53 protein-coding genes and 1 other RNA gene (1 of these 54 running past the window's edge) are annotated in these 56,711 nt (G+C 63.5%); 39 read left to right on the top strand and 15 right to left on the bottom strand.

What is annotated here, in order from left to right; genetic code table 11:
- Positions 1 to 656, top strand: the 3' portion of a protein-coding gene (hydA, locus tag FJ951_RS18930; RefSeq protein WP_140495127.1) for a dihydropyrimidinase. 796 nt of this gene lie to the left of the window's left edge; only the last 656 of its 1,452 coding nucleotides appear in the window; its start codon lies off the left edge, out of view; it ends in the stop codon at positions 654 to 656.
- 328 nt (positions 657 to 984) lie between these two features.
- On the opposite strand, the gene FJ951_RS18920 is transcribed toward hydA, so the two are convergent.
- Complete coding sequence (locus tag FJ951_RS18920) at positions 985 to 1,389, bottom strand: cupin domain-containing protein (protein WP_140495129.1); 405 nt, start codon at positions 1,387 to 1,389, stop codon at positions 985 to 987.
- A gap of 130 nt (positions 1,390 to 1,519) precedes the next feature.
- Between FJ951_RS18920 and FJ951_RS18915 the strand changes: the two genes are divergently transcribed.
- From FJ951_RS18915 to FJ951_RS18890, 5 genes are all read left to right on the top strand, one after another.
- On the top strand, positions 1,520 to 2,311 hold the full coding sequence (locus FJ951_RS18915; protein WP_140516662.1) for an ABC transporter ATP-binding protein: 792 nt from the start codon (positions 1,520 to 1,522) through the stop codon (positions 2,309 to 2,311).
- Positions 2,312 to 2,678: 367 nt separating this feature from the next.
- Positions 2,679 to 3,557 carry an ABC transporter permease gene (locus tag FJ951_RS18905; RefSeq protein ID WP_140516658.1) on the top strand — a complete coding sequence of 293 codons (879 nt, stop codon included), beginning with the start codon at positions 2,679 to 2,681 and terminating at the stop codon, positions 3,555 to 3,557.
- A complete protein-coding gene (locus tag FJ951_RS18900; protein WP_140516656.1) occupies positions 3,554 to 4,708 on the top strand; it encodes an ABC transporter permease in 1,155 nt (384 codons plus the stop codon). Before FJ951_RS18905 ends, FJ951_RS18900 begins: the two co-directional genes overlap by 4 nt.
- A gap of 38 nt (positions 4,709 to 4,746) precedes the next feature.
- Positions 4,747 to 5,718 carry an ABC transporter substrate-binding protein gene (locus FJ951_RS18895; protein ID WP_140516654.1) on the top strand — a complete coding sequence of 324 codons (972 nt, stop codon included), beginning with the start codon at positions 4,747 to 4,749 and terminating at the stop codon, positions 5,716 to 5,718.
- 184 nt (positions 5,719 to 5,902) lie between these two features.
- Positions 5,903 to 6,361 carry a CHRD domain-containing protein gene (locus FJ951_RS18890; RefSeq protein ID WP_140516652.1) on the top strand — a complete coding sequence of 153 codons (459 nt, stop codon included), beginning with the start codon at positions 5,903 to 5,905 and terminating at the stop codon, positions 6,359 to 6,361.
- Positions 6,362 to 6,448: 87 nt separating this feature from the next.
- Here FJ951_RS18890 and FJ951_RS18885 read toward each other — a convergent pair whose 3' ends face one another.
- From FJ951_RS18885 to FJ951_RS18875, 3 genes are all read right to left on the bottom strand, one after another.
- A complete protein-coding gene (locus tag FJ951_RS18885; RefSeq protein WP_140516650.1) occupies positions 6,449 to 8,098 on the bottom strand; it encodes a thiamine pyrophosphate-binding protein in 1,650 nt (549 codons plus the stop codon).
- Positions 8,095 to 9,267, bottom strand: coding sequence for a CaiB/BaiF CoA-transferase family protein (locus tag FJ951_RS18880; protein WP_140516648.1), 1,173 nt, complete (start codon positions 9,265 to 9,267; stop codon positions 8,095 to 8,097). Before FJ951_RS18880 ends, FJ951_RS18885 begins: the two co-directional genes overlap by 4 nt.
- Positions 9,268 to 9,347: 80 nt before the next feature.
- The gene (locus FJ951_RS18875) at positions 9,348 to 10,280 is read right to left on the bottom strand and encodes an alpha/beta hydrolase (protein WP_140516646.1); all 933 of its coding nucleotides are present in this window, start codon (positions 10,278 to 10,280) and stop codon (positions 9,348 to 9,350) included.
- A gap of 187 nt (positions 10,281 to 10,467) precedes the next feature.
- Here FJ951_RS18875 and FJ951_RS18870 point away from each other — a divergent pair, with 187 nt between their 5' ends.
- From FJ951_RS18870 to FJ951_RS18855, 4 genes are all read left to right on the top strand, one after another.
- On the top strand, positions 10,468 to 11,475 hold the full coding sequence (locus tag FJ951_RS18870) for a ribonuclease (protein WP_140516644.1): 1,008 nt from the start codon (positions 10,468 to 10,470) through the stop codon (positions 11,473 to 11,475).
- A 174-nt stretch (positions 11,476 to 11,649) separates the two neighbouring features.
- Entirely contained in the window at positions 11,650 to 13,299 is a 1,650-nt protein-coding gene (gene ettA / locus FJ951_RS18865; RefSeq protein ID WP_140516642.1) for an energy-dependent translational throttle protein EttA, read from the top strand.
- Between the two features lie 114 nt (positions 13,300 to 13,413).
- Positions 13,414 to 14,196 (top strand): trans-aconitate 2-methyltransferase, encoded by a 783-nt coding sequence (gene tam / locus FJ951_RS18860; RefSeq protein ID WP_140516640.1) that lies wholly within the window; start codon positions 13,414 to 13,416, stop codon positions 14,194 to 14,196.
- A gap of 221 nt (positions 14,197 to 14,417) precedes the next feature.
- Positions 14,418 to 15,539, top strand: a complete 1,122-nt coding sequence (locus FJ951_RS18855; protein WP_140516638.1) for a beta-ketoacyl-ACP synthase III — start codon at positions 14,418 to 14,420, stop codon at positions 15,537 to 15,539.
- A gap of 15 nt (positions 15,540 to 15,554) precedes the next feature.
- Here the strand turns inward: FJ951_RS18855 and FJ951_RS18850 are convergent, their stop codons facing one another.
- A complete protein-coding gene (locus FJ951_RS18850; protein ID WP_140516636.1) occupies positions 15,555 to 16,121 on the bottom strand; it encodes an isoprenylcysteine carboxylmethyltransferase family protein in 567 nt (188 codons plus the stop codon).
- A 180-nt stretch (positions 16,122 to 16,301) separates the two neighbouring features.
- On the opposite strand from FJ951_RS18850, the gene FJ951_RS18845 reads away from it, so the two are divergent.
- The gene (locus tag FJ951_RS18845) at positions 16,302 to 16,928 is read left to right on the top strand and encodes an MOSC domain-containing protein (protein WP_140516634.1); all 627 of its coding nucleotides are present in this window, start codon (positions 16,302 to 16,304) and stop codon (positions 16,926 to 16,928) included.
- 48 nt (positions 16,929 to 16,976) lie between these two features.
- Here FJ951_RS18845 and FJ951_RS18840 read toward each other — a convergent pair whose 3' ends face one another.
- The 4 genes from FJ951_RS18840 to tsaA form a co-directional block, all read right to left on the bottom strand.
- Positions 16,977 to 17,816, bottom strand: a complete 840-nt coding sequence (locus FJ951_RS18840; protein ID WP_140495160.1) for an SDR family oxidoreductase — start codon at positions 17,814 to 17,816, stop codon at positions 16,977 to 16,979.
- Between the two features lie 135 nt (positions 17,817 to 17,951).
- Positions 17,952 to 18,908, bottom strand: coding sequence for an aminotransferase class IV (locus FJ951_RS18835; RefSeq protein ID WP_140516632.1), 957 nt, complete (start codon positions 18,906 to 18,908; stop codon positions 17,952 to 17,954).
- 131 nt (positions 18,909 to 19,039) lie between these two features.
- Positions 19,040 to 19,354 (bottom strand): DUF2293 domain-containing protein, encoded by a 315-nt coding sequence (locus FJ951_RS18830; RefSeq protein ID WP_140495859.1) that lies wholly within the window; start codon positions 19,352 to 19,354, stop codon positions 19,040 to 19,042.
- Entirely contained in the window at positions 19,354 to 19,875 is a 522-nt protein-coding gene (gene tsaA / locus FJ951_RS18825) for a tRNA (N6-threonylcarbamoyladenosine(37)-N6)-methyltransferase TrmO (RefSeq protein WP_140516630.1), read from the bottom strand. The genes FJ951_RS18830 and tsaA overlap by 1 nt, the downstream gene beginning before the upstream one ends.
- 179 nt (positions 19,876 to 20,054) lie before the next feature.
- Here tsaA and FJ951_RS18820 point away from each other — a divergent pair, with 179 nt between their 5' ends.
- The gene (locus FJ951_RS18820) at positions 20,055 to 21,077 is read left to right on the top strand and encodes a metalloregulator ArsR/SmtB family transcription factor (protein WP_140495166.1); all 1,023 of its coding nucleotides are present in this window, start codon (positions 20,055 to 20,057) and stop codon (positions 21,075 to 21,077) included.
- Positions 21,077 to 21,994 carry a methylenetetrahydrofolate reductase [NAD(P)H] gene (gene metF / locus FJ951_RS18815; RefSeq protein WP_140495168.1) on the top strand — a complete coding sequence of 306 codons (918 nt, stop codon included), beginning with the start codon at positions 21,077 to 21,079 and terminating at the stop codon, positions 21,992 to 21,994. Before FJ951_RS18820 ends, metF begins: the two co-directional genes overlap by 1 nt.
- Before the next feature lie 372 nt (positions 21,995 to 22,366).
- Here metF and FJ951_RS18810 read toward each other — a convergent pair whose 3' ends face one another.
- A complete protein-coding gene (locus FJ951_RS18810) occupies positions 22,367 to 23,296 on the bottom strand; it encodes a DMT family transporter (protein ID WP_140516628.1) in 930 nt (309 codons plus the stop codon).
- A gap of 207 nt (positions 23,297 to 23,503) precedes the next feature.
- On the opposite strand from FJ951_RS18810, the gene FJ951_RS18805 reads away from it, so the two are divergent.
- On the top strand, positions 23,504 to 24,724 hold the full coding sequence (locus FJ951_RS18805) for an alanine racemase (protein WP_140516626.1): 1,221 nt from the start codon (positions 23,504 to 23,506) through the stop codon (positions 24,722 to 24,724).
- A gap of 95 nt (positions 24,725 to 24,819) precedes the next feature.
- Here FJ951_RS18805 and FJ951_RS18800 read toward each other — a convergent pair whose 3' ends face one another.
- Complete coding sequence (locus FJ951_RS18800) at positions 24,820 to 25,998, bottom strand: lytic murein transglycosylase (protein WP_140516624.1); 1,179 nt, start codon at positions 25,996 to 25,998, stop codon at positions 24,820 to 24,822.
- Positions 25,999 to 26,184: 186 nt separating this feature from the next.
- On the bottom strand, positions 26,185 to 26,979 hold the full coding sequence (locus tag FJ951_RS18795; RefSeq protein ID WP_140516622.1) for a GH25 family lysozyme: 795 nt from the start codon (positions 26,977 to 26,979) through the stop codon (positions 26,185 to 26,187).
- Between the two features lie 316 nt (positions 26,980 to 27,295).
- Between FJ951_RS18795 and FJ951_RS18790 the strand changes: the two genes are divergently transcribed.
- Positions 27,296 to 28,675, top strand: a complete 1,380-nt coding sequence (locus FJ951_RS18790) for a serine hydrolase (RefSeq protein ID WP_140516620.1) — start codon at positions 27,296 to 27,298, stop codon at positions 28,673 to 28,675.
- A 4-nt stretch (positions 28,676 to 28,679) separates the two neighbouring features.
- Here FJ951_RS18790 and FJ951_RS18785 read toward each other — a convergent pair whose 3' ends face one another.
- Positions 28,680 to 29,345: a class I SAM-dependent methyltransferase gene (locus FJ951_RS18785; RefSeq protein ID WP_140516618.1), complete on the bottom strand. Its 666-nt coding sequence runs from the start codon at positions 29,343 to 29,345 to the stop codon at positions 28,680 to 28,682.
- Complete coding sequence (locus FJ951_RS18780) at positions 29,342 to 30,589, bottom strand: DUF3419 family protein (protein ID WP_224518994.1); 1,248 nt, start codon at positions 30,587 to 30,589, stop codon at positions 29,342 to 29,344. Before FJ951_RS18780 ends, FJ951_RS18785 begins: the two co-directional genes overlap by 4 nt.
- Before the next feature lie 235 nt (positions 30,590 to 30,824).
- Between FJ951_RS18780 and FJ951_RS18775 the strand changes: the two genes are divergently transcribed.
- The 7 genes from FJ951_RS18775 (at position 30,825) to FJ951_RS18745 (ending at position 34,808) form a co-directional block, all read left to right on the top strand.
- Complete coding sequence (locus tag FJ951_RS18775) at positions 30,825 to 31,034, top strand: hypothetical protein (RefSeq protein WP_140495184.1); 210 nt, start codon at positions 30,825 to 30,827, stop codon at positions 31,032 to 31,034.
- 155 nt (positions 31,035 to 31,189) lie between these two features.
- A complete protein-coding gene (locus FJ951_RS18770) occupies positions 31,190 to 31,909 on the top strand; it encodes a DnaJ family molecular chaperone (protein WP_140495186.1) in 720 nt (239 codons plus the stop codon).
- Positions 31,906 to 32,661 (top strand): N-acetylmuramoyl-L-alanine amidase, encoded by a 756-nt coding sequence (locus FJ951_RS18765; protein WP_140516616.1) that lies wholly within the window; start codon positions 31,906 to 31,908, stop codon positions 32,659 to 32,661. Before FJ951_RS18770 ends, FJ951_RS18765 begins: the two co-directional genes overlap by 4 nt.
- 209 nt (positions 32,662 to 32,870) lie before the next feature.
- Positions 32,871 to 33,587, top strand: coding sequence for a transglycosylase SLT domain-containing protein (locus FJ951_RS18760; protein ID WP_140516614.1), 717 nt, complete (start codon positions 32,871 to 32,873; stop codon positions 33,585 to 33,587).
- A gap of 65 nt (positions 33,588 to 33,652) precedes the next feature.
- An RNA gene (gene rnpB, locus FJ951_RS18755) (RNase P RNA component class A) lies at positions 33,653 to 34,062 on the top strand.
- 171 nt (positions 34,063 to 34,233) lie between these two features.
- On the top strand, positions 34,234 to 34,509 hold the full coding sequence (locus tag FJ951_RS18750) for a type II toxin-antitoxin system ParD family antitoxin (RefSeq protein ID WP_140516612.1): 276 nt from the start codon (positions 34,234 to 34,236) through the stop codon (positions 34,507 to 34,509).
- On the top strand, positions 34,506 to 34,808 hold the full coding sequence (locus FJ951_RS18745; RefSeq protein WP_140516610.1) for a type II toxin-antitoxin system RelE/ParE family toxin: 303 nt from the start codon (positions 34,506 to 34,508) through the stop codon (positions 34,806 to 34,808). Before FJ951_RS18750 ends, FJ951_RS18745 begins: the two co-directional genes overlap by 4 nt.
- A gap of 8 nt (positions 34,809 to 34,816) precedes the next feature.
- Here FJ951_RS18745 and FJ951_RS18740 read toward each other — a convergent pair whose 3' ends face one another.
- Entirely contained in the window at positions 34,817 to 35,932 is a 1,116-nt protein-coding gene (locus FJ951_RS18740; RefSeq protein WP_140516714.1) for a cystathionine gamma-lyase, read from the bottom strand.
- A gap of 408 nt (positions 35,933 to 36,340) precedes the next feature.
- Between FJ951_RS18740 and mraZ the strand changes: the two genes are divergently transcribed.
- The 17 genes from mraZ (at position 36,341) to lpxC (ending at position 56,492) form a co-directional block, all read left to right on the top strand.
- Entirely contained in the window at positions 36,341 to 36,799 is a 459-nt protein-coding gene (gene mraZ / locus FJ951_RS18735; RefSeq protein ID WP_140495198.1) for a division/cell wall cluster transcriptional repressor MraZ, read from the top strand.
- The gene (gene rsmH, locus FJ951_RS18730; protein WP_140516608.1) at positions 36,796 to 37,827 is read left to right on the top strand and encodes a 16S rRNA (cytosine(1402)-N(4))-methyltransferase RsmH; all 1,032 of its coding nucleotides are present in this window, start codon (positions 36,796 to 36,798) and stop codon (positions 37,825 to 37,827) included. The genes mraZ and rsmH overlap by 4 nt, the downstream gene beginning before the upstream one ends.
- Positions 37,828 to 37,831: 4 nt before the next feature.
- Positions 37,832 to 38,227, top strand: a complete 396-nt coding sequence (locus FJ951_RS18725) for a hypothetical protein (protein WP_140516606.1) — start codon at positions 37,832 to 37,834, stop codon at positions 38,225 to 38,227.
- A complete protein-coding gene (locus FJ951_RS18720) occupies positions 38,224 to 39,933 on the top strand; it encodes a penicillin-binding protein 2 (RefSeq protein ID WP_140495205.1) in 1,710 nt (569 codons plus the stop codon). The genes FJ951_RS18725 and FJ951_RS18720 overlap by 4 nt, the downstream gene beginning before the upstream one ends.
- Positions 39,934 to 39,987: 54 nt before the next feature.
- Positions 39,988 to 41,442: a UDP-N-acetylmuramoyl-L-alanyl-D-glutamate--2,6-diaminopimelate ligase gene (locus tag FJ951_RS18715; protein ID WP_140516605.1), complete on the top strand. Its 1,455-nt coding sequence runs from the start codon at positions 39,988 to 39,990 to the stop codon at positions 41,440 to 41,442.
- The gene (locus FJ951_RS18710; protein WP_140516603.1) at positions 41,439 to 42,896 is read left to right on the top strand and encodes a UDP-N-acetylmuramoylalanyl-D-glutamyl-2,6-diaminopimelate--D-alanyl-D-alanine ligase; all 1,458 of its coding nucleotides are present in this window, start codon (positions 41,439 to 41,441) and stop codon (positions 42,894 to 42,896) included. Before FJ951_RS18715 ends, FJ951_RS18710 begins: the two co-directional genes overlap by 4 nt.
- Before the next feature lie 24 nt (positions 42,897 to 42,920).
- The gene (gene mraY / locus FJ951_RS18705) at positions 42,921 to 44,003 is read left to right on the top strand and encodes a phospho-N-acetylmuramoyl-pentapeptide-transferase (RefSeq protein WP_140495211.1); all 1,083 of its coding nucleotides are present in this window, start codon (positions 42,921 to 42,923) and stop codon (positions 44,001 to 44,003) included.
- Positions 44,004 to 44,012: 9 nt separating this feature from the next.
- Positions 44,013 to 45,413, top strand: coding sequence for a UDP-N-acetylmuramoyl-L-alanine--D-glutamate ligase (gene murD / locus FJ951_RS18700; protein ID WP_140516601.1), 1,401 nt, complete (start codon positions 44,013 to 44,015; stop codon positions 45,411 to 45,413).
- Positions 45,413 to 46,564, top strand: coding sequence for a putative lipid II flippase FtsW (gene ftsW, locus FJ951_RS18695; RefSeq protein ID WP_140516599.1), 1,152 nt, complete (start codon positions 45,413 to 45,415; stop codon positions 46,562 to 46,564). Before murD ends, ftsW begins: the two co-directional genes overlap by 1 nt.
- Before the next feature lies 1 nt (position 46,565).
- Complete coding sequence (gene murG / locus FJ951_RS18690) at positions 46,566 to 47,693, top strand: undecaprenyldiphospho-muramoylpentapeptide beta-N-acetylglucosaminyltransferase (RefSeq protein WP_140516597.1); 1,128 nt, start codon at positions 46,566 to 46,568, stop codon at positions 47,691 to 47,693.
- A complete protein-coding gene (gene murC / locus FJ951_RS18685; protein WP_140495219.1) occupies positions 47,690 to 49,090 on the top strand; it encodes a UDP-N-acetylmuramate--L-alanine ligase in 1,401 nt (466 codons plus the stop codon). The genes murG and murC overlap by 4 nt, the downstream gene beginning before the upstream one ends.
- Positions 49,087 to 50,052: a UDP-N-acetylmuramate dehydrogenase gene (gene murB, locus FJ951_RS18680; RefSeq protein ID WP_140516595.1), complete on the top strand. Its 966-nt coding sequence runs from the start codon at positions 49,087 to 49,089 to the stop codon at positions 50,050 to 50,052. The genes murC and murB overlap by 4 nt, the downstream gene beginning before the upstream one ends.
- A 301-nt stretch (positions 50,053 to 50,353) precedes the next feature.
- Positions 50,354 to 51,280 carry a D-alanine--D-alanine ligase gene (locus tag FJ951_RS18675; protein WP_140516593.1) on the top strand — a complete coding sequence of 309 codons (927 nt, stop codon included), beginning with the start codon at positions 50,354 to 50,356 and terminating at the stop codon, positions 51,278 to 51,280.
- Positions 51,268 to 52,209 carry a cell division protein FtsQ/DivIB gene (locus FJ951_RS18670; protein ID WP_140516591.1) on the top strand — a complete coding sequence of 314 codons (942 nt, stop codon included), beginning with the start codon at positions 51,268 to 51,270 and terminating at the stop codon, positions 52,207 to 52,209. The genes FJ951_RS18675 and FJ951_RS18670 overlap by 13 nt, the downstream gene beginning before the upstream one ends.
- Positions 52,206 to 53,513, top strand: a complete 1,308-nt coding sequence (ftsA, locus tag FJ951_RS18665) for a cell division protein FtsA (protein WP_140516589.1) — start codon at positions 52,206 to 52,208, stop codon at positions 53,511 to 53,513. The genes FJ951_RS18670 and ftsA overlap by 4 nt, the downstream gene beginning before the upstream one ends.
- Positions 53,514 to 53,579: 66 nt before the next feature.
- Positions 53,580 to 55,259 (top strand): cell division protein FtsZ, encoded by a 1,680-nt coding sequence (gene ftsZ / locus FJ951_RS18660; RefSeq protein WP_140516587.1) that lies wholly within the window; start codon positions 53,580 to 53,582, stop codon positions 55,257 to 55,259.
- 282 nt (positions 55,260 to 55,541) lie between these two features.
- A complete protein-coding gene (gene lpxC, locus FJ951_RS18655) occupies positions 55,542 to 56,492 on the top strand; it encodes a UDP-3-O-acyl-N-acetylglucosamine deacetylase (RefSeq protein ID WP_140495231.1) in 951 nt (316 codons plus the stop codon).
- Positions 56,493 to 56,711: the final 219 nt, after the last annotated feature.

Genomic DNA, 56,711 nt, shown 5'->3' with positions numbered 1-56,711 from the left:
TGGACGAGAGTGAGTATTTCGACAAGGACTGGGACCATGCGGCGCGCCGCGTGATGAGCCCGCCCTTCCGCAACAAATTACACCAGGATTCGCTGTGGGCCGGCCTGCAGGCGGGATCGTTGCAGGTGGTGGCGACCGACCACTGCGCCTTCACCACGGACCAGAAGCGCTTCGGCGTCGGCAATTTCACCAAGATCCCGAACGGCACGGGCGGCCTCGAGGATCGCATGCCGGTGCTGTGGACCAGGGGCGTCAACACCGGGCGGCTGACGATGAACGAATTCGTCGCCGTAACCTCGACCAACATAGCCAAGATCCTCAACATGTACCCGAAAAAGGGCGCCATTGTCGAAGGCGCGGATGCCGACATCATCGTGTGGGATCCCAAGCGCAAGAAGATCATTTCTTCGAAGAAGCAGCAGTCGGTCATCGACTACAATGTCTTCGAAGGCGTCGAAGTGACAGGCCTGCCGCGCTATGTCTTCTCGCGTGGCGAATTGTCGATCGAGGAGACCGAGGTGAAGGCCAAGCCTGGCCATGGCCAGTTCGTCGGCCGCGAGCCGAACGCGGCGGTCAACCGGGCACTGTCGACCTGGAAGGAGATCACCGCGCCGCGCAAGGTGGAGCGGACAGGCATTCCGGCGACTGGGGTTTGAGTTTGCGCAGCTCGAAAAGCGCCAAGAAACTGATGATCGCCGACAAGGAGGGCACCGTCTGCGGGGAAGTTTCCCGGTGCCGATGATTGCCGAAGTTGGTGCTGCCCCTCATCCGCCTGCCGGCGCCTTCTCCCCGTATAGGGACGGGGAGAAGGGAACTGAACGCAATCTTGGCGCCCTTTCCGGCAACGCTGGAAATTGGCGAAATCCTTCGCGAAATCGTCCTTCTCCTCGTCCCTATACGGGGAGAAGTGCCCGGCAGGGCGATGAGGGGCAGCGCAAACCTCAAGCAATTGGCCGATGGGCGCCTAGCCCCGCAAGGCCGGCTTCAGGCGACCAATGCATCCAGTTCCGGCAGCAGGACGACGCTTTCCTGCTCTTTGGGATCGGTGCGGGCAATGACGGCCGAAGACGGGGCCCCACTCAGATTGGCGGGCAGATGCGGCACGCCGGCCGGAATGTAGAAGAGGTCGCCGGCTTTGGCGACGATGTGGTTCTCAAGCCGGTCGCCGTACCAGGTATGGACCTCGCCGGAGAGCACGTAGATCGCCGTTTCATGGTTCTCATGCAGATGCGCCTTAGCGCGGGCGCCGGGCGGCATGGTGAGCACATGCATGCAGATACCAGATGAGCCGACCGACTCGGTGGCGATACCGGCGAAATAGGTCAATCCCTGCTTGCCTTCATAAGAGCTTTCAGGGCGGATAAGATGGCAAGTGGGTTGAGGCGACATCGGGGAAACTCCGGGCGTCGAATGAGTGGAACAAGACCAATGGGACTGGGCGAGTGGAAAACAACATCGCGATAAAAGCAATCGGAATCGGGCCGGCACTAAAGGGGCAGGAACAGGCAGGCCGCGGCCGATGACGGGGATTTCGCCAGCCGTCGTCGCGGCAAGCAAGCTTGGCCTGACCTTCCAGACCAATGACGGGCCGGTACAGGCGCTGTCCAATGTCGACCTGACCATCGGCAAGGGTGAGTTCGTTTCCTTCATCGGGCCGTCGGGCTGCGGCAAGACGACCTTGCTGCGGGTCATCGCCGATCTTGAGAAGCCGACCTCGGGGACCATTTCGGTCAACGGCATGACAGCAGAACAGGCGCGCGAGAAACGCGCCTACGGCTATGTCTTCCAGGCCGCCGCCCTGTTTCCCTGGCGCACCATCGAGCGCAACGTCGCGCTGCCGCTGGAGATCATGGGTCTGTCCGGGGCGGAGCAGGGAGAGCGGATCAGGCGCACGCTCGATCTCGTCAACCTTTCCGGCTTCGAGAAGAAGTATCCTTGGCAGCTTTCCGGCGGCATGCAGCAGCGCGCCTCGATCGCTCGCGCGCTCGCCTTCGATGCCGACCTTCTGTTGATGGACGAGCCGTTCGGCGCGCTGGACGAGATCGTGCGCGACCATCTCAACGAGCAATTGCTGCAATTGTGGGCGCGCACCAACAAGACCATCTGCTTCGTCACGCACTCCATTCCCGAGGCGGTGTATTTATCGACGCGCATCGTCGTCATGTCGCCGCGCCCGGGCCGCGTCAGCGACGTCATCGAATCGACGCTGCCGAAGGAGCGGCCACTCGACATCCGCGAGACGCCGGAGTTCCTGGCGATCGCCGCACGGGTGCGAGACGGCTTAAGGGCAGGGCACAGCTATGATGATTGAGCGGGGGCAGGATGGACTCGCGGCAGCGCCCCGAAAGGCGCCTCCACCTCACGAAGGAGCGGCCACCTACGCCTTCGTCATTCTAGGGCGGAGTAGCCGCGAAGCGGCATACGTAGACCCTAGGATCCATGCCGTGACGCCTGCCGAAAGGCGCAAACAGTCGAGAATATTCGGCAGGCTAAGCGGCGCGGAGGGAGCCATATTCCGAATGGTCGCGGAGCGGAGAGGTAACGGCATGGATTCTAGGGTCTGCGCCGCGTCGCTTCGCTCCTTGCTTCGCCCTAGGATGACGAAGGCAAGGGCCCCCGACCTCCGCTTCGCTCCGGCCACCCTCTCCCCGGTGGGGAGAGGAGAAGGGCGGCGCTAGATGGACACCTTCCGCTCAAAGGTCATCCCGGTAACCTCCATCCTCGCCGGCATGGTCGTACTCTGGTATGTCTTCGCCGTCATACTCAACACGCCGTTCCAGCGCGATCTCGACCAACGTGCCAACGAAACGCCCGGCACCGTCGAGTTCATCGGCAAGACGCTCTCGCAGCCGAAGCCGACGCTGCCGGCGCCGCACCAGGTGGCGGTGAACTTTTTCGAGAACACGTTCCTGCGCAACGTCACTTCGAACCGCAGCCTGGTCTACAATGCCTGGGTGACGCTGTCCTCGACGCTGCTGGGCTTTGCCTTCGGCACGGCGCTCGGCATCATCATCGCGGTGGGCATCGTACATGTGGCGACGCTCGACCGCAGCCTGATGCCATGGATCATCGCCTCGCAGACCATCCCGATCCTGGCGGTGGCGCCGATGATCATCGTGGTGCTGGCGGCGATCGGCATCACCGGCCTGATCCCGAAGGCGATGATTTCGACCTATCTGTCGTTCTTCCCGGTGACGGTTGGCATGGTGAAAGGCCTGCGCTCGCCCGAGATCATGCATCTCGACCTGATGCACACCTACAATGCCAGCCGTGCACAGACCTTCTGGAAGCTGCGCGTGCCGGCCTCGGTGCCGTTCCTGTTCACCTCGATGAAGGTGGCGGTGGCGGCCAGTCTGGTCGGCGCCATTGTCGGCGAACTGCCGACGGGCGCCGTCGCCGGCATCGGCGCCAAGCTGCTCGCTGGCGCCTATTACAGCCAGTCCATCGACATCTGGTCGGCGCTTGTCGCGGGCTCGATCGTGGCCGCGCTGCTGGTCATGGTGGTCGGCATTGCCGGGCGCCTCGTCGACCGCGCCATGGGCGGGAGGCCGGCATGAACCGGCTGAAGCCTTCCTGGCAGGCTGTGCTGGCCATCGTGCTGTGCCTGATGGCGGTCGCACTCGGCGCCATGTCGAAGCCGGAAGCGGCGGCGCTAGCGGACCCGACAACCAGCGCCAACTATCCCTATCTCGGAACGAAGGGCCTGATGTTTGGCCTTGCCATGCTGACGGCCCTGGTCTCGATGATCAGGATTTCGCGCTTTGTGGAAGCGGTCGTACTGTTCGTCGGCGCCCACCTCGTCGCCTGGCTGCTGATCTCAGGTATCGCTGGTTTCGAAGGCACGGCACTGGCGCCGTATTTCGTGCTGCTCACGGCCGCCTGGCTGCTTGGCTGGCGCTGCGTCGCGGTGCTATCGGGACTGCACCCCACCGCAAGCTGGATGCGCACGGCGCTGCGCCTGATCATCCCCGCCATCTTCGGCGCCTGGATCCTGATCATCTGGGAAGCGGTGACGCGTGGCGCCGGCATCTCGTTCATCCTGTTGCCGCCGCCGAGCGCCATCGGCGCGCGCATCGCCAGTTCGCTGCCGATCCTTGGCGCCGATGTCCGGCAGACCATCTTCAAGGCTGTTATCTTCGGCTATATCGTGGGCAGCGGCGCCGGCTTTGTCACGGCCATTCTCGCCGACCGGGTGCCGTTTCTGCGGCGCGGCCTGCTGCCCATCGGCAACATGGTCTCGGCGCTGCCGATCATCGGCGTGGCGCCGATCATGGTGATGTGGTTCGGCTTCGACTGGCAGTCCAAGGCGGCTGTCGTCATCATCATGACCTTCTTCCCGATGCTGGTGAACACCGTCGCCGGTCTGGCCGCGTCCGGCCATATGGAGCGCGACCTGATGCGCACCTATGCGTCGGGCTACTGGCCGACGCTTATCAAGCTCAGGCTGCCGGCCGCCGCTCCCTTCATCTTCAACGCGCTGAAGATCAACTCGACGCTGGCGCTGATCGGCGCCATCGTCGCCGAGTTCTTCGGCACGCCCGTCGTCGGCATGGGCTTCCGCATCTCGACCGAAGTCGGACGGATGAACATCGACATGGTCTGGGCCGAAATCGCAGTTGCAGCCCTTGCGGGTTCGGTCTTTTATGGTGTGGTCGCTCTTGTCGAAAGAGCCGTCACGTTTTGGCATCCCTCTGTCCGTGGTGGATAGGGGCGGTGGGTTTGGGCACTAACTCCAGAGGGAAAAAAATGAAAAGACTGATTGTTCCTGTACTGGCCGGCGCGATGTCGCTGGCCGCGTTCCAGGCAATGGCCGCCGACAAGGTGACGTTGCAGCTGAAATGGGTCACGCAGGCCCAGTTTGCCGGCTATTACGTCGCCAAGGCGAAGGGCTTCTACGAGGCCGAGGGTCTCGACGTCGACATCAAGCCGGGCGGTCCCGACATTGCGCCCGAGCAGGTGATCGCCGGCGGCGGCGCCGATGTTATCGTCGACTGGATGGGCGGGGCGCTGGCAGCCCGCGAAAAGGGCGTGCCGCTGGTCAACATCGCCCAGCCGTTCAAGAAGGCCGGCATGGAACTGGTCTGTCCGAAAGACGGCCCGATCAAGACCGAAGCCGACTTCAAGGGCCACACGCTCGGCGTCTGGTTCTTCGGCAACGAATATCCGTTCTACGCCTGGATGAACAAGCTTGGCCTCAAGACCGATGGCGGCCCGGATGGTGTCACCGTTCTCAAGCAGAGCTTTGACGTGCAGCCGCTGATTCAGAAGCAGGCGGATTGCATCTCGGTCATGACCTACAATGAATTTTGGCAGCTGATCGACGCCGGCTACAAGCCGGAGCAGCTCACCGTGTTCAACTACTCGGCGATGGGCAACGACCTGCTCGAGGACGGGCTTTATGCCTCGGAGGATAAGCTCAAGGATCCGGCCTTCGAGGACAAGATGGTGCGTTTCGTGCGCGCCTCGATGAAGGGTTGGAAATACGCCGTCGACAACAATGACGAAGCGGCCGAGATCGTCATGGACGGTGGCGGCCAGGACGAGAACCACCAGAAGCGTATGATGAGCGAAGTCGCCAAGCTCATCGACAATGCCGACGGCAAGCTCGACCCAGCGACCTATGAGCGTACCGCCAAGGCGTTGCTCGACCAGAAGATCATCACCAAGGAGCCGAAGGGCGCCTATACCACCGCGATCACCGACAAGGCGATCAAGTAGGCCTCAAAGCGGCCTCGTGACGGGGCTTGATGGACGATGTTGGAGGGGCGGGCGACCGCCCCTTTTTCATGCGGCCAAATCACAAAAGCGTGTGCCTGGATACATTGGGGCGGCCGAGCGTTGCGTCGGAGGCATGCGCGTGCGGGGAGCCACGGCGGATGCTACAGCCAATCGGAGGTTCTTCATGCGCACACAGACCGTACAGACCGTCTTGCCGACGCTTTCGGCGCTGGCCATTTCGACCGCTTTCCTGTTCGCGTCGCCGGCCCTGGCCGACATGATGAAGTTCAAGGCGACGCTCGATGGCAGCCAGCAGAGCCCACCCGTCACCACCAAGGGCAAGGGAACCGCCACATTCACCTTTGACACCGCCAAGAAGAAACTCAGTTGGAACGTCAAATACTCCGGCCTCAGCGGGCCGGCGACGGCCGCACATATTCATGGCCCGGCCGCGAAGGGGGAAAATGCGGACCCCGTAATCCCGTTCAAAAAACTCAAGAGCCCGATCAAGGGATCGGCGACATTGACCGATACGCAGGTGACCGATCTGGAGGCCGGCAAATATTACGTCAACATCCACACCGCGGCCAACAAGGACGGCGAGATCCGCGGTCAGATCGAAAAGGCGGCGGCGTCGATGTAACGCGACGTCGCTCGGGGCGCGCGCCCGTATTTGCTTGCGAAAGCTTTGCGGGACAGCGCCGCCCTTTCTACTGCCGGAAACCGACTTTCAGGCCTTGTCTCTTATTTGCGTCATCGTTCGGGTCGGGGTGATTGCCTCCGGATCGAGCCGGATTTCGACGATTGCCGGCTTGCCGCTGGCGCGAGCACGCTCGAAGGCAGGGGCGAAGTCGGCGGTTTTCTCCACCGTTTCGCCATGGCCACCATAGGCACGCGCCAGGGCGGCGAAGTCCGGATTCTTGAGGTCCGTGGCCACCACCCGCCCGGGGTATTCACGCTCCTGGTGCATGCGGATGGTGCCGTAGATGCCATTATTGACGACGATGACGATGATCGGCAACCCGTATTGTACGGCGGTGGCGAATTCCTGCCCGTTCATCAGGAAGCAGCCGTCGCCGGCGAAAGCGACTACGGTGCGATCCGGATAAAGCGCCTTGGCCGCTACCGCCGCCGGCGTTCCGTAACCCATCGAGCCTGAGGTCGGCGCGCCCTGTGTGGCAAAGCGGCGGAAGCGATGGAAGCGGTGCACCCACGTGGCGTAGTTGCCGGCGCCGTTGGTCAGGATGGCATCGTCGGGCAGCACCGTTTCGAGATAGGTCATGATCAGCCCCATCTGGACGGCGCCCGGACCGCTTTCCGGTGGGGTCGACCAGTCGAGATAAGCGGCATGGAGCTTTGCCGTCTCCGCCGCCCAGCCCGGCGATGCCGGTCCCTTCCGGTTGGCGAAGGCGCGCACGAAGGCGGCGGGCGAGGCGTTGATCGCAAGCGTTGGACGGTAGACGCGGCCTAGTTCGCCGGCATCGGGGTGGACATGGACCAGCGTCTGGTCAGGGTAGGGGCTCTTCAGCAGCGTATAGTCCGAGGACGGCATCTCGCCCATGCGGCCGCCGATCAGCAGCACCAGATCGGCCTGCTTGATTGCTGTCGCCAGCTTCGGGTTGATGCCGATGCCGACATCGCCGGCATAGTTCGGGTGCAGATGATCGAACAGCATCTGGCGGCGGAAGGAGCAGCCGACCGGTAGCGACCACGCCTCGGCGATGCGGGTGATTTCCTGAACAGCCTGGAAATCCCAACGTGTGCCGCCCAGGATCGCGATCGGTCGTTTGGCGGCATTGAGCAGCGCCTCGAGCCGGTCGAGTTCGGCTTCGGCGGGGCTGGTCTCGACCGGGGTGTAGGCGATCGCGGCCGGTACATCGACGACACTGGTCAGCATGTCTTCCGGCAGCGAGATGACGACGGGACCTGGGCGTCCGGAGGTCGCCACGGCAAAGGCGCGGGTGACGAATTCGGGAATACGCGACGCATCGTCGATCTCTACCACCCATTTTGCGATGTCGCCAAAGAACCTGACATAGTCCACTTCCTGGAAGGCCTCGCGCTGCTTGGCGTGGCTGGCGACCTGGCCGATGAACAGGATCACGGGAACTGAATCCTGCATGGCGATATGGATGCCGGCGGAGGCATTGGTGGCGCCGGGGCCGCGGGTGACGAAGCAGATACCGGGTTTGCCGGTCAGGCGGCCTTGGCAGTCGGCCATCATGGCGGCGCCACCCTCCTGGCGGCAGACGATGGTGCGGATCGCCGAATCGTGCAGCGCGTCGAGCACCGCGAGGTAGGATTCGCCTGGCACGCAGAAGATACGGTCGGTGCCGTTGGCCTCGAGCGCGTCGACGATCAATTGTCCGCCGGTTTTCATTTTGCTCTCTCCAGTTCGGCAAGGATTTCGTCAGTATGTTCGCCCAGGCGGGGCGAGGGGCGCTCATAGACGAGCGGTGTTTCGGACATGATCATCGGTGCGCGAACCGAGGGCAGAAGATTGCCATGGCCGTCGTCGAGATCGAGCCGCATGCCGCGCGCGATCGCCTGCGGGTCGGCGAACATCTGTCCGATCGTGTTGATCGGGCTCGCCGGCACGCTGGCCGCTTCCAGCTTGGCCAGCAGCGGGTCGCGATCCTTGGTCTTCAGCGCCTCGACGATCCGCTCGCGTAGCGCCGCCCGGTTGGCGACGCGGGCCGGATTGGTGGCGAAATCGGGATTGCCGGGCAATTCGTCCAGCCCGACCACCGCGCAGAACCTGGCGAACTGGCCGTCATTGCCGACCGCCAGGATGATGTGACCGTCCCGGACCGGCAGCACCTCGTAGGGCGCGATGTTCATATGCGCGTTGCCCATCTGCACAGGCGACTTGCCGGAGACGAGATAGTTGAGGTTCTGATTGCCGAGCGCCGAGATCTGGGTGTCGAACAATGCCATGTCGATGTGCTGGCCTTCGCCGGTTTTTTCGGCGTGGCGAAGGGCCGCCTGGATGGCGATGACGGAATAGAGGCCAGTGAAGATGTCGGAGATGGCGACGCCGGCCTTCTGCGGCTCGCGTCCCGCCTCGCCGGTGATCGACATCATGCCGGCCATGCCCTGGATGATGAAATCGTAGCCGGCGCGCGGCGCGTACGGACCGTCCTGGCCGAATCCGGTGATCGAGCAATAAACGAGGCGCGGATTGATCTTGCGCAGGCTGTCATAGTCGAGTCCGTATTTCTTCAAACCGCCAAGCTTGAAGTTTTCGATCAGCACGTCAGACGTTGCCACCAGCCGGCGCACGGTTTCGGCGCCCTCCGGTGTCGAAAAATCGATGGCGATGGAGCGCTTGCCGCGATTGCAGGAATGGTAATAGGCGGCCGACAGGTTCTCGCCATCCTTGCCCATGACGAAGGGCGGGCCCCATTTGCGGGTGTCGTCGCCGCCGTCCGGGCTTTCGACCTTGATGACGTCGGCGCCGAGATCGGCAAGCAACTGCCCGGCCCAGGGCCCGGCAAGGATGCGGGCGAGTTCGACGACGCGGACGCCTTTCAGCGGGGGCTCAGCCATAAATCACCAGAATTGGTCGGAACCGAAGCCTCTATCAACAGAGATTGCCGCTGTCACGGCTCTTGCAATGGGCCAACGCTTCATCGCGTCAGGATCGTCTCGGCCCATGCCGCGAAATCGTCCATGACGATGTCGCGATTCACCTCGTTCAGGCTTTCGTGGCGGGTCTCGCTGTAAACCTTTGAAACGAGATTCGAAAAGCCCATTTTGCGCATGCGTCCGGCAAGCTGGATGATCCCTTTGCCATAATCCGAGGCAGGGTCTTTTTCGCCCCCCACGACGCTGAGGGACAGGTCGCGCCGAACGCCGGCAAAAGCTGCGTCCCTGCCGCCATTGAGCGCCATCTGGACGACATCGCGCCACATCGACACCGAGGCGTCCCAGCCGCATAGCGGGTCGGCGATGTATTTGTCGACCTCGGCCCCGTCGCGTGACAGCCAGTCGAACAAGGTCCGGTGGTTGGGCACCGCCTTGCCCCAGGCCTGGAAGGTGAGCTTCGGCAGCAGGCGCGATGGGACGTCCGAGCCGAGCCGCATCCTTTCCCATGCAAGGATGCCGAGCGCCACCTGCCCGAGCAGGCCAGCTGAAAAATTGCCATTCCAGATGGCGGCGGCGTGAACGCGGTTCGAATGGGCCAGGAGAAAGTTCAGCGCCACGGACGCGCCCATCGAATGGCCGAACAGGATGACGGGCAGGCCCGGCTGCTCCCCGGCGATGAGATCATGGATGGCGCCGACATCGGCGATGACCTTGGCGGGGCCGTCCTCATGCGCGAACCTGCCCAGCGGTGCGTCGGGCGCCTTCGTTGCGCCATGGCCGCGATGATCGTGAACATAGACGCTAAAGCCGCGCGCGCCCAGGAAATCGGCAAAACGATCATAGCGCGCCGCATGTTCTGCCAGACCGTGATTGATCTGGATGACGGCGCGCGGATGGCCGTCGGCCTGCCGGACCAGAAGATTGAGGTCGGCGCCGGTCGGCGAACGGACCATGCGCTGCTGGCTGAATGACATTCAGTGATTTCCACCCTGGCCCGCCTCGGTGGCGCCGGCCTTGTTTGCGCCGGGGCCGGTTCAGCGTCAATCCGCCATTCCGGATTTCTCGCGATGATGTTTCTTGCATCTGGCCGGTGGAATATCGCAATTCTGACATGGACACAGCTTCAGTCTGTCGCCCACCTTTTTCATCCAGGGATTCCCCATGCGCATTGCTGTTGTTTTCGGATTGGCCATGTTGGCGGCATCGTTAACGGGTGCGGCCCATGCCGACGTCAGGATGAGTGGCACCTTCGTTGCCGACGCCTCCTGTCCGGCGACGCAAGCCATCAAGAACGGCAAGAATCCCGGCAATGTCTCGACTGATGCCGGACAGAGCTATCAACTGCTGGCGGGCAACAAGGATGCGCCGACGCACTATCTCATCCTGGTGCCGGGCGCAGATCCGGATCGGCGCTGGGTGAAGGTCAGTTGCGGACATCTCTCCGGCAGCAGCGCAGCAACGCTGCCGGCGACCCCCGGCGGGCAGGGCAAGCCTGCGGCGTCAGGAAAACCCGAATATGTCTTCGCGCTGAGCTGGCAGCCGGCTTTTTGCGAGACCAAGTCCAGCAAGAGCGAATGCAAGGCACAAAACCCGAATGAATTCGATGCCAGCAACTTCACCTTGCACGGCCTGTGGCCGCAGCCGAACGGGAACTTCTATTGCCAGGTACCGGCCAGCGACAAGGCCAACGACAGTCCGGCGCACTGGAAGGATCTTCCGCCTGTCAATTTGGACGCCGGCACGCGCACGGAACTCGACAAGGTGATGCCGGGCACTGCTTCGCAGTTGGAGCGGCATGAATGGATCAAGCACGGCACCTGCTACGGCAAGAACCAGCAGGAGTACTTTTCCGACGCACTCAGCCTGATGCGTGCGGTGAACGGCTCAGCGGTGCGCGATCTCTTCGCCAAGAACATCGGCGGCAAGCTGACGGCGGATCAGATCCGCGGCGCCTTCGACCAGGCCTTTGGCGCCGGCGCCGGCGATCGCGTGCGCGTCTCCTGCGTCATCGATCCGTCGAGCGGCCGGCGGCTGATCGGAGAGTTGACGCTTGGCCTTGCCGGTCCGATCGGCCCAAACAGCTCGCTCAAGGACCTGCTGCTGGCCTCGGTGCCGACCAACAAGGCCGGTTGCCCGACCGGAACCGTCGACGCAATCGGGTTCCAGTAGGTCCTGAGCTTCATTCCAGCCGGCAGGCAGGCCGGGGCGCCAACGCCCGTTGTTGTGCGGCCTGTGATCGGTTCGATGCGGCGAAAGCGATTGCCGTTCGGCTCCGCATCGCCTACATAGCGGCCAACCTCCATTCAGATCGACAAATCAGTCAGTTTTTCAGGGAAAGCGCGCGTGGCACGCCAGTTCATCTATCACATGTCAGGCCTGTCAAAGGCCTACGGCACCAAGAAGGTGCTCGATAACGTTCATCTGTCCTTCTACCCGGACGCCAAGATCGGCATTCTCGGTCCTAACGGTTCGGGTAAGTCGACCATCCTGCGCATCATGGCCGGGCTCGACAAGGAGTTCCAGGGCGAGGCGTGGCTGGCCGAAGGCGCCACGGTCGGCTACCTGGCGCAGGAGCCGCAGCTCGACAACAGCAAGACCGTGCGTGAAAACGTCATGGACGGCGTCGGCAGGAAGACCGCCATCATCGAGCGCTACAACGAATTGATGATGAACTATTCCGACGAGACGGCAGACGAGTCGGCCAAGCTCCAGGACGAGATGGATCGGCTCAACCTTTGGGACCTCGAGCAGCAGGTCGAGATGGCGATGGACGCGCTGCAGTGCCCGCCGGCCGATTCCGAGGTGACCAATCTGTCGGGCGGCGAGCGCCGCCGCGTGGCGCTGTGCCGGCTGCTCCTGGAACAGCCCGACCTGCTTTTGCTCGACGAGCCGACCAACCATCTCGACGCCGAGACCACGGCGTGGCTGGAAAAGCACCTGCGCGACTATCCGGGCTCGGTGCTGATCATCACCCACGACCGCTACTTCCTCGACAACGTCACGGGATGGATCCTCGAGCTCGATCGCGGCCGTGGCATCCCTTACGAGGGCAACTACACCAAATATCTCGACGCCAAGGCCAAACGCCTGATCCAGGAAGGCCGCGAGGACGACGCCCGCCAGAAGTCGATCTGGCGCGAGCGTGAGTGGATCCAATCCTCGCCGAAGGCGCGCCAGACCAAGTCCAAGGCCCGTATCAAGGCCTATGAGGAACTGGTCGAGCAGTCGCAGAATCGCAAGCCGACCGACACGCAGATCGTCATTCCGTCGGGCGAGCGCCTCGGCAATGTCGTCATCGAGGTTGAAGGGCTCACCAAGGGCTTCGGCGATGAGCTTTTGATCGAGGACCTGTCGTTCAGGCTGCCGCCGGGCGGCATTGTCGGCGTCATCGGCCCGAACGGCGCCGGCAAGACGACGCTGTTCAAGACCTTCACTGGCCAGGAAAAGCCTGATGCGGGGTCGATCCGCATCGGCGAGACGGTCAAGCTCGGCTATGTCGACCAGAGCCGTGACGCGCTGGACTCGAACAAGACGGTGTGGGAAGAAATCTCCGGTGGCGCCGAAGTCATCAAGCTTGGCAAGCACGAGGTCAACAGCCGCGCCTATTGCTCGTCCTTCAACTTCCGTGGCGGCGATCAGCAGCAGAAGGTCGGCAACCTTTCGGGCGGCCAACGCAACCGCGTGCATCTGGCCAAGATGCTCAAAGGCGGCGGCAATGTGCTTTTGCTCGACGAACCGACCAACGACCTCGACACCGAGACGCTGAGCGCGCTCGAAGACGCGCTGGAAGCCTATGCCGGCTGCGCTGTCATCATCAGCCACGACCGCATGTTCCTCGATCGCATGGCGACCCACATGCTCGCCTTCGAGGGCGACGCGCATGTCGAATGGTTCGAAGGCAATTTCGAGGAGTATGAGAAGGACAAGCTTCGCCGCCTGGGCGCGGAGGCGGCGGCCCCGCACCGCATGACGCATAAGAGGCTGACGCGGTAAGGGCCGTTATTGCGGTGGCGGTTCCGGGTCGGCGACGACGGGATCGTCACCCAATTGGGATAGCCGGCTTGTCGCGCCGGTCATGGAAGGTGGCAACCGCCGCGAGGTGTACCGTTGAACAGCCCAGCAAAGCCCGATTGGTCCGCCGCCCAATATTTGAAGTTCGAGGACGAGCGCACGCGTCCGGCGCGAGACCTGGTGGCTCAGGTGCCCGTCGATTTTCCACACAGGGTTGTCGACATAGGCTGCGGGCCGGGCAACTCGACCGAGCTTCTGGTCGAGCGCTGGCCGGATGCGCAGGTGAGCGGCTTCGACACGTCTCCCGACATGATCGAGAAGGCTAGGGCACGCCTGCCCAATGTCAGCTTCGACCTTGCCGATGCCTCGACATGGGCGCCGGCTCAACCGGTCCATGTGATCTTCGCCAATGCCGTGTTCCAGTGGCTGCCGGAACATCCTGATGTCTTCCAGCGGCTGATGGGGTTTCTTGCGCCCGGCGGCGCGCTCGCCGTGCAGATGCCAGACAATATGGGCGAGGATTCCCACAGGCTGATGCGCGAGACCGCCGCCGAAATGCCGTTTGCCGCGAAGATGAAGGGCGCGGCGCGCGCGCCGCTGCCGCCGGTGTCGTTCTATTATGATCTGTTGTCGCCGCTCTCGGACCGGCTCGACATCTGGCACACGGTCTATAACCATCCGCTGGCCGACGCCGGGGCGATCGTGGAATGGGTGAAGTCGACGGGCTTGAAGCCTTTTGTCGACCCGCTCGATGCGGACGAGAAGATGCTGTTCCTCGAAAGCTACACGGCCAAGATCGCCAAGGCCTATGAGAAGACCGCAAATGGCAAGGTGCTGTTGCGTTTCCCGCGCATTTTCATTGTCGCCAAGCGGGCTTGAACGACCAACGTCGATGAGGAGCCGGGGCAGTTCGTGTGCAGCCGCGACGACGGCGCATGCTGGAACAACTCACAGACTAACACCAAACTGTGCGCATGGTGGGGGGACGTGGGAACCGGTTTAAGCTGGCATAAACCGGCTCAATGCGACAAGGGTTGCGCCGGGCCTCCCTTACGCCCACATCAAAGCCCCTGAACGCCTGCGGATGGGACGGACTGGACATGCATCGCGTCATCATCAGCGGTATCGGCGTCGAAATCCCCGAGCCAGAGATCAGCAATGAGGAACTGGTCGCCAGTTTCAACAGCTGGGTCGACACGGAAAACGCGCGCCGGTCGGGCACGGACCAGCCGCTGCTGCAGAAATCGGACAGCGACTTCATCGTCCACGCCTCGGGCGTGCGCAGCCGTCATGTGATCGAGCGCGAAGGCATACTCGACCCGACCCGTATGGCGCCGCGCATTCCCGCACGGCCGGACGATGCGCTGTCGCTGGAGGCCGAGTTCGGCATCGCTTCGGCCCGCAAGGCGCTTGACCATGCCGGGTTGCTGCCCTCCGATATCGACCTAGTGATCTGCTCGGCCTCGCACCACCAGCGGCCCTATCCTGCGATCGCCATCGAGATGCAGCAGGCCCTGGGCACCAGGGGGGCGGGCTTCGACATGGGGCTCGGCTGTTCCTCTGCCGCGGCAGCATTGCACATGGCGGTCAATCTCGTGCGTGCGGGCGCCCACAAGCGCATCCTGGTGACGACGCCCGAGATCATCACCGGCCATCTCAATTTCCGCGACCGGCAGACGCATTTCATCTTCGGCGACGCCTCGGTGTCGATGGTGGTCGAAGGGCTGGCACTCGGCGAGAAACGGCCGGGACGTTTCGAAGTGCTCGACACGCGCATCTGGACGCAGATGTCGAACAACATCCGCACCAATCTCGGCTACCACACCCGCACCGCACAGGACGATCCCTACAGGATCGATCTGGAGGGCAATCTGATCAAGCAGGTCGGCAACAAGGTGTTCAAGGAAGTCACCGTCGCCGGGCACAAATTCATCGTGGAGTTCCTGGCCGAGCACGGCCTGACGCCGCAGGCGGTGCGACGCTTCTGGCTGCACCAGGCCAATGCGCGCATGAACGCCATGATCCTGAAACTCTCATTCGGCCACGAGGTCGATCATGACCGCGCGCCCATGGTGCTGGAGCGTCTCGGCAACACGGCGGGCGCCGGCGCCATCGTTGCGCTGTCGGAGAACCATGCCGACATGAAGGCGGGCGACTTCGGGCTGATCTGCGCTTTCGGCGCGGGGTATTCGATCGGCGGCGCGCTGCTGCGGATGCTGTAGGACGCGCTTGCCGCTTCAGGCCGGCGAAAAGGGAACGAGCATCGGCACGCGGCGCGCGTAATCGTCATAGGCGGGCCCAAGCTCGCCGCGCAGGAAACTTTCCTCCAGCCTCGCCTTGATGACGATCCCGACAAGCAGCAGGGCGGCGCCCGCGACGCCCCATACCGTGCCCTTGACGGCCATGGTGGCGAGGACCGAAAGCAGCAGGCCGGTATAGATCGGATGACGGACAAGCGCGTAAGGGCCGGTGTCGATGATGCGATGATCGGCCTTGGCCGTTACCGTGCTGGACCACAGCCGGCCGAGATGCAGGCGGGCCCACCATGCAAAGCCGATGCCGATGGCGATCAAGGCGATGCAAATCCAGGCTTGGGTGAGCGTCAGTGTCCAGAGCCGAAGCCGACCCACATAGCCGTGCGCCGGGACGAACAGCAGGACGGTACCGGCGAGCCAGAGAACCCGATATCGCGCCTCCGCCCTGAAATCCGCCCGCTTGCGCACGGGATCGGCCCATGATGCGGCAAGGATCCACGATACCAGCCAGAACAACCAGAGCGCGGCAACGGCGTGTCCCACCTGCATGACCCGAACCTCCTCCCGATCTGGCGCCATCGTCTATGCCCGCGGCGCGGCGGCAATGCGGTGCGCTGAGGACGGCAACGGCGTTTCCGGTAAGAAAGTCGTGATCGGCATCAAACGGCGTGATCGGATCATCAGCGCTTTCGACTGGACCGCATTGCGGAGGGCCTCTAGACGAGACTGATGCAGGAAACCAACCTCGACCTTTTTCCGGCGGACCTGACGGTCGACATCGTGCCGGGCCGCAAGCTGGCGGCAAGAGCGGCGGCGCTCTATGCCGCTCCGTTCGACCATTTCGAAACCAAGGCGGTCGAGGAATTGCAGTTGGGCTTCGACGGCATAGCGGGCGATTTTCATGCCGGGATAACGCGACGCTCCGGCGGGCGCGAACCCTGGTATCAGCGCGGCACCGAGATGCGCAACGAGAGACAATTGTCGCTGGTGTCGGCGGACGAACTCGCGCTGGTCGCCGAACGCATGGGCCTCAAGGAGATCAAGCCTGAGTGGATCGGCGCCAATTTGCTGATCGAAGGGATACCGCATCTTTCGATGCTGCCATCCGGCTCGCTGCTGTTCTTCAAGGGCGGCGTGACGGTCAAGATCGATGCCCAGAACAAGCCATGCCGCGTCGCCGGACAGTCGATCTCCGAGCATGTCCGGGCGGCGGACCGCGACGCCACCGCGCTGCTCTTCCCGAAAGTCGCCAAGCGGCTGCGGGGCCTTGTCGCCTGGGTCGAGAAGTCCGGAATCGTCAGGTCCGGCGAGGAAATCTCCGTGCGGGTGCCCGAGCAGTGGATTTATCGCGCCTGACGAGGCAGCCTCGCCGCCGCTCGAAACGGCGTGGGCTGAGTGATCTGACTAGGCCTTGCGGTTCTTGTTGGCGCCTTGCGCCATGACGGAGACATGGTCCCACTTTTCCCAGGTGGCGATGCGGTTGGCGTATTCCTGTTTGATCATCGGCAGCCCGCCGTCGCCGAAGAATACCCTGAGAGGCGGCTCGGCCGCGTCGACGATGGCCAGCATCGCCGGTCCGGTGGCCTCGGGATCGCCGGCCACCGCGCGGCTGCGGCGCTCCGCCATGGCGGCGCGGACGGGCGCATAGGCGTCAAGCGCTTTCGAGACCTTTGCAGACGGACCGGCCCAGTCGGTGGAGAAGCCGCCGGGCTCGACCAGCGTGACATGGATGCCGAACTCGGCGACCTCGAGGCTCAGCGACTGGCTGAAAGCTTCCAGCGCCCATTTCGAGGCGTGGTAGAGGCCAAGCGAGGCGAAGGCATTGACGCCGCCGATCGAAGAGATCTGGATGATGTGGCCGGAGCGCTGCGCACGCATGATCGGCAAGGCGGCCTGGGTGACCCACAGCGCGCCGAACACATTGGTTTCGATCTGGTCGCGGGCTTCCTGCTCGCTGACCTCCTCGATGGCGCCGAAATGGCCATAGCCGGCATTGTTGACGACGACGTCGAGCCGGCCAAAGCGCTTGTGCGCCCCGGTGATTGCGGCATCGACGGCTTTCTTGTCGGTGACGTCGAGCTTTATCGCCGCGATGTTGTCGCCATACTTCTCGACGAGATCGGCGAGTGTGCCGGCATCGCGGGCGGTTGCCGCGACGCGGTCGCCGCGAGCGAGCGCGGCCTCGGCCCAGACCCGGCCAAAACCTTTCGACGATCCGGTGATGAACCAAACCTTGTTTGTCATGATGAAGTCCTTGCCCGTGCAAGCTGGAATTTTTTCAGAGATAAGTGGAGGCCTCTCCGCTTTGTGCCATATACGGTGCGTCCCGCGACTTTCCAGAGGCGGTGGCGGAATTATTTGGACGGGAGCGGCGACCGGTCAGGGGTAGCGTACAGCGCTCGACCAGGCCGGATCCTTATGCTTGTCCCAATAGAGCGCCATCAGTCGGCCGGTAATCGCGCCGGGCCTGCCGTCCGCGACTGGGCTGCCGTCGATCATCGTGACCGGCATGATGCCGCCTGCGGTAGAGGTGATGAAGACCTCGTCGGCCTCGCGCAATGCCGCGACACTGACGTCCGCCGGGGTGGCGAAGAGGCCTTCCAGCGCACAGAGATCGAAGACAGTGCGGCGGGTTATGCCGGGTAGCACGCCGATCGCCGGCGTCGAGAGCTTGTTGTCCTTGATACAGAAGACGTTGAAGCCCGGACCTTCGGCGACATTGCCGTTGAAGTCGAGAATGAGCGCTGTCTCGGCGCCGCGGTCATAGGCATCGTAAAGGCCGCGCACCAGGTCGAGCCAGTGGTAGTTCTTGATCGCCGAGTCGATCGAGGCCGGCGGAATGCGCACCTTGTCGCTGATGGCGACATTGAGGCCGCGCTGTAACTGCTCGGGATTGGCGACCGAGCCGAACGGCACGGCAAACGCCATGAAGCGGTTGATCGCCTGGCGCGGATCGCGGCTGAAAGTAGGGGAAGCGCCGCGCGTGCACAGCATTTCGACATAGGCGGCGCTGTGTCCCGACAGTGCCACGCAATTGTGCAGGATCTCCGTCACGCCATCGCGGTCGAACGGGATCGTCATGCGCAATTTCTCCAGTCCGCCGAAGAAGCGGTCGAGATGCAGGTCAAGCCGGAAGAAGCAGCCGTTCCAGACATGCACCGTGTCGTAAGTGGCATCGGAATGCAGGAATCCCCAATCCAGCACCGAGATCTTGGCCTGCGACATCGGCAGGTACTGGCCGTCGAGGAAGGCGATGCCGTCGGGATAAGCATGCGGGTCGACGTGGCGGTCGCTCACCACAGGCAGCGGCCGTGTATCCTGTGCGGTCTGGCTCATCGGCACCTCCTTGCATCACAGGCTATCGGTGTCAGGCAGAGGGCATAGAGCCAGTCATCCGGCGTCGTTCGTCCTCGAAGTGAAAAGCTGCCAGCCATGCTACCGAGCGCCGTGCCGGACCGGCAACAGCTTCAATCATCCTCGTCGTCGGCGTCGAGCAGGCGGGTGGCGCGCCAGCGGGTAAGTACGACATTGGTCTGCTCGATGACGAAGAAACGCGCCGAGTCGCGGTCATAACCTTCGGCGAGCAGCTTTTCGTAGTCGGTATGGGCGTGGCGGATATGGGCAACCGTCGCCAGCCACACGGCAATGGTCGGCGGCAAGGTCTTCATGTGGACGGAGCCGGCATCCGCTCGGATCTTCTCCATATCGGCATAGGGCGCCAGCGGCAGAAGCGCGGTCAACGCCTTGGCGACGGCGCGCCGACGGCCGGTCGGCGCCTTCATCATTCGTCGCGCCCTTCGATGGTCGCCTCGGCGAAGGCATCGGTCGATGCGAAATAGGGTTTTATGTCGACCACCGGGGTGCCGTCGAGCACGTCGATGGCGTCGATCTCGATGCGCCCGGTGGCGAGGTCGAGCGCAACCAGTTTCGCCACATGCAGGCCGATCGGGTTCGGTCGGGCAGGGGAGCGCAGGCCGAATACGCCTTTTGCTTCAGCCGCATGGCGCGGTTTCTGCACGATCAGAGTCCGCGGCGCGTGGTGGAGCCACGACAGGATGACGAGATGGCTGGTGCGCTCCAGCCCTTGCAGGCCGGCGCGGTAGGGCGGGTCGATCGTCAGTGCTGCCGGCTGCCCGGTCTCGCGCGCCGCGCGCATGTTCTTGGGGCAGGTTTCGCGCGTCGTCCATGGTGAGGCGATACGGCCGATGAAGACGACGCCGCCATCCGCCGGCATCAGCGCCGGATCGATCTCGAGCCTTTTTTCACCCTCCCGCACCTCAAACATCTCACGCCGCCCGGTCATTTTATCCATCTTTTTGTTGACGCATGTCTTGCCCTGAAACCGCTACACATTTTTAGGCGCGACATGCACCGAGAAATCACGCCTGCGGCATTTTCTTGTCCGGAAGCGACATAGCGCTTGCAAGGCTGTGAAAATCGACATAAACATATGTTTATATCTTTTTCAAAGAGAATACGCTGATGCATGTCGCGCTCGACACCATGGTGGACACATTGAAGGCGGCGGCCGAATCGAGCCGCTTGCGCATACTGGCGCTGCTGTCGCGCGGTGATCTCACCGTGTCCGATCTTACCGAGATTCTCGGCCAGTCGCAGCCGCGCGTGTCGCGGCACCTGAAGCTGCTCCTGGAGGCCGGGCTGATCGGCCGTTACCAGGAGGGGTCGTGGGCTTTCTTCCGGCTGTCGGATACGGATTCCGCGCGCGACTTCGTGCTGCGGCTGGTCGCCGGCATTCGCGGCGCCGATCCGCAGGTCGAGCGCGATCTCGAGCGGCTGGCCTCGGTCAAGCGCAAGCGGCAGGACCGCGCGGCGGAGTATTTTTCGCAGAACGCGGCAAGCTGGGACCATATCCGCTCCCTGCACGTGCCTGACCGTGCGGTCGAGGCAGCCCTCATGAAGCTCGTCGGCAAGCGGCCGTTCCAGTCGATGCTCGATCTCGGCACCGGCACCGGACGCCTCTTGGAGATATTCTCGCCGCTCTACCGGCGCGGCATCGGCATCGACATGTCGCGCGAGATGCTGACCGTCGCGCGCGCCAACCTCGACAAGGCCGGCGTCTCCAATGCTCAGGTGCGGCAGGGCGACATCTTCTCGCCGCCGGTCGAGCGCGACGCCTTCGATCTCGTCACCATCCATCAGGTGCTGCATTATCTCGATGATCCTGCGCGCGCCATCCATGAGGCGGCGCGGCTGCTGCGCCCTTCCGGACGGCTGGTGATCGTCGATTTCGCGCCGCATACCCTGGAATTCCTGCGCGACGAGCACGCGCATATGCGCCTCGGCTTTTCCGACCGGCAGATCGGCGAGTGGTTCTCCGAAGCGGGCCTTGATCTCGAAGATGCCCAGGAGTTCGAGCCGCGCGGCGGCACCGAGGCCAGGCTCACGGTCAAGCTCTGGCTTGGCCGCGACCGGCGCCTGCTGATCGCCGATCCTGCCAATGACAGCCAGCAGACCAAAGTGAGTTCGATAGGGGAAATCGCCTGATGAACCAGTTCCGCTTTTCCCGCCGCCCCGACATTGGCGACAAGGTCAGGGTTTCCTTCGAATTCTTCCCGCCAAAGTCGGACGAGATGGAAGCGAGGCTGTGGGACACGGTCACCCGACTGGAACCGCTGAAGCCGAAATTCGTCTCGGTGACCTATGGCGCCGGCGGTTCGACTCGGGAGCGCACGGCACGCACCGTAGGCCGCATCCTGAAGGAGACCAGCCTGACGCCGGCAGCGCACATGACCTGCGTCGACGCCCCGCGCCCTCAGGTCGATGCGGTGATCCAGGAATTCGCCGACATGGGTGTGAAGCGGTTCGTCGCCCTGCGCGGTGATCCGGCCGCGGGCGTCGGCACCGCCTATCGTCCGCACCCGGACGGCTATGCCAATGGCGCCGAGCTGGTCGGTGCGCTGAAGAGCGCCGGCGATTTCGACATCTCGGTCTCGGCCTATCCGGAAAAGCATCCGGAAAGCCCCGACTTCGCCACCGACATCGACATGCTGAAGCGCAAGGTCGATAATGGCGCGACGCGGGCGATCACCCAGTTCTTCTTCGACAACGATCTCTACGAGCGCTATGTCGAGCGCGCGCGTCGAGCCGGCATCTACATTCCGATCGTGCCGGGCATCCTGCCGGTGCACAATTTCACCCAGGTCGCCAATTTCTCGGCACGTTGCGGCGCGCTGGTGCCGGCATGGCTGGCCGAACGTTTCGACGGCCTGCAGAATGATCCGCAGACGCATGCGTTGGTCGCGTCGGCGGTGGCGGCCGAGCAGGTGCTGGACCTGGTCGAGCGGGGCGTGGGCGATTTCCACTTCTATACGATGAACCGGGCCGACCTCGTCTTTGCCGTCTGCCACATGATCGGCATCCGCTCGCATGAGGCGGAAGTGGCTGGCTCCGCAGCCGCCTGAACCGGGCTTGAGTTGCAGAAAGGCCGGGTAAAAACCCGGCCTTTCAAACTGGTTGATTATTGGGTGCTGGTCTTCCCCGTTTTTGGCGGGTTCAGGGAAGAACGCCTATAATGAGGGCGCCGATGAATGCAAACGCAGCACAGATCATCAATGCGTTGATTGGCCTCGTAAGTCCCATGACATAGCCTCCTCTTAAAGAGCTATGGCCGGAGTCTAGGGTCATTTGTGCCACAGGCAAGCGGAAAATGTGCTGCATTGCGACGCGATTGTGGAGCTTGCGACCTCGTTTTCGCCGTTAGGCGTTGAAACTTCTAGGCAAAAACCAGATACGAACCTGTGAATAAATTATGGCGGCTTCGTGTCGTTGGCATGTCATGGCAGCGCTACCCTGCGGATGAACAGGCGCCCGTCTATGGTCACCAGGCCGAGACCGATCAGCATCATGCCGCCGATTTCGAACAATTCCAGCCGCTCGCCGAGGAACAGGAAACCGAGCAGCATGGCACTCACCGGCACGATCAGCGTCACCAGGGAGGCGTTGGTGGCGCCGGCCGAGGCGACGAGGTTGAAATAGAGGATATAGGCGAAGGCGGTGGACAGCAGCGCCAGCGCCAGCACCGCCGCCCAGACCGGCGGCGAGGCCGAGAACAGGCCCGCGGGACCGTGCGCAAGCAGCACCACCGGGATCATGATGATGGTCGAGGCGGTCAGCTGCCCGGTGGCAATGACCGGCGAGGGCACGCCCTTGAAGCGACGGGCGACCATCAGTGCGACGCCGTAGGACAACGATGCTCCGATCAGCGCGAATTTGGCCCAGACCGGGCCGCCGAGGCCGGCAACCAGGCCGGGGCCGATCATCACAGCCGTGCCGGCGACGCCAAGCGCAATGCCGGCCAGCTTGTTCCAGGAGAGCTTCTCGTCCGATGTCAGGGCGTTGGCGAGGATCAGCGTCCAGAACGGCGTGGTCGCATTGAGCACCGAGGCGACGCCGGCGCCAAGCTCGGTTTGGCCGGCGAAGATCAGCGAAAAAGGCACGACGTTGTTGGTGAAGGCCAGCAGGAAGAACAGTCCTGCATGAGGAAGGGCAAGGCGGAAGGATGGGCCGCGCAGGAAGAGATAGAGCTGTAAAGCGAGTGCCGCGATGGCGACGCGAAACAATACCAGCACCAGCGGGTGAAGCTCCGCCACGGCAATGCGGGCGAAGAGAAAGGAGCCGCCCCAGATCGCGCCGAGCAGCAGAAGCTGCGCCCAGTCCTTGAGCGCCATCGGTCCGCGCGGTGCTGATGTCGCGGCTATTGCCATGTGATGCGTCCTCCCCGGACGGCCGAATGCAGGCAGCCAGACAGAGGCCATATCGGGTTCGCAGGCAAGAACCACCCGAAACCTGCCCGATGGCCTGTCTCCCCTGACAAGCCTAGCGCCCTGCCGCCAGGCGCAAGAGACACAGAATTGTTTTCATTGGCCGCTAGCTTGGATTAATTGTGCGCAGGCTAGGTCAAGGATTCGTCCATGCAGCGATTCGAGAATGCCCGCGAGGCGGCACTGGCGCTTCGCCCGGACGATCCGGTCTACTGCTTCCGCCCGCAGGTGCTGAAGGCCGATGCCTTGCAGTTCATGGGCATGTTCCCCGGCAAGACGGCCTATGCGGTCAAGACCAATGGCGAGCAGATCGTGCTGAAGACGCTGGTCGAGGCCGGCGTCTCCGCCTTCGACGTGGCCTCGCCCGGCGAGTTCGCCGCCGTGCGCGCGGTCTCGGCCGATGCCGAGATGCTCTACATGCATCCCGTCAAGGCGCAGTCGGACATCAAGCTGGCGCTGGAGAAATACGGCATCCGCGTCATTGCGCTCGACCACGAAGACGAGATCACCAAACTGACGCGGGTGGTCAGGGCACTCGACATTGACCCGGGCGCAATCAGCGTGTTCGTTCGAGTGCAGACCAAGGGCCATGCGGCTTACGAGCTGTCGAAGAAGTTCGGCGCCGGGCCGGCCTATGCGGTCGAGCTCGCCGAGCGGCTGAACCGTACCGGCTACAAGGTCGGCCTGTGCTTCCATGTCGGCAGCCAGATCGAGGACCCCGACACCTACGAAAGGGCATTGGCTTCCGCCGATTGGGTGCGCAACCGGCTGACCTTCGACCTGGCCGGTCTCGATGTCGGCGGCGGTTTTCCGGCCGAATACGGGCATGATCCCAACCGCAAGCAAGTCGCGATGCCGTCGCTCGGCCAGATCATGTCGCGGCTTTCTGGAGACCTCAAGGAATACCAGTTCGACCAGATGCCGCTGGTGGCCGAGCCCGGCCGGGTGATCGTGGCGCGCTGCCTGTCGCTGATCGTGCGGGTGCTTTTGCGCAAGGGCAAGCGGCTCTACATCAATGACGGCATCTGGGCGTCGCTGTCGGATTCATGGACCGGCAAGATCACGCTGCCGGCGCGCTTCATTCCCGATCCGGCGATCCGCACGCGCAATGGCGACGAGAAAACCATCGTGCCGTTCAAGGTCTGCGGCGCGACCTGCGATTCCGTCGACATATTGTCGCGGCCGTTCTGGCTGCCGGAAACCGTCGACACCGGCGACTGGATCGAGATCGGCCATATCGGCGCCTATTCGCTGTCGCTGAGGACCCGTTTCAACGGCTTCTATCCCGACACTTTCGTCGAGGTGGCGACGTCCTTCGACGAGGGCGACGCGCCGGTGGGATTGGCGAGTCTGGAGACGATGGCGGATTAAGTAGGGAGTAGGAAGTAGGAAGTAGGAAGTAGGAAGTAGGGAAATGGCCTCCGTCACTACTTACTACTTACTACTTACTACTTACTACTTACTACTCACAGCTTCGCTAAAAGCTCCGGCGTCGGCCAGCCGTCCACGGGCAGTCCCAGCCGCGTCTGCTCCTTGCGGATCGCTTCGCGGGTGTTGGTGCCCAAGATCCCGTCGACCGTGCCAACATCATAGCCCTTGGCCTCCAGTTTGGTCTGCAAAGCCTTCATCTGCTCGTTGTTGAGGCCTGGTTCAGGATTGCGCGGGTCGATCGGTGGCGCGCCGGCAAGCCGCGCGGCAAGATTGGCCGCGGTCAGCGCGTAGGTGAAGGACTGGTTCCATTCGAGATAGACGTCGAAATTTTCGTAAGTGAGGAAGGCCGGCCCCTTGCGGCCCATGGGCAGCGCCAGCCCGGCCTTCAGGCCCTTGTCGACCAGCGGCGAGCCGTCGGGATTGGTAACACCCCACTGCGTCCACTGTGTCAGCGGCAATTTGTTTGTGCGCCCGGTCTGTTCCCATGGCATCTCGTCGGGCACGCGCACTTCCTGGATCCAGGGCTCGTCGCGCTTCCAGCCGCGCGACAGCACCTTGTTGGCCGTGGTCATAATCACGTCCGGCACGCTGCCCCGCAGGTCGATCTTGCCGTCACCGTCGCCATCGACGCCGCGGGCAAGATAATCCGAAGGCAGGATCTGCGTCTGGCCGATCTCGCCAGCCCAGGCGCCGTTGACGTCGGCCGGCAGCACGCCATGGTCGATCAATTCCAGTAACGGCACCAGCTGCTGCCGGAACAGCTGCGGGCGGCGGCAATCATGGGAAAGCGTCACCAGCGCGCTGAGCGTATGGAAATCGCCCTGCACGGCGCCGAAATCGGTCTCCAGCGCCCAGAAAGCGGTGATGACCGGCGCCTGGACGCCGAACTGCTGGTCGGCGCGGGCGAAGATATCGGCATATTTCTTCATGTTCGCCGCGCCCTGCTTCAGCCGGTAGGCCGAGATCATCCGGTTGGAGAACTCGATGAAGGTCTGGGTGAAGACGCCCTGCGCACGGTCGCGCGCCAGGGCCCTCTCGTCGAAGCTGGCATCCTCGAGCGCTTCGAGGCCGACAGGGCCGACACCCGCCGCCTTGGCTTCCGCTGCCACGCCCTGCTTCCAGGTTTCGAAGTCGCCGCCACATTCCTGCGCCATTGCCGGCAAGGCCGTGGCGCACAGGAACAGCACCGCGAGGGCTTGGGGACGCAGTCGCATAGACTTCCTTTCGACATTCAGGATTCCCGGGCGGCCTTGCTGTCCATCTGGATGCGCGTCGCCCCGGAATACCGGCGGTTGCACTCTTGGCCGCCGGCCGTGTCGAAAGCAGGCGGCAGGCCCGGTGTCAACGGGTGTTCTGCAGCAACCCTTCCTCCGGGCGGCTTGGCACCCGTTGACACGGTGTCAACGGGTGTTCTGCCTCAACCATTTGTCCCAGGCGGCTTGGCTGCCGTTGAAGACGTTTATATCGGACTTGCCGATCATGCCGGGAACGATGCCGGTTCCCGTATACTGCCAGAAGGTGAAGGGGTGGCTGCCATATTTCTGACGCGGGTGGCCGGCGACGGAGCGTAGCCAGTAGGGATAACCGCGGAAGGTCGACAGCTCGTTGTCTTCAAAGAAGTCTACCGACGTGTAGATGATCGGCTTCTTGCCGTAATGCCGCTCGACGATTTCGAGGAAGGTGGTCATCTCCGCGCGCACGGTGGCCGGGTCGGGGCGCAGCCTGCAGGTCGGCGATTTCGGGTTCCATTCCATGTCCAGCACCGGCGGCATGGCCGAACGGTCGACGGGGACGTTGCGGATGAACCAGCGCGCCTGTACCGCCGCCGGAGTGCAGAAATAGAAGAAATGATAGGCGGCACGAGGAACGCCGGCGGCTTTGGTGCGCGCCCAATGCTCGTTGAAATAATCATCGAAACGGTCGCCGCCCTCCGTCGCCTTGATGAAAGCGAAGGAAATACCGCTGGCCTTGGCGGTCGGCCAGTCGACCGAGGTCTGGTATTTTGAGACGTCGGTGCCGTGAACTGCGTAATTCCAGGGCGCGCCGCTGTCCCATTCATGCGGCTTGGAATCGGCGAAGCGGGGCGCGCGCACCGCAACCGAAGGGGTGCTGGATGGCGACAGTGGCGACAGATCCTCCACGGTCGAGCATGCGCCGAGCAGCGTCAGCATGAAAAGGGCCGCAAGACGGCGCATCACAACTCCCGAGCCGGTTGCAGCCGGTCGCTGATGGGTCTGTGCACTGATGGCCGGCGCTTGGTCTGGCCCCCGCCGGACGATCGCCCCACAGCATCGCCCGGTATATCGCGAAAACGCGCATTTTTTCGGCGCGCTTTGATTTTGTTTCCTGCCGTCATCCCAAAAACGCGGCGCGCTTTTGGGTGACATGCACCTGTGATCGCCGATCATGGTTGATATCTGGTTGACGGCGCTCGACAAGGCCCATGATTTTGCGGAAGCAATGGCGGCAAATCGATGACATGGATCGAGCCTGAATTCGGGGGCGGGAAAGATGCGGATCATTGCCAAGATCGTCAAACGGCTGCTCGGCCTGGTGGTGCTGGCGGTCGTGGCGCTGTTTGGGTGGCTCTATTTCGCGCCGCCCGAACTGATCCGGGTCGGCTCGGGCTATTCGGCAAAGATCGTCTGCTCGAACGTTTTCGTCGCCGGGCGCGATGCCAACGAGGTGCTTGCCGTCGATGTGCAGGCGCCCGGTCATCCCTTGCTCAAACTGATGCGGGTCTCGGTCGACAAGAACCGGGGCACAGTTTCCGCCGGCCTGCTTGGCTTCCTCGGCAAGAGCATCGCGGTTTCTCGCGACGGGCTGGGCTGCGCCTCGGTTCCGGATGGCGATGTCGGCAAGGCGCGGCGCACGGCGATCCATGTCGAACCCTCGGCGGCAAGACAGGATGCGCTGTGGCCGGAAGGCGAGCGGGTCGAAGCCTCGCAGAACTCGGAGGTGGCGAAGATCGTCGACGATGCCGCCATGACCGGCGCCGGCATGCGCGCCGTGGTGGTGGTCAAGAACGGCCGCGTCATGGCGGAACGCTATGGCGAGGGCTTTTCCGCCCGAACGCCGTTGCTCGGCTGGTCGATGACCAAGACGGTCAATGCCGCCATAGTCGGCACGCTGGTCAAGAACGGCAAGATGGCGATGACCAACCAGGGCCTTTTCGCGCCGTGGAAGGCCGATGGTCGCGCCGCGATCAGCCTTGCCGACATGATGGCGATGTCGAGCGGGCTGGAATTCAACGAAGACTATGGCGACGTCGCCGACGTGACGCGCATGCTCTATCTCGAACCCGACATGGCGGGCTTTGCCGAAGCCAAGCCGCTCACGGGCGAGGTGGGCAAGGTGTTCTCCTATTCGAGCGGAACGGCGGTGATGCTGTCGCGGCTCTGGCAGGATGCGGTCGGCGACAAGGCCAAGGCGTTGACGTGGCCGCGCACCGCGCTGTTCGAGCCGCTGGGCATGCACAGCGCCGTGCTCGAGACCGACGAACAGGGCACGTTCGTCGGCTCATCCTATCTCTACGCCACCGCCCATGACTGGGCCCGCTTCGGCCAGTTCCTGCTGCAGGGCGGGGTCTGGAACGGCAACCAGATACTGCCGGCCGGTTTCGTCGACTGGATGCGCGAACCTGCGTCGGCCTCGAAAGTCTACAGCAAGGGGCAATTGTGGATCGAGGCGCCGGGCGACGAGGAAAACCCCGGTGCCGGCGTGGCGGCGGGCCTGCCCAAGGACACCTATTGGATGGAGGGGCATGATGGGCAGACCGTCGCCATCATTCCATCCGAGCAATTAGTGGTGGTGCGGCTCGGCCTGACGCCGGCCAAGCTGGGCTACAGGCCGCAGACCATGGTCGGGGCATTGGTGAAGGCGCTGCGCTAGCCAATCAGCTGCTCGGCCGGACCACCGCCAGCCAGGCGTAGCCGCGATAAAGTGTGCGGAAACGGAAGGTTGCGCCGATTTTTCGCGATTCCGATTCCAGCACCTCGCGCAACATTTCACGGGGCGTGACGTGGAATTTTCTGAGCCAGCCGCGAAGCAGGGTCCGAAACCAGTCCGGCAGGCCTTCCTGCTGGCCGAAGTCGACGATGTGCAGGGAACCGCCCGGAGCGAGCGTTGCCAGCGCGGCGGAGACCGTCTTTTCCCAGCCTGGGATCATCGACAATGAATAGGACACGAAGACACGGTCGAAGCTGTCGCGGCCGAACAGCGCCTTTGCCTCGAACTCCGTGGCGTCGCCCCTTGCCAGCATGACGCGATCGGACAGGCCTTCGCGGGCAATCGCGGTGCCCGCGGTCTCCAGCATCTCTGCCGAAATGTCGAGGCCATAGAAGCGCGCGCCGGGAAAGCTGCGGGCGGCGAGGATGATGTTTCGCCCGGTGCCGCAGCCGAGCTCCAGCACCGTGCCGCCCGGCGGAACGTCCAGCCCTGATATCAGCCGGTCGCGGCCGAGCAGATAATATTTGCGGGTCAGGTCGTAGATGTGACGCTGCCAGCGGTAGACACCGTCCATCAGTTCGGCGTGATTGGCCGGCAGCTCGGTAGTGCTCATGAGGCGCGCTTCACGTAGAGATGAAAGCCGCCATAGATTGCCGAGCGGTCGCGGGTGGAGAATTCGCGCGAGGCATCGCTCTCGTAGCTCCACTGGTCGAGCAGGGAAGCGGAGACGCGGCCCGGCAGCAGACTTGGCTCGGCCGCAGTGCGGAAGATGACACGCGCGCCGGCGGAGGCGGTGCGGGTGATTTCCGACCACAGCGCATTGAGCTGGTCGTCGGTCATCCAGTCCTGCGCGTCGAGCAGGATGAAACGGTCGACGGAACCCGCGTCCTTGCCTGCCAGGAATTCGATCAGATTGGCATGATGAATGGCGACGCGGTCTACATTGCCGCGAATGGCCTCATAGTTCTGCCTTTCAAGATAGGCGGGCAGGGCGGCTTCGCCGGGTTGGGGGTAGCGCCTGGCAAAGGCTTGCCAAGCGAAATAGTTGTTTTTCAATGGAAAATCGCAGGCGAGCTTTTCCAGCCGGGCTTTCAGCACACTGGCCATGGTGCCGTCGCCGGACGTGATGAGAGAGTCATATTGCGCCGGCGGGATGCCGAGGCCGAACAGCGAGGCCTTGCGCGAGGTCGCCCATTTCAAAAGCGGCTTTTCGAACACCGGGGCCAGCTCCTGGTGGAAGAAGCGGCGCTGCTCGCCAATGTTCCTGGCCTGCATGATGCCGGCGGGGTCGACGCCGAAGAATTTAGCCGTACGGTGGCCCATGGCGATGAACAGGCCAAGCAGGCCGGTCTGGTAGAAATTGCGGTCGAAGACGGCGATGCGCCTGATGCCGCGCCAGTTGCGGCGCTCCCAATAGTGGCGGCTGACCGGATCGAGATGCGGCGCGATGAAGCGGTCGTAAGCCTGAGAATTGTGGTCGTTGCCGGCGGCACCGAAGAAGCGAAACAGGTCGCCCTGCGAAGGCAGGTGGCGCACCGCCTCCAGCTTCATGCGGTTCAGGGCTATGTGAGCGGCATTGAGATCGACGGCGTCGATCCTGGCCGGCGACCGGGTGAGATAGGCCAGGATATTGCAACCGCCGGAGGCAATAGTGACGACGCGGTGGCCTTCGCCAAGCTGCATTGCGTCCATGTCGACATCGGGATCTTCCCAGATCTGCGGATAGACCAGGCCCGAAAACAGGAAGGCGAACAGCCGTTCGGAAATTCCTGCCTTCGACAGGGGGCGGTTCTGGTAGACGGCTTTTCCAACTTCCTTGCCACGGCGAAAGATCAGATCTGCGGAAACGTCCGTCATGGCAAGGTGATTCCCCATTTGCTTTGCCGCAAGCGGGTAACGCCCGGCTATGACAGGTGGATGACAGCGATCCGCACAGGGGAGCGCAAAGCTGTTTCACCCCCGGGGAGGCGCAAGGGGAGGATGCGAGCGATGTTACATGCGGAAACGCATCGTTACGAAACCCATGGCTGAGTGATGCATTTCCTTCTCGACCGTTCACTGCAACGTGAGCGTGTGTTGAAGGAGAGATATCATGAAAAAACTCATTCTTGCGTCGGTGTCCGCGCTTGCGCTGCTCGGCGTCGCTGCATGCAGCGACAGCGGCACGGGGACGGATAACACCACCACCCAGAGCACCAATCCGCCGGCCGAGCAGCCAATGAAACCTGCGGCGCCCGCGGATAATTCGACCAAGCCTGCCGAGCCGGCTCCGGCAACGCCCGCTCCTGCGCCCGCGCAGTAGTACATTAGTACCTGTGTTCTGGCGAAGGGCCGGCGTCTTGCCGGCCCTTCGCCCAGGCGGGTAGTGGTTCCGACACGAGATCGATTGTCGTCGGAGGTATGATGCCGGCCGTTATTGGCTTGATAGCGGGGACCGGTTGGCTCTAAGAAGCGGCCATGTCGATTTGGGACCGCCTCGGCGACTTCATCACGCGGATTTCGTCCTCAGCCTCGTCGGGCGTCGCCGACGTGGTCGAGGCTGTACGCACCGTTTTTTCCGGCGATGCGGATTTGCGCCGTCGCGTCGCTTTCTCGGTGGCGATGATTGCGCTCTCGGCCAAGATGGCCAAGGCCGACGGGGTCGTCACCCAGGATGAGATACGCGCCTTCCAGGAAATATTCGAGGTGCCGCCAAAGGAGACGCGCAACGTGGCGCGGCTCTATGATCTGGCCAAACGTGACGTTGCCGGCTTCGAGACCTATGCCGAGCGCATGGCGCAGCTTTGTGGCTCCGGCCATTCGAACTGCATGATGCTGGAGGATATACTCGATGGCCTGTTCCACATCGCCAAGGCCGACGGGCTGATCCATGAGCGTGAAGGCCAGTTCCTGCACCGCATCGCCGAAATCTTCCGCATAGACGAGGTGCACTACGAGGCGATCCTTGCCAGGCACGTCAATCTTGGTGCGGCCGATCCCTATGTCGTGCTCGGCATCGAGCGCGGCAAGCCGTTCGAGGAGGTCAGGAAACGCTACCGCAAGCTGGTTTCCGACAATCATCCGGACCGGCTGATCGCGCGTGGCCTGCCGCAGGAATTCATCAAGATCGCGACGACGAGGCTCGCGGCGATCAACACCGCCTATGAGATGATCGAGCGGGGCCTGCGGCACGCATGAGCGGCTTCCTGCCCGACGAGCCGAGCGCCGAGGTCAGGGTATCGCCGAATTTCGGGCCACGGCGCGAGACGCTGAAGCCCGACATGATCGTGCTGCACTATACCGGCATGCCGACAGGCGCCGGGGCCGAGGCGTGGCTGTGCGACCCGGCCAGCGAAGTCTCCTCGCACTATCTGGTGCATGAGAACGGCCATATCGTGCAGATGGTCCGGGAAAGCGACCGCGCCTGGCACGCTGGGAAGAGTTCGTGGTTCGGACGCACCGACATCAACTCCTGTTCCGTCGGCATCGAGATCGTCAACCCGGGGCATTCATTGGGTTATCCCGGTTTTCCCAAGCGACAGATCGATGCGGTGATCGGCTTGTGTGCCGGAATTGCCAGCCGGCATGCGATTGCCCCCCAGCGGGTGCTGGCGCACTCCGACGTGGCGCCGGGGCGCAAGATCGATCCGGGCGAGAAGTTTCCCTGGCGGGCCCTGTTCGAGGCCGGCGTCGGCCACTTGGTGGCGGCGGCACCGATCAGGCGCGGCGCCGTGCTGAAGACCGGCGACGCTGGCGCCGATGTCGAGGCGCTGCAATCGATGCTGGCGCTCTACGGCTATGGGGTCGAAATATCGGGTGTTTTCGACCAGCAGACGCGGGTCGTGGTCGAGGCTTTCCAGCGTCATTTCCGGCCACGCCGGATCGATGGAGTGGCGGACGGATCGACGATACGCACGCTTCAACGGCTGCTCGCTTCCCCCGGAACTTGACCTTAGGTCAGGATGCCGTCCAAGTAATGTTTTCCGACATTAGGTTACAAACTGTCACTTAAAGTGAATTGCCCCGCCTTCATTGCGCGCAATTCGGGCCTCAAAGGGCAATCCGTACAGTTTGTCGGGCGTCTAACCCCCGGATGATCCGACATTAATCAAGCAATGCCGCGCGGAGATCTTCGCGCGTTCAGACAGAACAGGATCACATGCAGAAATTGACCGTTGTAACGGCAGCTCTTGCTGCCGGCGTAATGACTTTTGCCTTCGGGGCGGCGAGCGCCGCGCCGCTGAGCCCACGGGCCGATCAGGGGCTCGTCGCAGCGACCGCCAAGGGCAAGGCCATTTCGGCCAAAAGCAGCAAGGACGTGAAGGCGGCGAAGCGGTCTTCCGCGAAAGTGGAGAAGGCGAGCTGGACCAAGGCCAAGAAGCCGAGCACGAGACAGAAGACCAGACGAGGCCGCAAGGCCGTCGACAAAACGACGACGGCATCGATCGGGATCAAGGACGCAGCAGCCTCGACGGCAGCGGTGGCCAGTGGCGATCAGTATTCGGCCATCGTGGCGCGCTATGCCGCGAGCTATGGCGTGCCGGCGTCGCTCGCTCATGCCGTTATCAAGATCGAGAGCAACTATCGGCCGAACCTCGTCGGCGGCGCCGGCGAAATCGGCTTGATGCAGATCAAGCCGGCGACGGCGCGGATGATGGGCTATAGCGGCTCGGCCAATGGGCTTTTCAATCCGGACACCAACATCAAATACGGCATGAAGTATCTTGCCATGGCGCGGGATCTCGGCGGCGGCACGACGTGCGGCACGATCCTGAAATACAATGCCGGCCACGGCGCCACCCGAATGAACCCGGTTTCGGCCGCCTATTGCAGCAAGGTCAAGGTGCAACTGGCGGCTGTCGGATCGCCGGCGTGACAAGAACCGGTCGTAACCGGCTTTTTTGGTTGCGTTTTGTGGCGTGAACCCCTTTATACGCCTGGCCAGCTGGCCGGGCGGCCGCACCAGCAAAAGCCGAAAGGCCGCGGGTGAGGAAAGTCCGGGCTCCATGGAGACACGGTGCCGGCTAATGGCCGGCGGGGGCGACCCCAGGGAAAGTGCCACAGAAAGCAAACCGCCACGACTTGGCTTTGCCGGGTCGGGGCAAGGGTGAAAGGGTGGAGTAAGAGCCCACCGCGCGACTGGCAACAGGAGCGGCACGGTAAACCCCACCGGGAGCAAGACCGAATAGGGGCGGTGCGAGGGGAAACCCTCGAGGGCTGTTTCCGGCTCACCGTCCGGGTAGGTTGCGTGAGGCGCATGGCAATATGCGCCCAAGATGAATGGCCGCCACGTTCTCGCGCCGCAAGGGGCGAGGGCCATACAGAACCCGGCTTACAGGCCAGCTGGCAGTTTTTCTCCGCGATATCGGCCTTTGCGATCAGCAGGTTGCGCCCTGGGGCGCGCCAGTTGATTCAACGGCTTTTTTGTCGCCTGCCAATCTGCATCCACGGCCGCAGGGGACTTTCTTGAATTCGGTACGATTAAATCGTACCATGCTTCAGCAAGTGGACGAGGAGCGGTCATGGGACAGGTCGATAAACGCAGCATCACCCTCTCGCCGGAACTGGCGGCGGCGGTCGACGATGTGGTCGCCGCTGGTGAATACGCTTCGGCTAGCGAGGTAATCCGCGATGCACTCCGGCAATGGAAGGATCGGCGCGACCTCTTCGGCTATACGGTCGAGGAGTTGCGGAGGCTAGTTCAGGAAGGGATCGACAGCGGGCCGGGACGATTTGAATCGATGGAGGAAATTAAGGCCGAAGCGCGGAGACGCTTGCGATCTGACGGCGCCGCATGAATTTGCTCTCTATCGTCCGGAACGCGCGCGCTGAAGACGATCTGATCACGATTTGGCTGCATATTGCGCGCGACAGCGAGGCTGCAGCCGACCGGCTGCTCGACCGCATCGAGGCACGGTGGCAGCAAGTGACTACCTATCCTTTCTCAGGCGCGCCACGAGACGATATCGCACCGGGTGTTCGCCATCTAATAGTCGGCAATTATCTCACTCTGTATCGAGTTAGGGACGATGTGATCGAAATCCTTCGCGTGCTGCACGGCCATCGCAATGTCGAAGCCAATGACCTCGGTTCGTAATCGTCGGGTCAGTCGCCGATCCTGTCCAGCGACGCCTCGATCGCCGCCCAAAGCTCTTCAACTGGTTCGCAGCCGACCGAGAGGCGAACGAAGCCGGCTGGAACCGCATCGCCGCGCTTCGAACGCCGCTCGGCGGAGGTGTGGACGCCGCCGAAGGATGTCGCGGCCTGCATCAATTCGCAGTTGTTGATGAAATCCTCGGCCTTCTGCTCCGAAGCGAGTTCGAAGGAAACAAGGAAGCCGAAGCGTTCCATCTGGGCACGGGCAAGATTGTGCGAAGGATCGCCTTCCAGGCCGGGATAGCGCAGGCCCGTGATCGCCGGGTGACCTTGCAGGCGCCGCGCGATCACTTCCGCCGAGGAGCACATGCGGTCGAAGCGCACATCGAGCGTTTCGAGGCCACGATGCACAAGCCACGCTTCGAACGGCCCTGGAATGCCGCCGGACGTTTCGCGCCAATCCGTCACCGCGGCGATGATGTCGGCGTTGCGGCTCGCGACATGGCCGAACAGCACGTCGGAGTGGCCGTTGGGCGCCTTAGTGTCCGCGGCGATGACAATATCCGCGCCATGGTCGAGCGGGCGCTGGCCGAAAGGCGTCATGGTCGTATTATCAACGACAAGCAGTGCGCCCGCTTTGTGTGCGGCCGCGGCCACCGCCGCGATATCGCATATGTCCAGCCCCGGATTAGCGGGCGTCTCTACGAAAGCGAGACGATAGCCTTCGAAACCGCCATCGAGGAAGGTCGAGGTTGGCCTCACATCGTAGGCGATGCCGAGTGGTTTCAAGAAGCGTTCGGCCAGTGCCCTTGTCGTGTGATAGCCATCCGAAGGCAGAAGAATGCGGTCGCCGGTCTTGAGGACAGCGAAAAATGCCGCCGAAATCGCCGCCATTCCGGAAGGAAAAGCGACGCAGGGCGCGTCTTCCAGATGCGCCAGCATATGTTCTACCGCATCCCAGGTCGGATTGCTGAAACGGCCATACTGGTTGAAACCGGTGGCGTCGCCAGGCGCGTGAAAGATGGCAGCCATGGTGAGTGGCAGGGGGATGGAATCGCCGACGGCAAGTGCGTTGCGACGGAGGTGGGCAAGAGCCGCGGCGCGCGACCGTGCTGTTTCAGATATCGACATTCCAACCCTCTTGGTGACCCTGGACGTGTGGTGAGACGCTATGCCCGGCAACAGCTCGCGACAAGGCGCGTCCGGTTGGGCCAAGCGGCTCTAAACGCTTCGTTAGGCTTAATGATCCATAAAGACGAGACGTGTTTTCAAAGCCGCTTCCATCGGTCGCGACGGCATGTTGTGAAGCCTGTTCCCGTTGACGCCCATAACACCCCATGATATCCCATATCGATACCAAAGCCTTCGTTCCGCGTCAGAGTGAAGCGTACGCCAATCGGGCAGCCGCGGCGGCTGCGCGTTTGCCGGTTTTCGCCCCTGTCACGGAGGCGGGTTCAGGGCAGGGAACGCGTAGCGGTGGCGCGTGCAACACGACGAAGAGGGGTGCGGCGGCGCAAGCGGCCGTGACGTGTGATGGACCGGTTTCTGTCGAACACGGTGAGCAGGATCGATGCGAAGGGGCGGGTGTCCGTTCCTGCGCATTTTCGCGCCGTCGTTCAGAAACGCGGCTATTCGGATCTCTACGCGCTGCGTTGCCTGGATCTGCCGGCCATGGATGTCGGCGGGCCCGACCTGCTCGACCGCTACGAGCAGCGCATCGCGCTCGAGGATCCGTTCCAGCAGACGGCGGACGACATGTCGTTCTTTTGCCATGGCGACGGAACATTCCTGAAGCTGGACCAGGATGGTCGCATCACGATCAGCGACTTCATCCGCGAACATGCCGGCCTTTCGGCGGAAGTAGCCTTTGTCGGGCGCGGCAATTTCTTTCAGATCTGGGAGCCGGGACGGCTTGCGGCCTACGGAGCGCAGGCGCGGGCCCGGCTTTTGCAGCTTCGGCAGGGGACGAAGCCTGGGGAGCGACCGGAATGACGGTGGGCCACGGCGATGATCTCAACGCCGTTGGCGGACCGGCCCGCCACATTCCGGTCCTCCTTGCCGAAGTGTTGCAGGCGCTCTCGCCAGCGGAAGGGGACGTCGTCGTCGACGGCACGTTCGGCGCCGGCGGCTACACCAAGGCCATCCTGGCGGCCGGCGCGTCCGTGGTTGCCATTGATCGCGATCCGGATGCCATAGCGGCTGGTCGCAATCTCGAAGCCCAATCAGGCGGCCGCCTGCGATTGGTGCAGGCGCCATTCTCGATGCTGGACCAGCATGTCGAAAGTGCCGACGGCGTCGTGCTCGACATCGGCGTTTCCTCGATGCAGCTCGACCAGGCGGAGCGCGGGTTTTCGTTCCGCGTCGATGGGCCTCTCGACATGCGCATGGCGCAGGCGGGCCTCAGCGCCGCAGATGTCGTCAACAACTTCAAGCCGGGCGATCTTGCCCGCATCTTCGGCTTCCTCGGGGAGGAGCGCCACGCCGGGCGCATCGCGCGCATGATCGAAGCGCGTCGCGAAAAGCGTCCGTTCGAGCGCACGCTGGAGCTTGCCGACGCCATCGAGACGCATATCGGCCGGGCGCCGAAGGACAAGATCCATCCCGCCACCCGCGTCTTTCAGGCGCTGCGCATCTTCGTCAATGACGAGCTCGGTGAGTTGGCCAAGGCGCTGTTCGCCGCCGAGCGGGCGCTGAAGCCGGGCGGACGACTTGCCGTGGTGACATTCCATTCGCTGGAGGACCGCATCGTCAAGCGCTTCATTGCCGATCGCTCCGACGCCGCGAGCGGCTCGCGCCACATGCCGGAGGCACGGGCACGCAGTGCCACCTTCAGCAAGTCCGGCGGCGGCGTGACGCCGGGTGATGCCGAGACTGCGGCCAACCCGCGCGCCCGCTCGGCAAGGCTGCGCGCCGCCATCCGCACCGATGCGCCGGCGCGTGCCGTCGATTTTTCGATTTTCGGCCTTCCAAAACTTCCCGGCCCAAAACTTCCCGGCATCGAGCGGCCGGGGGAGAGGTAAGCACGTGTTTCGTTCCAGCGACATCGTCCTCATCGCCGTCATGGTCTCGGCGGCGGCCCTGACCTACAAAACCAAGCGCGAGGCCGAGGACCAATTGGCTGCAGTGCAGAAGATCCATGCTGAGATACGCTACGAGGAGGACACGATCGACCTGCTCAAGGCCGACTGGAGCCTGCTCACCCAGCCATCGCGGCTACAGAAGCTCGCCGAGCTCTACAAGTCGCAGCTTGAACTGGAGCCGGTCAGCGCGCACCAGATCGTCGGCCTCGGCGACCTGCCAGCCAAAGCCCTCGACATCCAGGACATCCTGAACGGGCGCCAAGGCGGCGTGGCAGACAATTCCGGCAACACACCCTCGGACGGCAAGGATCCCATCGTGACCGGAGGCATCGCCCAATGATCGGCAAACTGCTGAAACGTCGCCCCAGGGCCAGCGAAGACGGTTCGATCGTGGTCGATGGCGCCCGCAAGGCGACCGGAGGCAAGGGCAAGGCGCGCATCGTCATGACGATGGCGGTGTTCTTCGGTATCTTCTCGATCATTTCCGGGCGGCTGGTTTATCTCGGCTTCCAGACCCCTGACATGTCGGGCGGCCCGCAGAGCCGGGTGACGGCCTCGCGACCCGACATTGTCGACCGCAACGGTGAGGTGCTGGCGACGGACATCAAGACGGCATCGCTGTTTGCAGAGCCGCGCCGCATCGTCGACGCCGACGAGGCGATCGAAAAGCTGTCGACGGTGCTGCCGGAGATCGATTACGAGCAGACGTATCATAAGCTGAAGAGCGGCGCCGGCTTCGTCTGGCTGCAGCGGCAGCTGACGCCCAAGCAGCAGGCCGACATCATGCAGCTCGGCATTCCCGGTTTCGGCTTCCGCACCGAGAAGCGCCGTTTCTATCCCAGTGGTGAAACCTCGTCTTATATTGTCGGCCTGACCAATATCGACAATCAAGGCATCTCCGGCATGGAGAAATATATCGATGAGCAGGGCCTGAGCGACCTGCAGGCGTCGGGCCTGGCGGTGGCCAAGGACCTCAAGCCGGTGAAGCTCTCGATCGATCTGCGCGTCCAGCACGTGGTGCGCGACGAGATTGCCGCCGGCCTGGAGCGCTATCGCGCCATGGGCGCGGGCGCCGTCGTGCTCAACGTCAAGACCGGCGAAGTGGTGGCCATGGCCTCGGTGCCGGATTTTGATCCGAACAATCCCTACAATGCACAGGACAAGGACCGGCTGAACCGGATGTCGGCGGGACTCTATGAGATGGGCTCGACCTTCAAGAGCTTCACATCAGCCATGGCGCTCGATTCCGGCAAGGCGACGATGGCGAGCCGCTTCGACGCTTCACATCCAATCCGGGTCGGCCATCAGGCCATTCACGATTTCCACGGCAAGAACCGTGTGCTCTCGTTGCCGGAGGTGTTCCTCTATTCGTCCAACATCGGGTCGGCCAGGGAGGCCGAGCTGGTCGGTATCGAGGCGCACCGCGAATTCCTGCATCGTCTTGGCATCTTGGACAAGATGCAGACCGAACTGCCGGAAGTCGCCCGTCCGACTGAACCGAAGGTCTGGAAACAGGTCAACTCGTTCACCATCGCCTTCGGTCATGGCGTGTCGACGACACCGTTGCAGGCGGCTGTCGGCTGCGCGGCGCTGATCAATGGCGGATATCTGATGGAGCCGACATTCCTGGTCCGCAGCCAGCAGGACGCGATGGCGGCGGCCAAGAAAGTGGTAGCCGACAAAACGGTCGAGGGCATGCGCTATCTCTACATGCTCAACGCCGAGAAGGGCTCGGCCAGAAATGCCAGGGTCCCCGGCTACCGCGTTGGCGGCAAGACCGGAACAGCCGAGAAGGTCATCAATGGCCGCTACTCGAAGGAGTTGAATTTCAATACGTTCGTCGCCGCATTCCCGATGGACGATCCGCAATATCTCGTGTTTACGATTGCCGATGCTCCGCACCCGGAAAAGCCGGGCATGACGGACGTCGCGGCCGCGAATGCCGGGGTCATGGCCGGCAATATCATCAGGCGTTCCGCGGCCATGCTTGGCGTGAAGCCAGATTTCAGCCATGAAAATGGTGCAACGCTGGTTTCCTATCAATGATTCTTAGGGCGCGCCGGCAACTGCGCGCTATTTTGTTGCGGTGAACGGAACTCGATGAAGCTCAAAAATCTAACCGGTATCTTGCCAGTCGAAGGAACAGCTTCCGCCGATCTGGAGGTTACCGGCATCTCTTCGGATTCCCGCCAGCTAAAACCCGGCGTCGTCTTTTTCGCGCTCGCTGGAAGCAAGGCGGATGGCGCCGCCTATGCCGCGGACGCCGCCGCACGAGGGGCTGCCGCGATCGTCGCGGGCAAGGACAGCGCCCTTGGCGGACTGCCAGTTCCAGTGTTGGCCGTCGATGACCCGCGCCTGGCGCTGGCCCTGAGCGCGGCCCGTTATTTCGGCAAACAGCCGCAGACGATGGTGGCCGTCACCGGCACCAGCGGCAAGACCTCGGTCGCCGCTTTCGTCAGGCAGATCTGGGAGCAAGCCGGCTTTGCCGCGGCCTCGATCGGCACCACCGGCGTGGTGGCGCCGGGCCGCAACGATTATGGCTCGCTGACGACGCCAGATCCCGTCGCCTTGCATCAGCTGTTGCTTGAACTGGCGGACGCCGGCGTCACCCATGCCTCCATGGAGGCCTCCAGCCATGGTCTCGACCAGCGCCGTCTCGACGGCGTCAGGCTGGCCGCCGGCGGCTTCACCAATCTCGGCCGCGACCACATGGACTACCATCCGACGGTCGAGGACTATCACCGGGCCAAGCTGCGTCTGTTTGATGCGCTGCTGCCGAAGGGCGCGCCGGCCGTGATCTTCGCCGACGATCCGTGGTCGGCGCCAACCATCCAGGCGGCGAAGGCCGCAAGGCTCGACGTGCTGACGGTCGGCCGCCACGGCGATTTCCTGACGCTGAAGCGGGTCGAGCATGAGCGCCACCGCCAGCGTGCCGAGGTCGAGGCCGACGGGATGCTCTACGAGATCGACCTGCCGCTGGCCGGCGATTTCCAGATAGCCAACGCGCTGGTTTCGGCCGGGCTTGCCATCTCCACGGGAACGCCAGTCGCCAAGGCCTTGAAGGCGTTGGAGAAACTCAAGGGCGCACCCGGCCGGCTCGACCTTGTCGGGACGACTGCAAACGGCGCGCCGGTCTATGTCGATTATGCGCATAAGCCGGACGCGCTGGAAAACGTGCTTGCCTCGGTGCGCCCGTTCACCACCGGCCGGGTCATCGTCGTGTTCGGCTGTGGCGGCGACCGCGATCGCGGCAAGCGGACGATCATGGGCGAGATCGCGACGCGGCTCGCCGACGTCGTCATCGTCACCGACGACAATCCGCGCTCGGAGGTGCCGGAGACGATCCGGGCCGCGATCCTTGCCGCCGCTCCCGGCGCGATCGAGATCGGTGACCGGCGCGCGGCGATCCACGAGGCCGTCGCCATGTTGCATGCCGGGGACACGCTGATCGTGGCCGGCAAGGGTCATGAGGAAGGCCAGACGATCGGCACCGAGACCCTGCATTTCTCCGACCACGAAGAAGTCCGTGCCGCGCTGCTGGAGCGTGCCGCATGAATTTGCTGTGGACATCCGAGACGCTGGTCGCCGCCATGGACGGACGACCGATCGGACCGATGCCGGACGGCATATCGGGCATTTCGATCGACAGCCGCAGCCTTCAGCCGGGCGACGCCTTCTTCGCCATCAAGGGCGAGGCGATGGACGGCCATGATTTCGCGACCGCCGCCATCAAGGCCGGAGCCGGGGTGCTGGTCGTGGCCGAAGGCAAGCTGCCGTCGCTTGGCCGGCTGACGGCGCCGATGATCGTCGTCGAGGACGTGCTGGTGGCGCTGGAAAAGCTCGGTGTCGCATCGCGCGACCGTTCCCAGGCCAGGATCATCGCGGTGACCGGTTCGGCGGGCAAAACGACCACCAAGGAAGCGCTGCGCCACGTGCTGTCGGCGGTCGGCAAGGTGCATGCCTCGGTGCAGTCGTTCAACAACCATTGGGGCGTGCCGCTCACCTTGGCGCGCATGCCGGCCGATTGCGACTATGCCGTGTTCGAGATCGGCATGAACCATCCCGACGAGATCAGGCCGCTGGTCAAGATGGTAAGGCCGCATGTCGCCATCGTTACCATGATCGCGGCGGCGCATCTCGGCTTCTTCCGAAATCTGGACGAGATCGCCAAGGCGAAGGCCGAGATTTTCGAAGGGCTGGAACCTGGCGGCGCGGCGATCCTCAACCGCGACGACGCGCGTTTCAAGCTTCTCGACAAGATGGCGCACGCCGCCGGCGTCGAGCATGTCTATGGGTTCGGCGAGAACGCGCGCTCAACCTTCAGACTGGTCAAATGCGAGATCCATGCCGATCATTCCGACATTGCCGCCAGGATCGGCGGTCACGAGGTGACGGCTCGCATCGGCGCGCCCGGCCGCCACATGGTGCAGAACATTCTGGCGGTCCTCGGCGCGGCCCGTCTGGTCGGCGCCGATCTCGACAAGGTTGCCCTGGCGCTGGCCGATCTCTCGGCCGAGCGCGGCCGCGGCAAACGCCATGTGCTGCATCATCCCGGCGGCCCGACTTCAAGCCACCCCGGTGGACCGATCACGCTGATCGACGAAAGCTACAACGCCAACCCCGCCTCGATGTCCGCCGCCATGGCGCTGCTCAACGCGACGCCGGTGACGGGCGAGGGCCGCCGCATCGCCGTGCTGGGCGATATGCTGGAACTCGGCGAGTATTCGGCCAAGCTGCATGCTGCACTTGCCGGTCTCATCGTCGGCACCGGCACGCAGACCGTCTTTCTCGGGGGGCCGGAGATGCGGGCGCTGGCGGAAGCGCTGCCGGGCGAGATCAGGACGGAATACCGCGCCGGCGCCGAAGAATTGAAGCCGGTGCTGCTTGCCGCGCTGAGGCCAGGCGACGTGGTGATGATCAAATCGTCGAAGGGCATCGGCTTTGCAAAGCTGGTCGATGCGTTGCTGGGCAAGTTCCCGGCTGAAACGACAATCGGCAAACAGACCTAGGGTCAAGTCGGGGACGAAAAGCGCATGTTCACACTGCTCGTCGATTTCGCGGACAAGATCTCGGTCTTCAATGTCTTCCGCTACATCACCTTCCGTACCGGCGGGGCGCTGATCACCTCGGCGCTGATCGTCTTCATCTTCGGGCCGACCATCATCAATTCGCTCAGGTTGCGCCAAGGCAAGGGCCAACCGATCCGCGCCGACGGGCCACAGACCCATTTCAAGAAGGCCGGCACGCCGACCATGGGCGGACTGATGATCCTGTCCGGCATCATCGGCTCATCGTTGCTATGGGCGAACCTGTCGAGCATCTATGTCTGGGTGGTGTTGCTGGTGACGCTGGGCTTCGGCTCGATCGGCTTCTACGACGACTATCTGAAGGTGACGAAACAGTCGCATCTCGGCTTTTCCGGCAAAGCACGGCTGGCGCTCGAATTCGTCATCGCCGGCATCGCCGCCTGGGCGATCATGCATAATGGCCAGGCGCCGTTCTCCTCGTCGCTGACATTCCCCTTTGCCAAGGAATTCCTGATCAATCTCGGCTGGTTCTTCGTTCCGTTCTCCTGCTTCGTCATCGTGGGAGCGGGCAATGCGGTGAACCTCACCGACGGCCTGGATGGCCTGGCGATCGTGCCGATCATGATCGCGGCGGCGTCCTTCGGCGTCATTGCCTATCTCTCCGGCAATGCTGTGTTCGCCGAGTATCTGCAGATCCATTTCGTGCCCGGCACCGGCGAACTGGCTGTTGTGCTTGGTGCTGTCATCGGCGCCGGCCTCGGCTTTCTCTGGTTCAACGCGCCGCCGGCGGCGATCTTCATGGGCGACACCGGCTCGCTGGCCATGGGCGGGCTGATCGGCACCGTTGCGGTCGCCACCAAGCACGAGATCGTGCTGGTCATCGTCGGCGGTCTGTTCGTGGTCGAGATCCTGTCCGTCATCATCCAGGTCGGCTACTTCAAGATGACCGGCAAGCGTGTGTTCCTGATGGCGCCGATCCATCACCACTTCGAAAAGCTCGGCTGGACCGAAAGCCAGGTGGTGATCCGCTTCTGGATCATCGCCGTCATCCTGGCGCTGGTCGGCCTTTCCACCCTCAAGCTCAGATAGGCGCGCCCCGTGATTCCCGCCGCATCCTTCGCAGGCAAGCGTGTTTCGCTCTTCGGGCTCGGCGGCTCGGGGATCGCGACCGCGCACGCGCTGATCGAGGGCGGGGCTGAGGTTCTGGCCTGGGACGACAATCCCGACAGTGTCGCCAAGGCGGCAGCCGCCGGGATTGCAACCGGCGACCTGCACACAGCCGACTGGGCGACGTTCTCCGCTTTCGTGCTGTCGCCCGGCGTGCCGCTGACGCATCCCAAGCCGCACTGGACGGTGGAACTGGCGCGCGGTTCGGGTGTCGAGATCATCGGCGACGTCGAGCTTTTCTGCCGCGAGCGGACGCTCGGCGCGCCAGCCGCCCCCTTCATCGCCATCACCGGCACCAACGGCAAGTCGACGACCACGGCGCTGACGGCGCATATATTGAAGGCTTCCGGCCGCGATACGCAGATGGGCGGCAATATCGGCCGCGCCGTGATGACACTCGATCCGCCGCAACCCGACCGGCACTATGTCGTCGAATGCTCGTCCTACCAGATCGACCTCGCACCATCGATCAATCCGACGGCCGGCATCCTGCTCAATTTGACGCCGGATCACCTCGACCGTCACGGCACCATACAGCATTACGCTTCGATCAAGGAGCGGCTGGTTGCCGGCAGCGAGACCGCGATCGTCGGCATCGACGATTCCTGGTGTGCGCAGACTGCCGAACGGCTGGAGCGGGCGGGGCGGCACGTCATCCGTATTTCGAAGCGGCTGCCGCTGACCGACGGCTATTTCGCCGATGGCACCAATTTGATGGAAGCGGTGCATGGCCGCTACAGCCGGGTCGCCTTCCTCGAAGGCATCGGCTCGCTGCGCGGGCAGCACAATGCGCAAAACGCGCTTGCCGCGGTGGCCGCCTGCCTCAAGGTCGGGCTCGACCTCGGCGAGATCCAGTCCGGACTGGAAAGCTTTCCGGGCCTGGCGCATCGCATGGAGCAGGTCGGCCGCAAGGACCACGTGCTGTTCGTCAACGATTCCAAGGCGACCAACGCCGATGCGGCGGCACCCGCGCTGTCGAGCTTTTCACGCATCTACTGGATCGCCGGCGGCCTGCCCAAGGAAGGCGGCATCGAGCCGCTGCGCGGCTTCTTCCCGCGTATCGCCAAGGCCTATCTGATCGGCGAGGCAGCGCCGGCCTTTTCGGCGACGCTGGGCGAGGCGGTGCCGTATGAGATATCGGGCACGCTTGCAGCGGCGGTCGAGCATGCCGCGCATGATGCGGCCAAGGACGATGGCGGCGAGGCGGTGGTGCTGTTGTCGCCGGCCTGCGCCAGTTTCGACCAGTTCAAGAATTTCGAGGTCCGCGGCGAAGCCTTCAGGCAAGCTGCGAATGCTATCGAGGGCGTCAAACCCATCGGAGGGGCACGATAATGCAGAGCCGTCTCGACAAAAGCCCGGTTGCGACCTGGTGGTGGACCATCGATCGCTGGTTCCTGGCGGCGTTCCTGTCGCTGATGGGGCTGGGCATAGTCTTGTCCTTCGCCGCAAGTCCCGCGGTCGCCGAACGCATCGGCCTCGACAGTTTTCACTTCGCGACCAGGCAGATCATCTTCACCGTGCCGGCGCTCGGCGTGATGCTGGCGGTGTCCTTCCTCGATTCCAGAGAGATCCGGCGCATGGCCCTGATCATGCTGTGCCTGATGCTGGTGCTGATGGTGGCGGTGCTCTACATCGGCGTCGAGGTGAAGGGCGCGCGGCGCTGGGTGTCGCTTGCCGGCCTGTCGATCCAGCCCTCGGAGTTTTTGAAACCCGCCTTTGTCATCATGTGCGCCTGGCTGTTCGCCGAACACAAGCGCCAGCCCGACATTCCGGGCAATCTCTTCGCCATGTTGCTCTTGGTGCTGGTCGTATCGCTGCTGGTGGCGCAGCCGGACCTCGGCCAGACCATGCTGACGACCGGCACCTGGGGCATCATGTTCTTCATGGCGGGGCTGCCATGGCTGTGGATCGTCGTGCTGGGTGCCGCCGGCGTCGGCGGCGTCTTTGCCGCCTATACGGTATTTCCGCACGTCGCCCTGCGTATCGACAAGTTCCTCACTGGCGAAGGCGACACGTTCCAGGTCGATATGGGCCGCGACGCATTGATCAATGGCGGCTGGTTCGGCGTTGGGCCGGGCGAGGGCACCGTCAAGCGGGTCATCCCCGACAGCCATGCCGATTTCGTCTTTTCGGTCGCGGGCGAGGAATTCGGATTGATCATGTGTTTCTTCATCATGTCCATCTTCGCCTTCATCGTGCTGCGCGGCCTCAACACGGCGCTGAAGGAGCATGACGATTTCACCCGCTATGCGGTCGGCGGCCTCGTCACCGTGTTCGGCCTGCAGGCAGTCATCAACATGTGCGTCAACCTGCAGCTGGTGCCGGCCAAGGGCATGACGCTGCCGTTCATCTCCTATGGCGGCTCTTCGCAGATTGCCATCGCCATCTCGATGGGAATGGTGCTGGCGCTGACGCGCAAGCGGCCGGAAAAGCGCAAGCAAGTGGGCTTTGCCTTGCCACAGCGCGCCATGCCGGCGGAGTGACATGGCCAGAGGCGTTATCCTTCTCTCGGCGGGCGGAACCGGCGGACATCTGTTTCCGGCCGAGGCGCTGGCGCATGAGTTGAACGCGCGTGGCTGGACGGTGCATCTGGCGACCGACGACCGCGCTGAGCGCTTTGCCGGCCACTTCCCGGCCGCCGCCATCCACCCGATCCAGTCCGCGACGCTGGGCTCCAAAAATCCTGTTGCCCTGCTTGGCGCTTTCTGGAAAATCTGGCGCGGCGTGCGCCAGGCGTCCGCCATCATCGGCAGGATCAAGCCCGATACCGTGGTCGGCTTTGGCGGATATCCGACCTTGCCGCCGCTCTACGCCGCGACGCGGAGCAAGGTGCCGACGCTGATCCACGAGCAGAACGCTGTGATGGGACGCGCCAACCGGGCGCTGGCCAGCCGCGTCGATGCGATTGCCGGTGGCTTCCTGCCGCAAGACGAAAGCGCCGTAGGCGCCAAGACGGTGACGACAGGCAATCCGGTCCGCCCACAGGTGCTCGAAGCCGCAAAGACCGCCTACGCCGCCTCGGCCGGGAACGATCCCTTCCGCCTGCTGGTGTTCGGCGGCAGCCAAGGCGCGCAGTTCTTCTCCGATGCGGTGCCGGCGGCCGTCGCCTTGCTCCCCGACGCACTCCGCAAGCGGCTGGTGATCACGCAGCAGGCTCGGGCCGATGACGTCGGGCGGGTGAAGGCGGCCTATGCAGCGCTCGGTGTCGTTGTCGAGGTCTCGCCCTTCTTCAGCGACATGGCGGCGCGCATAGCGGCCGCACAGTTGGTGATGTCGCGCTCCGGCGCGTCGACCGTCTCGGAAATCGCCGTCATCGGGCGGCCGGCGCTGCTGGTGCCCTATCCCTATGCGCTCGATCACGACCAGGCCGCGAACGCAGCCGCCCTTGCGGCCGCCGGCGGCGGCGAGGTGGAGCCGCAATCCTCACTTTCGCCCGAGCGCATCGCGGCGTTGATCGGCGCCCTGATGGCCGAGCCCGAACGGCTCACGGCAATGGCTGCCGCGGCGAAGTCGGTCGGCAAACCGGACGCCGCACGGTTGCTCGCCGATCTCACAGAGGCTATTGCGTCCCGCAAAACCGTTTCGGATTTCAGGAAGGGCGCGCACCCATGAAGATGCCGCAGACCATAGGCCTCGTGCATTTCATCGGCATTGGCGGCATCGGCATGAGCGGCATCGCCGAAGTGTTGCACAATCTCGGCTACAAGGTGCAGGGGTCCGACCAGGCCGACAGCGCCAACGTGCAGCGGCTGCGCGACAAGGGGATCGAGTGCTTTGTCGGCCACAGGGAAGAAAACCTCGGCGATGCCGAAGTGGTGGTTGTCTCGACGGCTATCAAGAAATCCAACCCCGAACTGAAGGCGGCACGGGAGAAATTGCTGCCGATCGTGCGCCGCGCCGAAATGCTGGCCGAACTGATGCGCTTCCGCCAGGCAGTGGCGATCGGCGGCACGCACGGCAAGACGACGACGACCTCGATGGTAGCGACGCTGCTCGAAGCCGGCGGGCTCGACCCGACCGTCATCAATGGCGGCATCATCAACGCCTATGGCACCAATGCGCGCATGGGGGACGGCGAGTGGATGGTGGTCGAAGCCGACGAGAGCGACGGGACCTTCCTCAAGCTGCCGGCCGATATCGCCGTCGTCACCAATATCGATCCCGAACATCTCGATCACTACGGCAGTTTCGAGAAGGTGCGCGAAGCCTTCCGCCAGTTCGTCGAGAACGTGCCGTTCTACGGCTTCGGCGTCATGTGCACCGATCACCCGGAGGTGCAGGCGCTGGTCGGCCGAATCGAGGATCGCCGCGTCATCACCTATGGCGAGAACGCGCAGGCCGACGTGCGCTTCACCAACCATCGCATGGCCGGCGCGACCTCGGAATTCGACGTGGTGATCCGCGACCGCAAGGGACGCGGCCAGACGACGATATCGGATCTGCGCCTGCCGATGCCCGGCCGCCACAACGTTTCCAATGCGACGGCGGCGATCGCGGTGGCGCATGAGCTCGGCCTGTCGGCCGAGGCGATCAAGAAAGGCCTGTCGTCCTTCGCCGGCGTCAAGCGTCGCTTCACCCAAACCGGCTCCTGGAATGGCGTCGAAGTGTTCGACGATTACGGCCACCATCCGGTCGAGATCGCTGCGGTGCTGAAAGCCGCGCGCAGCGCCACCAAGGGCCGCGTCATCGCCATTGCCCAGCCGCACCGTTTTACCCGGCTGCATGATCTGTTCAATGAGTTCTCCGCCTGCTTCAACGACGCCGACACGGTGATGGTGGCGCCGGTCTACGCCGCCGGCGAGGAGCCGATCGAAGGCGTGACCTCGGATGCGCTGGTGTCGCGCATTCGCGCCGGGGGCCATCGCGACGCGCGCTACATCGAGGGTCCGGAAGCAATAGCGCCTGTTGTCCGTGATCTGGCCAGGCCCGGCGACTTCGTCGTCTTCCTCGGCGCCGGCAACATCACGCAATGGGCCTATGCGCTGCCCAAGGAGCTGGCCGTCTCATGATGCAGGGCCAGGCGCTGATCGACAGACTTGGCGGCCGGCTTGCCGGCCTGCGCGGCCGCATCACGCCGAATGCCGAGATGGACAAGATCACCTGGTTCCGCGCCGGAGGACTGGCCGAGGCGCTCTTTCAGCCAGCGGACGAGGCGGATCTCGCTGCTTTCCTGAAAGCGGTTCCCGAAGAGATACCGCTGACCATAGTCGGCGTCGGCTCGAACTTGCTTGTGCGCGATGGGGGTATTCCGGGTTTCGTGATAAGGCTGTCGGCCAAGGGGTTCGGTGAAACCGAAATTGTTTCGCCGACATCGATCAAGGCTGGCGCGGCCACGCCCGACAAGCGCATCGCCGCGGTGGCGCTGGAAGCCGGCATCGGCGGCTTCCATTTCTACCACGGCATACCGGGCGCCATCGGCGGGGCGCTGAGGATGAACGCCGGCGCCAATGGCGTCGAGACGCGCGAGCGTGTCGTCGAGGTGCGTGCGCTCGACCGCAAAGGCAACGTCCAGACGCTGAGCAATGCCGATATGGGCTATGCCTACCGGAACTCGTCGGCACCGTCCGGGCTGATCTTCACCTCGGCGATTTTCGAGGGCTTTGCCGAGGACAAGGCAGTGATCAAGGCGGCGATGGACGCGGTGCAGAACCATCGCGAGACGGTGCAGCCGATCCGCGAGAAGACCGGTGGCTCGACCTTCAGGAATCCTGAAGGCACCTCAGCCTGGAAAGAGATCGACAAGGCCGGGTGCCGCGGCCTGCTGATCGGCGGCGCGCAGATGTCGCCCCTGCACTGCAATTTCATGATCAACACCGGGACAGCGACCGGCCACGAACTCGAATATCTCGGCGAAACGGTGCGCACGCGGGTGCTCGAACATTCCGGCATCCGGCTGCACTGGGAGATCAAGCGCATCGGGGACTTCCGCCCCGGACACGCCGTGCAGGAGTTTCTTGGACAGCTGCTCTAGCCGCGGTTGAAGTTCATGTGACGCATGAACTTCAACCGGTCCGGAACGACCGCGCGACCGTTGCTCCAAAGACTCAACAGCGCGGTTTTCGCATCCATTTTCTCAGAAAGTGAATCTCCCGGAATCATAAGCACTTGCCAGTGAATCAACTCTCTGATTCTCTGCTCCAAAGCGTTTCCTGATTTGAGTCGTTCGACGCGTTTCCCGCGTTTTCCGTCTGGGGGGCAACCTGCCGGGAGACTCGGACTCAATGTTGCGGAAATCTTGGTTTTTGATCCGCCGTGAGAGGGGATGACGGGGAATGAAAAACAAGCATGTGGCCGTCCTGCTGGGTGGTTTCTCGTCCGAGCGGCCCGTGTCCCTGTCTTCGGGGAAGGCCTGTGCCGATGTGCTTGAGACGGAAGGCTATCAAGTCACGCGCGTCGATGTCGGGCGCGACGTCGGCTCCGTGCTTGCCGATCTCAGGCCCGATGTCGCCTTCAATGCGCTGCATGGTCCTTTTGGCGAGGACGGCACCATTCAGGGCATTCTCGAATATCTCGGCATTCCCTACACCCATTCCGGCGTGCTCGCCTCGGCGCTTGCGATGAACAAGGAGCAGTCGAAGAAAGTCGTGAAATTGGCCGGCGTTCCCGTCGCCGAATCGAAGGTCGCCAATCGCTTCGCCATTCAGAACAACCATCCGATGAAGCCGCCTTATGTGGTGAAGCCGGTCAATGAGGGGTCAAGCTTCGGCGTCGTGATCGTGCATGAGGGGCAGTCGCATCCGCCGCAGGTCATCGGCTCGTCCGAGTGGAAATATGGCGATGCCGTCATGGTCGAGCGCTACATCCATGGGCGCGAGCTGACCTGTGCCGTCATGGGCGACGTGGCGCTTGGCGTCTGCGAAATCATCCCGACGGGCCATTCGTTCTATGATTACGATTCAAAATATGTCGCGGGCGGATCAAAACACGAATGCCCCGCAAAAGTTTCACCGAATATTTACCAAAAAATACAGACACTGGCGCTCAAGGCTCACCAAGCTGTCGGCTGTCGGGGCGTTTCCCGGTCGGACTTCCGTTATGACGATCGTCACTCCGAAAATGGCGAGGTTGTATGGCTCGAGGTCAATACTCAGCCGGGCATGACGCCGACGTCTCTGGTGCCTGAAATCGCCGCCCAGGCAGGGCATTCGTTCGGCGATCTGTTGAGTTGGATGGTGGAGGACGCTTCGTGTCTGCGTTGAAATGGGGGCAGGGCAAGGGGAAGGGCGTGGCCGGGCCGGCGCTGTTCAGCCTGCCATTGTCGTTCGACCATTTCGTGCTGCCGCGCGTGCTTCGCCGCCCGGTGCGTATCCTGGCGCGTCTGGGCGAGGGCGAATTCCAGGCGCCGCGCTTCTCCGCCGCGATCATGTCGGCAGTGCTCATTGCTTCGAGCGGCGCCTATGGCGCCTATCTCGGCGGTCATGCCGACGGCATCGTCCAGAGCATCACTGCCCGGACCGGCTTTGCCGTCGACCAGGTCAAGGTGGTCGGCAATCGCCAGACGTCCGAGATCGATATTCTCGACAGGCTCGAGCTCGATGGCTGGACGTCGCTGATCGGCTTCGATGCCGAGGCGGCGCGGGAACGCATCGCCACCTTGCCCTGGATCGAGGTCGCCGCGGTGCGCAAGGTCTATCCGCACACGTTGGAGGTGCGCGTCGAGGAGCGTCAGGCGTTCGCGCTTTGGCAGCAGGGCAGCGATCTCTCCGTCATCGAAAAAGACGGTGCCGTTATCGCGCCGTTCTCGGGTGGCAAGCAGGTGCTGCTGCCATTGCTGATCGGAGCCGGCGCGCCGGCCAAGGCGCCGGAATTCCTGGCGAAGATCGAAAAATACCCGGATCTCGCGACCCGCATCAGGGGCTATGTCCGTGTCGGCGATCGGCGCTGGGACCTGAAGCTGGACAATGGCATCACCGTCAAGCTCCCCGAGGATGGCGAGGATCAGGCACTCGCCGAACTCGTCGGCATGGACCATGACAAGGGGCTGTTGTCGCGCGATATCGCGGCCGTCGATATGCGGCTGTCGGACCGGCTGGTCGTGCAGCTGACGCCGGAGGCGGCGACCCAGCGCGAAGCCGCGCTCAACGAGAAACCGAAAACGCTGAAGCGCAAGCCGGAGACGAAGATATGAGCTGGCTTGGCGGTTCAGGCGATGCCTCGTCGCGCCGCTCCGGCACCTTGACGGTGCTGGATGTCGGTTCGAGCAAGGTCTGCTGCATGGTGGCGAAGCTGAAGCCGTGCGATGACGGCAAGCTGCTGCGCGGACGCTCGCACCGCATCCAGGTGATCGGCATCGGCCATCAGAAGTCGCAGGGCGTCAAATCGGGCGTCGTCATCGATCTCGATCGTGCCGAACATGCCATTCGTCTCTCCGTCGACGCCGCCGAGCGCATGGCCGGGCTGACGGTCGATTCGCTGATCGTGAACATGACCGCCGGCCGGCTGAAGAGCGAAGCCTTCTCGGCAACCATCAATCTCGGCGGCCATGAGGCCGACGAGGCCGACATCAAGCGGGTGCTCGGTGCCGGCGCCAAGCAGGCGCTGAAGACCGAGCGCGAGGTGGTCCATTCGCTCCCCGTCGGCTTCTCGCTCGACGCTGAGCGCGGCGTGCGCGATCCGCGCGGCATGGTCGGCGACACGCTTGGCGTCGACATGCATGTGCTGACCGGCGACGCCGCTCCGATGCGCAACCTGGAGCTCTCCATCAACCGCTCGCATCTTTCGGTCGAGCGCATGGTGGCGACGCCCTATGCCAGCGGGCTGGCGGCATTGGTCGACGACGAGCTGGAACTGGGCGCCGCCTGCATCGATATGGGCGGCGGCACGACGACGATCTCGGTGTTTTCGGAAGGCAAGTTCGTCCATGGCGACGCCATCGCCATCGGCGGCAACCACGTCACGCTGGACATGGCCAAGGGACTGTCCACCTCGCTCGATGCCGCCGAACGGCTGAAGGTGATGCACGGTTCGGCGTTGCCCGGCAGCGCCGATGACCGCGACCTGGTCTCGATCCAGCCGATCGGCGACGAGGGCGAAGTGCCGCTCCAGATTCCGCGCTCCGTCATGACGCGCATCGTGCGTGCCCGCATCGACGAGACGCTCGAGCTTTTGCGCGACCGGCTGAACAAGTCCGGCTACGGCAATGCGGTGGGCAAGCGCGTGGTGCTGACCGGCGGCGCCAGCCAGCTTGCCGGCCTGCCGGAAGCGGCGCGCCGCATCCTGGGGCGCAATGTGCGCATCGGCCGCCCGCTCGGCGTGGCGGGCCTGCCCGAAGCGGCGAAGGGGCCGGCCTTCTCGGCGGCCGTCGGCTTGTTGATCTATCCGCAGATGGCGAGCTTCGAGAGCCATCCGGCGAAAGGAATTTCCGGTCTCAGGATGACCGGAACGGGCGGAAAACTGCATCGCATGAGTCAGTGGTTGAGAGACAGTTTCTAATTGACGGGGACAGCCCCATAAGTGGCCGCGGCGGCGAAGCGGCAGGAAAGGCAAAGGACGGAGACAATGACCATCAATCTGCAAAAGCCGGACATCACCGAGCTTAAGCCACGCATCACCGTGTTCGGCGTCGGCGGCGGCGGCGGCAACGCCGTCAACAACATGATCACCGCCGGTCTGCGCGGCGTCGAGTTCGTTGTCGCCAACACCGACGCGCAGGCGCTGACCATGTCGAAAGCCGACCGGCTGATCCAGCTCGGCGCGCATGTCACCGAGGGGCTGGGCGCCGGATCCCAGCCTGAAGTGGGCCGCGCGGCAGCGGAAGAATGCATCGACGAGATCATCGATCACCTGTCCAACACCCATATGTGCTTCGTCACCGCGGGCATGGGCGGCGGCACGGGCACGGGAGCGGCGCCGGTCGTGGCGCGCGCCGCCCGCGAGAAGGGCATCCTCACTGTCGGCGTCGTCACCAAGCCGTTCCATTTCGAAGGCCAGCGCCGCATGAAGACGGCGGATTTCGGCATCGAGGAGCTGCAGAAATGCGTCGACACGCTGATCGTCATCCCTAACCAGAACCTGTTCCGGCTGGCCAATGACAAGACCACCTTCGCCGACGCGTTCGCCATGGCTGACCAGGTTCTCTATTCGGGTGTAGCCTGCATCACCGACCTGATGGTCAAGGAAGGCCTGATCAATCTCGACTTCGCCGACGTTCGTTCGGTGATGCGCGAGATGGGCAAGGCGATGATGGGCACCGGCGAGGCATCGGGCGAGGGCCGCGCGATGGCGGCCGCGGAAGCCGCGATCGCCAACCCGCTGCTCGACGAGACCTCGATGAAGGGCGCCAAGGGCCTGCTGATCTCGATCACCGGCGGCCGCGACCTGACGCTGTTCGAAGTCGACGAAGCGGCGACCCGCATCCGCGAGGAGGTCGACCAGGACGCCAACATCATCCTGGGCGCCACTTTCGACGAGGAGCTCGAAGGCGTCATCCGCGTCTCGGTTGTCGCCACCGGCATCGACAAGTCGGCGGCCGAAATCGCCGCCGCGCCGATCTCGATCCGCACCGCGCCGCAGAAGCCGGCCCGCCCGGCCGTTGCCGCGGCGGAAAGCCGCCCCGCGCCGGCCCAGCAGGCTGCGTACGAGCCGCGCGCCGCCGATCCGGTCGCGGAAGCGATCCAGCTGGCCGAAGCAAACGCCGCGGCGATGGCGCAAGCCCGTCCGGCGCCAATTGCCCATGCGGATGATTTCCGTCCGCAGAGCAAGATCTTCCAGGCTCCGCCGGCGCAGCCGCAACCGATGGTGCAGCCCGTGGTCCAGCAGATGCAGCCGGCGCCGCAACCGCGCGAGATCCTGCGCGAAGTCCAGCAGCCGGTCGCGATGGCTCCCCAGCGCATGCCGCGCGTCGAGGACTTTCCGCCTGTCGTGAAGGCCGAGGTCGACGCCAAGAGCCGCCCGGCCGACCATGAGAACAGCGGACCGATGGGGCTCTTGAAGCGTCTGACCAACGGCCTGACGCGCCGCGAGGAAGAGCCTGCACGCCTGCAGCCGGCGCAGCCGCGGGAGCCCAAGCTGCGTCAGGCCGCACCGGAAGTGCGCCGTCTGGCAAGCCAGGACGCGCAGCTCTACGCGCCTCGTCGCGGCCAGCTCGACGATCAAGGCCGCCTGACGCCGCAGGCCAGGGCGACTCAGGAGGACGACCAGCTGGAAATTCCGGCGTTCCTGCGTCGCCAGGCCAACTGAGCGGTTAACGGGCTGTAACAATTGTTAACAGGCAAGCAAGGAATTGCTTGCTTGTTAACGTTTAAAAGAACGGAAATTCAAGCACTTAAGAGGCTATCCATACGTCGGTTGCGGTTACAAAGAGTAAGAAACCGTGATTTGGACTATCCCTGACGGGACATTATCTTCATTGCCTACCGTCGTCGGTTTGCCGGGATTTCGGGGGAAGTGACCTGGCCTGCCGATTTTTACAAGAGAGCCGCGCCCTCGGGCTGGAGAAGCGGACCTAGGCATTTCGGGCTTATGGGGATTGTCTTGCACGACTATCAGACGACAGTGAAGACGCGCGCGTCGCTTACGGGCACCGGCGTTCACAGCGGCAAGGAAGTTTCCATCAGCTTTCTCCCGGCGGATGCCGACACCGGCATCGTTTTCCAGCTTTTTAGTGAGAACGGGCAAGGTCGCGAGTTCCGCGCCCTGTTTTCCGAGATCGGCGCAACCGATCTGTGCACCATGCTCGGTGACCCCTCTGGCGAGCACATCGCCACGGTCGAGCACATCATGGCGGCGCTGTTCGGGCTCGGCATCGACAATGTCATCATCGAGATCGACGGCCATGAGGTCCCTATCCTCGACGGCAGCGCCATGGCGTTCGTCGAGGCCATAGACCAGGCCGGCATCGAAACGCTGTCGGTCAAGCGGCGCTACATCCGGATCGTCAAGCCGGTCCGCATCGAGAACGGCGCCTCCTGGGCTGAGTTCAGGCCCTATGACGGCACCCGCTTCGAGGTCGAGATCGATTTCGAAAGCCCGGCGATCGGCCGGCAGCTGTTCGCGTCCGACATCAATGCGGACATTTTCCGCCGCGACATCGCGCGCGCCCGCACCTTCGGCTTCATGAAGGACGTCGAGCGGCTGTGGGCCGCCGGCTATGCGCTGGGATCCTCGCTTGAGAATTCGCTGGTCATCGGTGACGACAACCGCGTCATCAACATGGGCGGCTTGCGCTACCCCAACGAGTTCGTACGCCATAAGACGCTGGACGCCATGGGCGACCTGGCACTGGCTGGGGCCCGCTTCATCGGCTGCTTCCGCTCCTATCGTGGCGGCCATAGGCTGAATGCGGCCGCCTTGCGGCGCGTGCTGTCGGACCGTACCGCATTCGAGATCGTCGAAACGACCCGCCGCGAGCGCGGCCGTGCGGCCGAGATGAGCGCCGTCAACGCGCCTCTCTATGCGCCCTGGATGATCTGAGTCACCGCCACTTTCCGGATGCCATCGCAGCTCACTAGTGTTGCATGAATGCATCATTTGCCGGCGAAATCGCAGGGATGCTCCGGCGCGGCCCGGCCGCCACAAAAATGTTCGATTGCCTAGACATAGCGTTGCCGGGCAAGGCGGTTATGGTTTATGGCTGCTGCCGTCGACAGTGCATGTCGCCTGGAAGTGGGCACCAGTTTTGGGGAAACGATA

Origin of the sequence: Mesorhizobium sp. B2-2-3, assembly GCF_006442405.1 — a bacterium.
Lineage (GTDB): Bacteria > Pseudomonadota > Alphaproteobacteria > Rhizobiales > Rhizobiaceae > Mesorhizobium.
The sequence above is the reverse complement of the archived record's forward strand: the minus strand, read 5'-3'. Positions and strand labels throughout refer to the sequence as shown.

Coding starts and splice junctions, on each gene's coding strand:
- FJ951_RS18905 (WP_140516658.1), top strand. CDS start 2,679: ATGGACACCTTCCGCTCAAAGGTCATCCCGGTAACCTCCATCCTCGCC.
- FJ951_RS18760 (WP_140516614.1), top strand. CDS start 32,871: ATGCAGAAATTGACCGTTGTAACGGCAGCTCTTGCTGCCGGCGTAATG.
- ftsA (WP_140516589.1), top strand. CDS start 52,206: ATGAGCTGGCTTGGCGGTTCAGGCGATGCCTCGTCGCGCCGCTCCGGC.
- lpxC (WP_140495231.1), top strand. CDS start 55,542: ATGGGGATTGTCTTGCACGACTATCAGACGACAGTGAAGACGCGCGCG.
- FJ951_RS18765 (WP_140516616.1), top strand. CDS start 31,906: ATGAGCGGCTTCCTGCCCGACGAGCCGAGCGCCGAGGTCAGGGTATCG.
- FJ951_RS18850 (WP_140516636.1), bottom strand. CDS start 16,121: ATGCAGGTGGGACACGCCGTTGCCGCGCTCTGGTTGTTCTGGCTGGTA.
- FJ951_RS18915 (WP_140516662.1), top strand. CDS start 1,520: ATGACGGGGATTTCGCCAGCCGTCGTCGCGGCAAGCAAGCTTGGCCTG.
- tsaA (WP_140516630.1), bottom strand. CDS start 19,875: ATGACCGGGCGGCGTGAGATGTTTGAGGTGCGGGAGGGTGAAAAAAGG.
- FJ951_RS18750 (WP_140516612.1), top strand. CDS start 34,234: ATGGGACAGGTCGATAAACGCAGCATCACCCTCTCGCCGGAACTGGCG.
- FJ951_RS18835 (WP_140516632.1), bottom strand. CDS start 18,908: ATGAGCCAGACCGCACAGGATACACGGCCGCTGCCTGTGGTGAGCGAC.
- metF (WP_140495168.1), top strand. CDS start 21,077: ATGAACCAGTTCCGCTTTTCCCGCCGCCCCGACATTGGCGACAAGGTC.
- murC (WP_140495219.1), top strand. CDS start 47,690: ATGAAGATGCCGCAGACCATAGGCCTCGTGCATTTCATCGGCATTGGC.
- FJ951_RS18845 (WP_140516634.1), top strand. CDS start 16,302: ATGCAGGAAACCAACCTCGACCTTTTTCCGGCGGACCTGACGGTCGAC.
- FJ951_RS18775 (WP_140495184.1), top strand. CDS start 30,825: ATGAAAAAACTCATTCTTGCGTCGGTGTCCGCGCTTGCGCTGCTCGGC.
- FJ951_RS18720 (WP_140495205.1), top strand. CDS start 38,224: ATGATCGGCAAACTGCTGAAACGTCGCCCCAGGGCCAGCGAAGACGGT.
- FJ951_RS18875 (WP_140516646.1), bottom strand. CDS start 10,280: ATGTCATTCAGCCAGCAGCGCATGGTCCGTTCGCCGACCGGCGCCGAC.
- FJ951_RS18920 (WP_140495129.1), bottom strand. CDS start 1,389: ATGTCGCCTCAACCCACTTGCCATCTTATCCGCCCTGAAAGCTCTTAT.
- FJ951_RS18710 (WP_140516603.1), top strand. CDS start 41,439: ATGAATTTGCTGTGGACATCCGAGACGCTGGTCGCCGCCATGGACGGA.
- FJ951_RS18805 (WP_140516626.1), top strand. CDS start 23,504: ATGCAGCGATTCGAGAATGCCCGCGAGGCGGCACTGGCGCTTCGCCCG.
- FJ951_RS18820 (WP_140495166.1), top strand. CDS start 20,055: ATGCATGTCGCGCTCGACACCATGGTGGACACATTGAAGGCGGCGGCC.
- FJ951_RS18895 (WP_140516654.1), top strand. CDS start 4,747: ATGAAAAGACTGATTGTTCCTGTACTGGCCGGCGCGATGTCGCTGGCC.
- FJ951_RS18745 (WP_140516610.1), top strand. CDS start 34,506: ATGAATTTGCTCTCTATCGTCCGGAACGCGCGCGCTGAAGACGATCTG.
- ftsW (WP_140516599.1), top strand. CDS start 45,413: ATGCAGAGCCGTCTCGACAAAAGCCCGGTTGCGACCTGGTGGTGGACC.
- FJ951_RS18795 (WP_140516622.1), bottom strand. CDS start 26,979: ATGCGCCGTCTTGCGGCCCTTTTCATGCTGACGCTGCTCGGCGCATGC.
- FJ951_RS18770 (WP_140495186.1), top strand. CDS start 31,190: ATGTCGATTTGGGACCGCCTCGGCGACTTCATCACGCGGATTTCGTCC.
- FJ951_RS18785 (WP_140516618.1), bottom strand. CDS start 29,345: ATGAGCACTACCGAGCTGCCGGCCAATCACGCCGAACTGATGGACGGT.
- rsmH (WP_140516608.1), top strand. CDS start 36,796: ATGACGGTGGGCCACGGCGATGATCTCAACGCCGTTGGCGGACCGGCC.
- FJ951_RS18780 (WP_224518994.1), bottom strand. CDS start 30,589: ATGACGGACGTTTCCGCAGATCTGATCTTTCGCCGTGGCAAGGAAGTT.
- FJ951_RS18840 (WP_140495160.1), bottom strand. CDS start 17,816: ATGACAAACAAGGTTTGGTTCATCACCGGATCGTCGAAAGGTTTTGGC.
- FJ951_RS18810 (WP_140516628.1), bottom strand. CDS start 23,296: ATGGCAATAGCCGCGACATCAGCACCGCGCGGACCGATGGCGCTCAAG.
- murB (WP_140516595.1), top strand. CDS start 49,087: ATGATGCAGGGCCAGGCGCTGATCGACAGACTTGGCGGCCGGCTTGCC.
- FJ951_RS18790 (WP_140516620.1), top strand. CDS start 27,296: ATGCGGATCATTGCCAAGATCGTCAAACGGCTGCTCGGCCTGGTGGTG.
- FJ951_RS18900 (WP_140516656.1), top strand. CDS start 3,554: ATGAACCGGCTGAAGCCTTCCTGGCAGGCTGTGCTGGCCATCGTGCTG.
- FJ951_RS18800 (WP_140516624.1), bottom strand. CDS start 25,998: ATGCGACTGCGTCCCCAAGCCCTCGCGGTGCTGTTCCTGTGCGCCACG.
- mraZ (WP_140495198.1), top strand. CDS start 36,341: ATGGACCGGTTTCTGTCGAACACGGTGAGCAGGATCGATGCGAAGGGG.
- murG (WP_140516597.1), top strand. CDS start 46,566: ATGGCCAGAGGCGTTATCCTTCTCTCGGCGGGCGGAACCGGCGGACAT.
- mraY (WP_140495211.1), top strand. CDS start 42,921: ATGTTCACACTGCTCGTCGATTTCGCGGACAAGATCTCGGTCTTCAAT.
- FJ951_RS18870 (WP_140516644.1), top strand. CDS start 10,468: ATGCGCATTGCTGTTGTTTTCGGATTGGCCATGTTGGCGGCATCGTTA.
- FJ951_RS18715 (WP_140516605.1), top strand. CDS start 39,988: ATGAAGCTCAAAAATCTAACCGGTATCTTGCCAGTCGAAGGAACAGCT.
- ftsZ (WP_140516587.1), top strand. CDS start 53,580: ATGACCATCAATCTGCAAAAGCCGGACATCACCGAGCTTAAGCCACGC.
- FJ951_RS18675 (WP_140516593.1), top strand. CDS start 50,354: ATGAAAAACAAGCATGTGGCCGTCCTGCTGGGTGGTTTCTCGTCCGAG.
- FJ951_RS18885 (WP_140516650.1), bottom strand. CDS start 8,098: ATGAAAACCGGCGGACAATTGATCGTCGACGCGCTCGAGGCCAACGGC.
- FJ951_RS18880 (WP_140516648.1), bottom strand. CDS start 9,267: ATGGCTGAGCCCCCGCTGAAAGGCGTCCGCGTCGTCGAACTCGCCCGC.
- FJ951_RS18890 (WP_140516652.1), top strand. CDS start 5,903: ATGCGCACACAGACCGTACAGACCGTCTTGCCGACGCTTTCGGCGCTG.
- FJ951_RS18855 (WP_140516638.1), top strand. CDS start 14,418: ATGCATCGCGTCATCATCAGCGGTATCGGCGTCGAAATCCCCGAGCCA.
- FJ951_RS18830 (WP_140495859.1), bottom strand. CDS start 19,354: ATGAAGGCGCCGACCGGCCGTCGGCGCGCCGTCGCCAAGGCGTTGACC.